Origin of the sequence: Halobacillus sp. KGW1 (assembly GCF_001592845.1) — a bacterium.
In the GTDB taxonomy this organism is placed as follows: domain Bacteria; phylum Bacillota; class Bacilli; order Bacillales; family Halobacillaceae; genus Halobacillus.
Genome location: NZ_LSOC01000002.1, coordinates 1,092,050 through 1,149,720 on the forward strand (window position 1 = coordinate 1,092,050; position 57,671 = coordinate 1,149,720).

Consider the following 57,671-nt stretch of genomic DNA (forward strand, 5'->3'; position numbering starts at 1 on the left):
TACAGGCACCATACGTTCCCGTTCGCCGCCATGCGCCTGAACGGCCGGCATCTTCTCTTTCTCCTCTTCGGTGAGACCATCAGCAATCGGCTCGGACCCTTCTGCTGGTTCCAATGCCTTGTAAGGAGTTTCAGGTTCTTCCTCTTCCGGCTCCGCTTCTTTCTTTTCAACTTTCTGGTCCGTTTCCTCATCGGCCGTCTTTTCGTTATTCGTTGATGCCGTATCTTCCGAGCACGCAGCAAGGAAAAATGCAACGACAGCCAACAACAAAAGCATACTGAATTTCTTCACTATTTGTCACTTCCTTATGTAATTTGTTCCAAAAACTTTCTACATTTTAACACAGGATGAATTATTTTGTGGCTGGTATTTGAAATTGAACAGAAAGTCTCATCTATATTCCCCCTTCCTAATTCAACCAACTCTACCCTTCACAACAGTGCACAAAACAAAAAGAAGACGTGTCACGCCTTCTTTTCCGAATAAATGTGCTGGTCTTCACAGAGGATACAGGATTCAAACCAGCTGCCGCTTATAAATTTCTTCCTTAGTACGAAGATCGACTGCGTCAACAACCATTTCCAAAACAGCATCATCTTTCATTGATTTCTGCCCCCACAACCTTATGTAAAAGTCTGAACGATGATCGTGGAAAGCAACCTCTACATTTCGAATGCCTTCCTCTTCCTTTATTATACACTCCTTAAATTCCATAACCTCCCGGGGCTGACTTAATAAATATTGGCGCAATACCGCTTCTAACTCTGGAAAAACGAGTACTCCTTCCACCAACACTTTTTGCTCGAAATCATCCCATTGATTAAAATGGTGAACAGTGATTTGATCCATAAAACTGACCTCTCCTTTCTGCTGTGGAAAACTGATTCCCTTAACGGACGATAGGCAAACCTATCCCTATATAGCTCCATACCTAGTTATATCTAACCTCTATAATGATCAGATAATTAAGAAAATTCGTTCTGGACTGCATTACACCAGCAGAAATGGCATGTGTTTTATGGATGACCACATCGTATCATACAGGAAACTTTAATTTGGACAAAGATTTATTGTAAGATTTCCTCACAAAAATATAGCACATTTTGTAAATAACTGTTGTAATAATAGCATAGCTAACGACAGGATCTTCTCCTTTTAGTTTAGACATTTATCCTATCAGACGTGAGCTAACACCTATCCGTACTTGGATGAGTCTATTACACTCACAGGTTCATCGGGTGACTGCGGATAAGGTATCCTCCTTTTACCCTCGATAGGCAGCCCTCCAACCGAATCGATGCGAACGTATCGAAAAAAAGCAAAGACACAGCTTCACCCCTGCGTCTTTGCTAACTCTTTAACTATTTACTTCTCTTCTATTCTTCCCGGAGTAGAACCAACCGCCTATTGCCACCCCTAATAGAACCGTCCAAAAAGTGATGGTCCAGGCCGCTCCATGTGCAAAATGCTCGTCGAGAACACCAACGTTTTCATGAGAAAGTGTAATAACAGCAAGTTTCACACCAACCCATGCGACAATAAGGTAGGCTGTAGTTTCCAGAGACGGCCGCTTATCCAGCAGTTTAACAAACCAGGTAGCAGCAAATTTGATTAAGATCAATCCTGCAACACCGGCGGCAAGTACAACCAAAAATTGACCGCCGTCCATTCCTCCGATTTCCGGTAGGGGGGTATTAGGCAATGCTAATGCGAGAGCCACAGCAGCAAGAATAGAATCAATAGCAAACACTAAATCCGCTGCACCAATTTTTAAAACCGTCGGCCAGAACCCTTGTCCGGAAGACAACTCTTCCTCTTGGTCTTCTTCTTTTTTACCAATAATATTTTTCAGACCTAAGTAGATGAGGTACACAGCACCGACAGCCTGAACCTGCCAAACGTTTGCAATAAATGAAATAACAAAAAGTGCGATAAACCGGAAGATAAAGGCACCAATAATTCCATAGTTAATGGCCCGCTTTTTCTGATCATCCGGCAAGTGTTTGGCGATAACGGCAAGCACAAGGGCATTATCCGCAGACAACAAACCCTCTAAACCAATGAGGATAACCAGGGTCCAAGCATATTCTATCCATAATGAGTCCATTTTTCCCCTTCTTTCCTTATGCCCCACATAAAAAACCCTTGCATCGTTTGCAAAGGTTCAGCTTTCTGCACGTATCCGCATTCTGCATATGTCTTATGAAAATGGCAGGACTCTGTGGGAGCATGCTCCTTTGATGAATATAAGAACTATATCAACAAAGACCTGGATGGTCAATTCGAATCTTCACCATTACCCACGAGCATTATGGAGAAAATGTTATTGTCAACCGTAAATTCAAGGATGACAGCCGGGCACAAGAGATAGGACTTATCGAATGGACCTGGATGCTGGCCGCTCCCGTAATCGTATGTCGCTTGACAAAGGCGGTATCCTAACCAGGGATATAAGTCTCCTGCTCGTGATATTAAATTCTTTCACTTTTTGATCACCTCTTCTCTTTAACCATATGGTCCGTCCATTCAAATGGTTGAGCTTTTAAAAAAACCGTTTCCCGAGGTCAGGAAACGGTTTTCCTCTATTGAATCTGGAGGGTCACATCATCTATATGAATGTGATGTACTTCCGCAACGTCCCCCATCAAAAGCTTAAGGGAAGTCGTTTTCTTTTAAGACGAAATCGATTTCGTAACGGAAAAAATTTTACCGGTTAAACGAATTATTCTTAATGGTTTCTTTATACCAGTAAAAGCTGTCTTTCTTCGTTCTTTTGAATGTTTCAAAGTCTACGTGAATGATCCCGAACCGCTTATCATATCCTTCCGCCCATTCAAAATTATCCAGGAGCGACCATACAATATAACCGGCGATCGGAACTCCGGATTGAATGGAACGATCCAGTGCGGTCAAATGCTGCTTTAAGTAATCAATCCGCTCCTGATCATGAACCCTTCCATCCTTGACACCGTCATTGTAGCATGCGCCATTTTCCGTAATGTAGATAGGAACATTCCCGTAAGTTTGATGAATATCCGTCAATGCTTTATGAAAACCTTCTGCATAGATCGGCCACCCTATATCCGTTCTTCTTTCATCAAGAGGAACCTCCTCTACTTGGAACATCCCGCCATCTTCATGGTAACGACCGAGACTCCCTGTGTAAAAATTGATTCCCATAAGATCGATAGGCTGGGCAATGGTATCCATATCCCCTTCCATCAACCGGAGCTGTGCCCCGTGTCCAGCGAAAAGTTGGACTAACTCTTCTGGATATGATCCTTTGAATACAGGATCCATGAACCATTCCTTCTGCCACATCATCCCGAGCTTACAGGCATGAACATCCTCCTGTTTCCTAGTATATGGTTCAAGCCAGCCGATATTGGGAGCGTAGCCGATTTCCCCGTCCGGAACCTCTTCCCGGAATGATTTTACCGCTTTCCCATGTGCAAGAAGCAAATGGTGAGAGACATCCACCGCCGCCTGCAGATCTTTTTTCCCGGGGGCATGCACACCCAAGAAGTTAGAAAGAAAGGATGCACACCAAGGTTCGTTGATTGTTAACCACTTCTTCACGCGGTTTCCGAATAATTGGAACATGCATGTCGCATATGTATCGAACGCATCAACGGTAGATCTGCTTTCCCATCCGCCGTTTTCCTGAAGATATTGAGGAAGATCCCAGTGATATAGGGTGACCATCGGCTCTATACCTTCTGCAATAAGTGCGTCAACAAGGGAAGCGTAATAGTCGACCCCTTCTTTATTTGGGATTCCTGTTCGGTCTGGAAATATCCGCGACCATGAAATGGAGAAACGGTAAAGATCGACGCCTAGTTCTTTTAAATGTCGGACATCCTCCCTGTATAAATGGTAGCTGTTACATGCACGGTCACCGGTGTCCCCGTTTTTTACGTTGCCTGGCGTATGGGAAAACACATCCCATATAGAAGGGGTACGGCCTCCTTCTTCCACCGCACCCTCGATTTGATAAGATGCCGTGGCGGCACCCCATTTTAAGCTTTCAGGAAACTTTATAGTTGTCATGCTATCCCCTCCATAAATAATGACTCAACGTTCGATTGTCGTTGCCCGCGGTACCAGTTCAGGGTCTACTTTTACTGCCTGAATGGCATGATCTGATTTCATTAAATCTTCCAGCATATATGCAGAAAGTTTTCCAAGTTTCTGTTTATCCTGCTTTACAGTGGTAAGCGGCGGATCACTATACCGGCAAGCCTCGATATCATCGCAGCCGACCAGCTGTATATCATGAGGTACGGAGAGTCCGTGTTCTTTTATGGCTTTTAAAGCACCAAGAGCCATCATATCAGAAGCGGCGAATACGGCTTCCGGAAGCCTTCCTCCATTCAGAATCTTCTTCATCGCGTCATACCCGCTGTCTTCAAAGAAGTCCCCATAATGGATCCAGTCCTTCTCTACGTTCAGACCAAATTGGTTCATAGCGTCCACGAATCCGATATTACGGATACTGGATACTAAAGAGTCTTGTTTCCCTCCGATGTAAGCAATATTCCGAACCTGATTTAAATACAGATATTCGACTACATTAAAGCCGATTTTTGCATTATCTGTCATGATGTAACTGGAACGGGGGCCTTCCAATTTTAAATCGATTCCGATACAGGGGATGTCGCTTGCTGCGATCTCGTGGACCGCATCTTCAATCTCATCTCCAGCAATAATCAAACAACCATCGACATGGAAGTGTTTGCATCTTTCCAAATACTTGCTCTCCCCTTCATAAATCTTTTCATTTGAGAAGAGCAGTAAATCATACCCAAGGGCGCCTACCGTTTTCTTAAAAGAGTTGACGACCTCGTTAAAGAAAGGGTGCTTGAAATCTACGTTGATTTTCCCCGCATAGATCAGACCGATCAAGTTGGATTTCTTTGTAGCCAGTGATTTGGCTGAAAAAGTGGGCTGATATTTCGTATCTTCGATGATTTTAAAGACTTTCTGCCTTGTTGAATCACTGATGCCACCGTAATTATTAATAATTTTTGATACAGTAGCCGGTGATACACCGGCCATCTTCGCGATATCCCTGATCGTTAAATCCATGGTTTTGTATTCTCTCCTTAGACACTTTCCTGTAAAAACTATGTTTCTATTGTATCAACAATTGGAATATTTAACATAATGGATCGATTACTTTACCGATCCTTCCGTGATACTGGATATAAACCATTTATTAAAGATAAGGAAGATGATGATCAACGGAACGGTCGCCCAGAATACGCCTGACAATAACATACCGAAATCCACCCGGAATGCATTGTTCAAGGATGCCAGAGCGACTTGCAGCGTGTAAGAAGACGGGTCTCTTAAGACGGTGAACTGCCACAAAAACTCTCCCCACACAAGAGTGAATACGATTATTCCAAGTGTAGCAAACGCCGGTTTAATAATCGGAAGGACGATACTTCGATAAATACGGAAGTTTGAGCAGCCGTCCAGTTTCGCAGCCTCCATAATTTCATCCGGAACCGATTCACTGATATATTGGCGCATAAGGAAAATGCCAAGCGGATTTAACAGAAACAATACACCTGCACCGAACAATGTATCTAACCACCCAAGCTGCGACACAAGGTAATATTGAGGGATCAATCCCAGTTGGGGAGGGATGACCATCGTCAGCAGGATACAGATAAAGAAAAAGTTCTTGCCCGGGAAGTTGAATTTAGCAAACGCGAAGCCTGCTAAAGAACTGATTATCAAGACAGCAAGCGTAACAGTCGTACATAAAAGGATCGTATTCCACATCGCTTGAAAGAATGGAATGGTATCCAACACTTTGGTAAAGTTTTCGACCAGTTGATCCCCTGGTAACAGTGTCGGAGGGATCGAGTTATAGGCAGCACTCGGTCTCGTTGCCATAACAAACATCCAATAGAATGGAAAGAGAGACAGCAAGGATGCCAAGCTCAGTAATATATATATCGGGACTCTTCCGCCTTTCCCTTCTGCCGGTTTTCTCATTTAAGACACCTTCCTTTTCTTCTCACGATTGAATCCTGAGGTTAACCACGTATTGATGGCTGCTGCTGCAATGATGATGATCAGTAAAAGGACAGCCGTAGCCGATGCTGTACCGAAAGAACCCAGATTAAAAGCATCCCTGTATAAGTACATGACCACTGTCATCGCTTCATCACGACTAAAGGCAGAAGATCCGAGGAATACTGTCGGTTCTGCAAAAAGCTGCAGGGCACCAACCGTAGACATAAAGACGGTTAACAGAATGAACGGTTTCAGCAATGGAATCGTAATATGGAAGAATTGCTGCACCTTCCCTGCACCATCAATGGTGGCAGCCTCATACAGATCCTTTGGAATACTTTGTAGACCTGCCAGGTAAATAATGGTGTTATATCCTACCCATCGCCAGAAAACCATCAGAGCGATTGCGATCTTCGCCCCCCATTCCGATGTTTTCCAACTTACAGGATCGATACCGAAAAGACCGATAAAGTAATTGGCAAGAGCTGTTTCGCTGCTGCTGAAAAACACACCGAATACGAGCGCAACCGCAACCATAGAAGTGATATACGGCATAAAGATCGTCACCCGGAAGAAGTTAGTGAACCGGATGACGGCAAGGTTCAGGAAGTAAGCTAGAATGATACCGACAATCAGCTGTGGCGCAGTGCCCATCAATCCAATAATTACTGTATTATAGAGTGACTTCCAAAACAGCGGATCCTGTAGAACAATTATAAAATTGCTCATTCCTACAAACTCCATTTCACCCAGACCATTCCACTTTTGAAAAGCAAGAACGATGCTGAAACCTGCAGGATACAAACCTATAATGCCAAATATGATAAAAAAGGGAGCGATATAGAGATACCCGGAAAGCATATCTTTCTTCTTCTCGGACATGTGACTCGTCTTCGCTCGGGAGACTCTCTGTTGCTTCTCCACACTCTCCATCCAATTTCCTCCTTCGTTATGTAAGGCAGGCTGAACAAGTGCTGTCCAGCCCGGCCTCCTTCATCGTTTCAAAAGATCATTAATCCGTTTCACGGCTGCATCCCATTCTTTCTCCGGATCAGCACCTTCCTGGACATTCTTCAGGGCTGTAAGCACTTCGTTGTTTACGGTCACATATTTAGGGCCTTTGTAAACTTCTGGAATTTCCTGTGCTGCTTCAGCGAAGTAAGCGGCTGTATTTTGCCCTCCAAAATATTCGTCCTCATTATTGGTGAACGCTTCCATTTCATACGTATCCGGTGTGGATGGGAATAAACCGCTCTCCGTAAAGGATTTCATTTGATTTTCTGGTGATAACAACCATTGAGCGAAGTCGTAAGCTTCCTCCTTATAATCTGTTTCAGCCGGCATCGCTACGTAGGATCCGCCCCAGTTACCTGCAAACTGTGTAGGCATAGTCGTCACGCGCCAATCCCCTTCCGCATCGGGTGCATTTTCTGTCATGTATCCTTTCAACCATGCAGGAGCCAATTCTGCTGCAAAACTCCCCTCATTTAAGGCGTTCGCCCACTCAGGTGTCCACATATCAAAATTAGAGACAACCCCCATATCATTTAACTCCACTGCATAATCATAAGCCGCTTTGACACCGTTATCGGATTCTTCAATAAGAAGTTCGCCATCCCTGTTGAAGTAGCTGACCTCGAGAGCGTCCATGTTGGCACGGAATGCCATTTCCATACTATCGACCATCGGTTTATTGGTCTCTTTCCATACGGTCTCTGCTGCTTCTTTGAATTTTTCGGGAGAATCGATCATGGCAGTCACTTCATCCGGATCCGTAGGCAGACCTGCTTCTTCAAAAATCCCGGTATGATAATACATGGCTTTCGGGCCGATATCCGTAGGCAGTCCAAACAAAAAATCTCCGTCGCCGTTCTCTGCCATCTTCCATTTCCAATCTAAGTATTTGCCTTTCAGATCTTCTGCGCCTAAATCATAAAAATTGACGAATCGATCCTGCGCTTCCCTATAACGGTCCAGCTGATCGATTTCAATCATTGTCAGATCCGGTGCGCCGGTTCCAGCGGATATAGCTGTAAATAAGCTATTATGATGGTCTTCTAACTCAGAGTTTTTTATGTTGATTTTCACGTCAGGGTTCTCTTTTTCATATTCTTTTGCAAGATCTTCATAATTGGTTGCACCAAAAACCCAGAAATCAAGGGTTACTTTACCTTCTCCCGAAGCAGAATCATCTCCTCCACTGCACGCATAAAGAAAAGTAGTCAACAATAATAACATTGCAATCATCCAACTCTTTTTCAACTTCATTCCTCCTCTGAAATGCCATTAACGAAACCGGTTTCGTTAATGGCCAAAAAAAATCGATTGATCACTCGTGATATTTTGATTATATCTAGTAATGTATCCGTTTTCAATATAAATTTCAGAATTTTACTTATATTTTATTAACATATAAGGAAATCGGTTTCCTAAACAATGTTTAACCTTCTCCTTGTCTGCATACAAGACAAGATGATCCTTCCTTTTCCTTGCCGGCATCTTTTTTGCAGAAGAAAAAATGTATCACTATTAATGTTTTCGTTTAACCCCCCATTTACTACCATGACAAGACTGATAGTACTAAAGAATGAATTTAATATACAAAGAAGTAATTTCCTTTAACTTAGGGAATAGAATAAGTGAAACCTAAATCAATCAAGGGAGGAATCGCCACATGATATGGATGCTTTTGCTGATTCCGTTGGTATGCCTGATTGGAATTGCTTTATATTTTGATAAATCAAAGAAGAACAAAACAGGTGTGGATAACGAAAAGACGTATGAGGAAATCTATGAAAATAAAGGTGCCGCTACTAAGTCCGCAGATCCAAAATATACAAAGAACTTCTAAATTGATATAGGAAAGCCTTTCAGAATTTAGATTCCCACTTAAAAATGGTGTGAATTCTATAAGGGTTTAAATGGCTTCACCATTTACAGTACACTGCAGGGATGGTCCCGAGGACCTCCCCTTTTTTTTGTGAAAAACCGCACCATACCTCCCCGCCTATGTTTGTAAAGTACAACTATTTACTTTATGATGGAAATCTGATAGATTTGATTATTATTGTTAAACACCATTACCAGGAGGTTCATGATTTACATGAAAACTACCAATCCATTAAACAAAGGCTGGGTTTTCTTCTGGACCGCAGTAATATTACTGTGGGCAAAAACCTATTACGCCCTACAAACAGCATTTACGTTAGATATTGAAAACGGCGCACAACAATTCATTCTGATCCTTACACCAATCAGTTCTATCTTATTCTTTTTCAGTTTTGCATTCTTCTTCTCACCAAAGAGAAGAAATAAAGCATTTATGACCATTTACTTCTTAATGTCATTCATTCTTTATGCAAACGTCGTGTATTATCGTTTCTTTAACGATTACATCACCCTTCCTGTGTTGATGCAGTACAAGAACTTCGGGGATCTAGGAGGCAGTGCTCAATCATTGATGCACGTTTCTGATGTACTGTACTGGGTTGATTTCGTTCTTCTAATCGCATGGTTGGTAGCGAAAAAGACTAATCCTACGATGCACTTTAAGAAAAGAACCGTCGCTATGCTTTTTGCTTCATCCATAGGCTTTGCGGCAGTAAACCTGTCTATGGCTGAGGTTCAAAGGCCAGAACTGCTCGTACGTACGTTTGATCGCGCCAAACTCGTCAAACTGCTAGGAATCTACAATTATCACATCTATGATTCTGTGATGACAGCTAAAACATCGTCCCACCGAGTTCTTGCAGACAGCAATGAACTTGTTGACGTCTTGAACTACGTCAATTCCCAGCAAGGGAAAATGGGAGCGCACGGAGAGTTCTTCGGAAAAGCGGAAGGAAAGAACATTGTACTCGTTTCGCTTGAGTCCACGCAGAACTTTGTTATCGACAGAGAATTAAATGGACAGGAAATTACTCCTTTCCTTAATGATCTCAAAGATGACAGCTTCTATTTCAGCAATTTTTATCACAATACCGGACAAGGGAAAACCTCAGATGCAGAATTCATCATTGATAATTCCCTGTATGGACTGCCGCGAGGCGCTGTCTATACAACGAATGCAAACAACGAATACAATGCTACTCCGGAAATTGTAAAAGAGCACGGGTATACACCTGTGAGTTTCCACGGAAACCACGCAAGTTTCTGGAACCGTGATGTCATGTATCAAAACCTCGGATACGACGAATTCTACTCGAAGAAATATTATGATGTAACAGATGAGAACTCCGTCAACTATGGTTTGAAGGATATTCCATTCTTTGAACAATCCATGCCTTTACTCAAAGAGCTGGATAAACCGTATTACGCAAAATTCATAACGATGACGAACCACTATCCATACATTATGAACAGCGAAGACATGAAGATGATTGATCCGGCCGATACCGGAGACGGTTCTGTTGACCGCTACTTCCAAACGGTTCGATACGAAGACGAATCTATCAAACGGTTCTTCGAATTGATGAAGGAGCAGGGAGAATACGAAGACAGTATCTTTATCCTTTACGGCGACCACTACGGAATATCCGAAAACCATAACCGTGCTATGAGTGAAATCCTTGATAAGGAAATTACTCCGTTTGAACATACACAGCTTCAGAAAGTTCCTTTGATCATCCATATTCCTGGAATGGAAGGAAAAGAAATGGATACGGTTGGAGGAGAAATCGATTTAAAACCTACGATTCTCAGCCTTCTCGGCATAGAGGAAGAAAATGATGTTCAATTCGGTACCGATTTGTTCAAAGAAGATCGGGAAAGTAAGACAATCTTCCGTGATGGAAGTGTCGTTACAGACGACTATGTCTATGCTGCCGAAGGAGACCACTGTTACGACAAATCGACAGGGGAAGAAATCGACGGGGAAGCATGTACACCGTTGAAAAAAGACGCTCAAACGGAGTTGAATTACTCTGATAAAGTTGTTTATGGAGACTTGCTGCGTTTCTTAGATGAAAAACAAAATCAGAATACAGAGAAATAACCAAAAAAACTCGGCTGCGATGCAGCCGAGTTTTTTAATTACCCCAATTGTGAGTGCCTTCTCGCTTTTTGCAGTAAATCATAATCATTCCATGGCGGACTTGATAACCTCAGCAGCAGAACGATTATCACTTAATCGAGGGCTTTGTCCGGACCACAAAGACATGTACCTCGTATCCCCATTTTGAGCGGCTGCCGATCGAATCGGTTTCGTCAGGGAGTTCTGAAGCGGATACGGGAGGTGTGGCTTCCCTTCCATACGGCGTATAAACGCGTTCTCTATCCCCCTTGCCGGCTTTCCACTGAAACTTGCCGTAACTGCCGTTTCCGTCTCTCTTGCTCCCAAAATGGCTTCCTTGTGGCGTGGATGTGCTCCACTCTCTTTGCACGTTACAAAAGCAGTCCCCATTTGTACTCCAGATGCTCCCAGGGCCATTGCAGCACGGACTCCCCTACTGTCCATAATTCCTCCTGCAGCAATGACAGGGATTGTTACTTGATCGAAGATTTGCGGTACGAGAGAAATCGTACCGATCATGCCTCCTCTTTCTGATCCAAGAAAGGTTCCTCTATGGCCTCCTGCTTCACTCCCTTGAGCAACGACCATATCCATTCCGCTTCTCTCATTCAAGACTGCTTCCTCCACATTCGTGGCAGTTCCAATTAATTGAATTCCCTCCTGTTTCAGTCTTTCCATTGTTTTACGATGAGGGATACCGAACGTGAAACTTACAATTGGTACGTTTTCTTCGATTAGGATACATACCTGCCTGTCGAAATGGTCCATGTCTGCTTCTGGAATCGGACTCACCTCCACCCCCAGTTCACGTCGATATGGTTCCAGCCATCGTTCTGCCTCCTCCATCTCCGCCTTGCTGTATGTTGGGTATTCCGGCACAAACAGGTTTACGGCAAAGGGACGATTTGTCAGCTGTTTAATCCGCTGAACAGATGTTTTCAAAGCGTCCCCGGTCATATAACCTGCCCCCAGACTTCCAAGCGCTCCGGTGTTGGAAACTGCAGCGACCAGCTCCGGTGTTGTCACCCCTCCGGCCATTCCTGCTTGTATAATCGGGTAGGTCAAACCTAATATCTCCTTCATATAATAACTCCTCTCTATGATTTAACATTGACATATCATCAGCATATTACCGTCCGGATCCTGAAAACTAAAGTAATGGCCATGTTCAATGGAACCGACCCATCCTGCTTCCATTTCCTGTACTTGAAGGTAAGCCTCATGGATGTCATTTGTATTCAAATGAAAGACCGGATTTATATATATCGATTCCTGATTGTATCGTTTGCTGTCCAATACAATATTTACACCTGATAAAGGTAAGATATACAAATGGTTGTGAGGAAATTCTTCTTTATACGGAACAGCCAACAGCCTGGAATACCACATGGCTCCCTGTCTGATATCCTGCACGGGAATGAAGACCGTTCCGATTTCCGGAAGAATCGCACCGTCTTTTTTTATATCTGTAGTACTTTTCTTGTCCCCTTTGGATAGCTCTTCTGATGCATGACCTGCCATTCAAACCACTCCATTCCTATGTAATGAGGTGCTTTTCGAAACTTCAAGCATATCTTCCTGTTGAAATGAATTGATTCCAAAGCTCGACACCCCTATAATTAGGAAAAGAAAGGATTGTGAGGAATCAACATGCTTTACATACGAAACATCGAAACAATCATTGAGGAAATCTATCAAGAAAACCAGTTGGATTTACAATACGAAGTCAACAGCACCCTGCCATCACCGATGAGCTTCAATGTATCCACCAATACGCTTGCTTTCAATTACCTTCAAGTCAATGGATACATGAGCAAAGTAAAAATTCAGGAGTCAGAGGAAGACTTCGTCCGAATCATGATTTACCGTGAACTTGGCTATTATATTACGTTTAAAAAGCATCGGCCGGATATGCGCACCCTTCTATACGGCGGGGACGCGGAAGTCGCGGAGCTTAAAGCAGAAATAGAAACGAATGCATGGGATTACGGACGTGAACTCGTTCCTGACCGTCTGAAACAATCGTATGATATCGTACGAGAAAGGGACGGCATGCTGCTAAATGGCCGTTTATAATCGAGAAATTACCCCTTGACTGTTTTTTCTTTTCCCCTTCCTTACATTCGTGTTCGTTAAGGAAAAACCTCCATGTCTGGACCAAAATTTCCTATAAATAAAGAAAGGATCACCGCCGAGGGGTGATCCTTTCTTTATTTTACTGGAATCCAGATTTCTGAGTAATACGAGTCACTGGAAGGATCTCCGTCCGGATAGACTTCCATTTCCGGTCCATTTCCTTGTGTAAATCCGCTGGAAGGAAACCATTCCGAGTAAATTTGTTTCCAAACCTTCTGTATGGCACCCGGCATGGAGCCATGCACTTCAAAAACCGCCCATTTCGATGCCGGTATTTCCAACATATCATACGATCCATCAGGTTGTTTCCCTTGATAGGAAGCCCCGATCCAATAGTCGATGGATTCGCCATTCCCAATGGTACAACAAACCCCGATAAGCCCTTCCATTACTCCATCATTCCAATCATCCAGATCATCTAATACACCATCCTCATTAAACTGCCGCCACATCTGTGGAATTATTTTCAAGTTCTCTCCTTCTTTGCAGGAGATCCGTTCTTTCCTTCCCATGATTCTGATTGCTTCTTTTTCCATGATTTGATACTTCATCGGCTCTACTCCTTTCAAGGAAACTTGAATAACCAGGCGGTTATAGAATACTAAGGATCCATTATAGTTTCGCGCATCCCGTGGTGACATGCCATGCTGTTTACGAAAAGCTTTCGAGAAAGATTCCGGAGAGTCATATCCGTACTTATAGGCGAGATCAAGGACTTTCCTTCTGCCTGCCATCAGCTCTCCCGCAGCAAGCGTCATTCTTCTCCTTCTGCAGTAGTCCATGACAGACGTATCTGTCAAGATCCGGAATAGGTGCTGGAAATGATAAACAGACATGTGGGCTTCTTTCGCAATATCCTCTATACGCAGTCCTTCCAATAGATGTTTCTCCATATAATCAACAGCACGCTGCATGGAATCGATCCACATCCGAACTTCCTCCTCTCTTAAAAAAATCATATCAGTTATTCCTTCGCCCTTCCTGTCTGTTTGTGCTTTTTCAGGACAGATAAGACGTTTACACTCCCAAAAAAATCCATAATGGATAAATGTCAAAAACTTGTCGTTTCTTATGGTTGCTTGTCAGGAATGCTTTCCGTAAAATAGTTGAGTGGGAGACCATTACCGAATGTATGTATCATACAAGCACAGGCAAGGCTGGTAGAAGACCCTTTGTCAGCCGCAATACCTGTTTTAAACTTTACCAGCATGCGACGTGGTCCGCCTGTACGTAACCTTGACATTAATTAAAACTGGATTTAACATACCGTAGAGTGTCATTTATTATCAAGGTCGGATCGATAATCTAGTAACAGGAAAGAGGAGAATCATGGAAAGGGAAGATATTCGGACAACAGAGAAACAGCCTCTTACAGACATTTTAGCGAAGACTGTAAAAACAGGCATTATCAAGTCTAACCTTGTCCCGATGTTCGCCGGGCTTACATTAGCATTATACACGTATGAATACGGATTGTTGGAAAAGCTGCCGGAGATAATTTTTGCCTTGATCGGATCGATCATGGTGATGGGTGCTGCCGGAGCGTTCAACAACTGGTATGACCGGGACATTGATGCCATTATGGAAAGAACGAAGACAAGGCCGACTGTAACCGGACAAATTAAACCGCGCCAGGTGCTCTGGCTTGCCAGTCTGATGGCCGTTTTAGGAGTCATCATTTTATCGCTTGCTACTCCGCTCGCAGGATTTCTCGGTTTCCTCGGGTTGTTTTTTTATGTCGTGCCATACACTATGTGGACGAAGCGAAGAACCATTTACAATACGGAAGTTGGAAGTTTGTCAGGAGCAACACCGCCTTTAATTGGTTGGGCGGCCATTTATCCGGACATTACACACCCGGCAATTTTAGGACTTTTCGTCATCGCACTTATTTGGCAGATGCCGCACTTTTACTCTATAGCCATTAGAAAACAGGAAGAATACACGGCTGCCAAGATACCCATGCTGCCAGTGGTGAAAGGTGCACGCCGTACTTATATTCAGACGAATATCTATTTAGTTATACTGATCGGCACAAGCTTTCTTTTAGGAACGCTCAGCCTCGGCCTTCTCCTCGTGTCTCTGCTGCTTGGTATAGGCTGGTTGGTGCTCAGCCTATACGGATACAGGAAGATGGATTCGGAGAAATGGGCAAAATATATGTTCATCTATTCCCTCATCCACATGACTGTATTGTTCACTACCGTCATCATCTACTCCCTTATGGGTGTGTTGTTCGGCTTATAATGTCAAAAGCAGTATAAAACACCGCCTTAACGGCGGTGTTTTTATTTATCACTTTTCCCAACGGGCAGATGATTGATGCCGGCCGTGTGCTCCACATCCATGACAAAGGCTATCCCCCGCCCCGGCTGATTCAGTTTAGCTCCCAATTCGATTGATTTCAGAACGGCATCTGTTTTTTCTTTTTCAATCAATGTCAATATGACTTCCTTTTCCGGCTCAATCAACATATTAAACAATCGTGCCTTTTCATGAATGCCTGTTCCACGTCCGGAAAGGATCGTTCCTCCTTCGGCACCTGCCTCCTTTGAAGCTTCCACCACTTTTTCTGCATCTCCCTTGTTCACTATTGTTACGATAAGATCGTAAGCAAGCGTCTTTTTCACCATTGGCTGAGCCACTTCCTTCCCTCCATCTTCCTCCTCAAGGCCTAGACCGACCATATGATTGATTCCGCTTATTCTCTTCGCATCAATAACCATCCCTATTCCGCTTCTCGGTTTTTGTAATTGGGCCGTTCTCTCAATGGCGTTCATGACCTTCGGGTAAATGGAATCGGATACGAGTGTCAATATAATCTCCCGTTCTCTTTCTACAGGAATACCAAGGAAGCGTTTTTTCTCGTCCGTCCGAAATCCCTTGCCAAAGAAAGTTGTACCGCCCTGCGCCCCCGCGAGAGTAGATGCATGAACAACTTTTTTCGCCTTTTCCTTTTTAACTATCGTAATAATGAGCTTCTGACCGTCCTTCATCATCCTGATGCTGCTCCTTCCGTTTGTAAATCATCCCTAACACCAAGACAGACAGGATGGGTGCCAGAGCGACGAGAGCAACCATTCCGAATCCATCAACTAAGGGGTCTCTTCCTTCCATCACGGTAGCAATACCAACAAATAAAGCAAGGACAAATGTCGCCGTCATAGGTCCTGTGGCTACACCCCCGGAGTCAAAGGCGATGGATGTAAACGTTTTCGAAGAATATTTTACTATAATCAGCGCTAAAATATAGCCCGGCACAACAAAAATCCAGATGGGTATGCCGAGAATGATCCGGATCATGGAAAGCGCAATGGAAATACCCACCCCGAACGACAAGGTGTATAAGAGAATTTTTTGTGGTATGTATCCGCCCGACGCCTTTTCTACTTGATGGGTCAGGACGCTTACCGCCGGCTCTGCATAAATCGCTACGAAGCCGATAACGAAGCCGATCGGGATAAGCATCCAACGATGGTGGATCGTGGCAAGCTTTTCTCCCATCATCGTACCTGCAGGCATAAACCCAATGTGGACCCCTTGCAGAAAGAAGGAAAGCCCAAGGAAGGTGAGAAGAAATCCGACAGCGATGTCTTTCATTTTGCTCCAGGATAGCTTGAGGAGAAAGAGTTGAAATAAAACGAAAAGGACTAATAACGGAATTAGAGCCACGGCCACGTCCACTAATACGGTTCCGAATCCGTGAAAAACGTCGGCAATCATCATCCATAAATCACCCCAAGCAGCAACACAGAAAGAATCGGCCCTATGGAGGCAAGGGCAACCAGTCCGAAACCGTCCGTTGCCGAGGTGCGTCCTCTCATGACCGTAGCAACCCCCACTCCAAGAGAAAGAATAAACGGTACAGTCAGTGGTCCCGTCGTCACCCCTCCGGAATCAAACGAAATCGGAATGAAAGAAGGAGGAGTGAATAATGCCAGCAGAAACACAAGCCCGTACCCCGGGGCTAACAGGTATGTAATTGGTACATGGAAAATGATGCGAAGCATAGAGAGGCCAACAAACAGGGCCACACCAAGAGCTACGGCTACTATGAGGATATTCCTCGGAATGTCACCTCCGGATACTTGATCGACCTGTGTAGCGAGAACGCGGACATCCGGCTCCGCCACGGTCACAACTAAACCGAGGATGAAGCCAAAGCCTACGATTACCCCTACCTTCTTTGTTTTCGACAAAGCAGAACCGATCCACTCACCAACAGGCAACAGTCCGATCTGCACACCAAGCAGAAAAAGGATAAGACCAATGCCTACAAAGACGACACCAGCGAGGAATTGAAAGAAAACTTCCATAGGAAGCCAGATGAGGGAAAACTGGAGAATGGTTACAACCAAGGTTATGGGAAGAATCGACAGAGTCACTTCCATCACGGTCTCTTTAATATTGTCCATCGCAAACCTCCTTAATTCCGAATATTCAGTAAATTAACGGCGTACGTTTGATAAGAATTTATCTTATTATATCATGAAAAGAATGGAAACATGACCGGATATACTAAATACCTGCCTATCGATGGATAGGCAGGCGATTTTTAAATGCAGTAATCATAGGGATGAAGAGGCGGTTCTGCCGGATACAGCCATGGAGAGTGATAAGCAGGGTCGATCCAATGCCATGCTCCGAGCGCTGCTGCACATGCATCCACCGTGTGGGATTCTTGAGCAAAGCTTTCGGGAATACCGATTAACTGCTGGCTTTGGAACCAGCGGAGAAGCTTACTGCGAATCTGCAAATCCTTTTTATATTCCAGTACTTCGGAAAGACTGGTTCCCATTCTCGATCCAATGACCGCACCGGGGTGAACTTCTACCAGGTGGACAGGGTATGCTGTCTCTGCTGTGGTTATTTCTCGGGACAATCGAATGCCCCTTAATGTAAGGTAGACCATTTTGGTCATGGTAGGAGCCATAATGGATCCCGGTTTCATCCCTAAACTTATTATGAAACGTTTCAATTCTTTGTCCTGCTTCCTCTCTCCTCCACCGTCTTCGTACGAGAGCGGTGCGTCCATCCCAATCACTACTTCCGCATGTTCCGATTTTTCTTCAATAAAAGCAAGGATTTCTTCATCTCCTGCCGGCTGTATATGTGTGTGATAACCCAATGCCTCTCCTTTCCTCTCAAAACAAACCAATACCGTATCCTTTGTATTGCTCGGGCCGGATAAATCGATTCCTATATAGTACAAGATCCTTCCTCCTCTTTAATCTCTTCATTCAACAGATCGCTCCCTGCGCCGCGAATACATATTCTTCGAAGCACGACAGCTCCGCTGAACATAATGATCGTCCCCGTCAGTACGGCCAAGCGTACAGATCCCCACTCCGCAGCAATAGATATAAAAACGGTCATCATTATGATGAGGACAGCTTCCATCATGCTGTACACACTGGCAATACGTCCCATCATTCTAACAGGAACATGGTTTTGATAAAACGTGTAAAACCCTGTGTTCGCAAAAGCTAAGGAAAAGGATAGAATAAAGAAACCGGAAGCTGCACCTACAACAGTCGTAGAACATGCATAAAGCAGGTACCCGGCCGACACGAAGAGAGGGCCCGTGCTTAACAAAGAAGACGCCTTCCATTTATGCGTATATCCGGCGTTACACAGAGATCCAACAGCTATGCCCACTCCTGCAACACTTACAAGCATCCCGTAAGCAGCATCGGATATATGCAGAACATCTTTCGCAAATACCGCTTCCAGCGAATCGACGGCTGCCGCCATCACCATCATGAATTGAAACCAACCATAGATGAAAAAGACCCCCGGAACATGACGGCTGAAGCGGATAACCTCTCTCCAGTCCTCATGGAACATCCGAAATGTAAGACGATGCTCTGCAGAATCATTTTCTTTTACAGAGACATCAGGGAGCAGTAACATCAATAAACCAGAGAGAAGAAAGGTACCTGCGTTCACATAAAAAGCCGCCTCAGGTGGCCAAAAAAGTAAGATCAAACCGGCAGCTCCCGGACCGATAAGAAAACCGCCGGACATGACGAAACTTTTCCAAGCTTGAAATTTCTGCCTGTCGTCCTTTGGTATAAGCAGTGTTGCATAAGTAAGCGAGCTTGGTTCAAAGACAGCGCTTGCCATGTTAACGAAGAAGACAATCACATATATGGCAGGAAGCTCTGTCAGAAACGCCAGAATCAGTATAGATGCTCCTCTTATAAGATCGAGGAAGATAATCATGTATTTGTGGTTCCATCGATCAATCAAAGTACCTGCCCAAAAGTTGGTCGATAAGCTGGCCAGTGGTTTCAGAAGATACAGGGCTGCTACAGCCATCGCCGATTCGGTTTTTTCGAAGACAATCAAGTTTAAAGCGATCAGGTAAATCCAATCACCGAGGTTGGAAAGTCCAATCGTTGTCAGATACAGCTTATGGTACCTTCTTGTAAAGGGAACGCGGCCGCTCTCCATAGAATTTCCTCCTTGTCTATGGTTTTTTAGAGAATAAAAAAAGAACCTCCTCTCCAAGACATTTGTCTTGGGGACGAGATCCTTATCCTCGCGGTGCCACCCCAGTTTACCGATACGTCACCATACCGATCTTTTCAAGTACGACAAACTCTGCGTTTGCTTATACCCCTGCTCTGTAACGGGAGCTCCCGTCTTATCATCCCCTGTATGGTTCCGATAAGAGGCTCGGAGATTTGGTTCAGAAGATATCCGCCTACCCCATTTCCAGCTGCAGGGGTTCTCTGTGAAGCATCAGCTCTTCCTACTCTTCTCTTCATCGCCTTTACTATTTCTAATATTATCCACATAAACATAGTTTTTGTAAAGTCCACCTATTTTATCAATTCGTCACGAGCCGTACCCGGTTTCCAGAAGGGTCCAAAAACATGGGGGTATCCTTGCCTGTAGAACGGTATCCGAGCGCATGGAGACGTTCTGTCGTTTCATCTACCGCGCTGCGTCCGGGGAGCACAAGATCGAAATAATGGAGACCCGTTGAAGTGGAAGACGGTGCCGGCGCTCCTTCTCCTTTCCATGTATTAAGGCCGATATGATGGTGATATCCACAATCGGAGAGAAATAAAGCCTGTGGAATGGAATCTGCAACGACTTGAAATCCTAACCCTTCTACATAAAAAGTCCGAGCGTCGTCTAAATTCGATACATGGAGATGAATATGCCCGATCCGTGCTTTCTCAGGCATCCCACTCCAGTGTCCATGCCGTTCACTCAATAAGCTTCCGGCATCCAATGGTTCCGTCGTCATACCGACTCTGCCATCCTTCCAACTCCATTTCGCGGATGGACGATCATGATAGACTTCGATACCGTTACCGTCCGGATCTTCGAAGTAGAGGGCTTCACTTACCAGGTGATCGGCACCGCCTGGTTGGATACCTTCCTTCATCAAATGGGCGAGCAATCGCCCAAGATCGCTTCTCTCCGGAAGCAGAATGGCAAAATGGTAGAGACCCGCTGCATGTTCATCTTTAGAAACAATTTCGTTATTGGTACGGATGCTCAGAATACTGTGTACGCCATCTGCTGAGAGTTCCACGGCCTCCGGATTTTCCTCCTGCACTTTCAAGCCAAGCACAGCTGTATAAAATTCGAGAGATCGGGTTATGTCTTTTACCTGAAGTACGACTTTATCTATATGAACGGCCGGGTTACTAAAGAAATGATGTTCCAATCCTCTGCCTCCTTTTTCCTACCAGTTTACACGATAACCATTGCCTGACAAGAAGGCACTTTCAAGTAACTTCGTATCCTTCGAGATACTATGCCGCAGGCACCTCTTTATCTAATCCCTTATTTTGAGAGCATAAAGACAAACCGTTTTATTATTTACGACGACCTCCTTTTCATATACCATGCCTATCTTTTCTGCTACGGATATGGATGGTAGATTTTCATGATGAATGAGAGCTATCAAGCGACTTATCCTTCGTTCCCTCCCCCGTCGAACGAGGCTTTCGGCAATTTCCGTCGCATATCCCTTCCTCCAATACTCTTTCCAAATCCAGTAACCAACTTCCATCTCCTGTTGTCCTTCGACGATCTGTGGAACCAAACCGGCGTGACCTATTCGTTGTCCTGAATCTTTATGAAGTATAATCATCAGTCCATTACGCTCATCCTCAGCATACGCCCGCATTATCCATTGGAGAAACCTGCGGGTACCATCTCGATCTTTCGTTTTCCCGTCTCCTATGTAACGCATCATTTCCGGTGCTTTTAACATATGGAATAAAAAATCTTCATCCTCCTGAGTATACGGCCTGAGAATTGTACGAGTAGTTTCCATGGCTTCTCCTCCTTTTCGGTTAAAAAAAGAGACACCTCCAGTGCCTCTTTTCATGTTTCAATATATTTATGATAAAGCAATTGTGCCTTCTCTGCATCTTTCACCCCGTGAATAAGGGCTCTCCCATCCTTGAACAGGACAAACCGGTAAGTATCGACGGAAAAAGATATCAGATGGCTGTTTGCTTTCCAATCGGAAACGCGGGTGGACAACCTTCTGCGCAGGTTTTCAAACATACCGTCTTGGGGCTGGATCGGTCGGACTTGAACCGTATCCCGCCCACAGAGAACGGCTGTTTTCATCTTTTTGCGATGGATCAGGTAAGGGTAGGAGGCTGACTCCGAACAGGATGGACATTCCTCATCGGACAGACCATCCAGAGAAATCGATGCGTGCTCCCCTTCCCACACATTAAAATAAATCCATTCTCTATTCGGTATTTTACCGGTCAGATATTGTAGAGCCAACACCGTTTGATAAGAGGCGGTCATTTGTACCGCGGGACCGATGATGCCCAGTAAGTCACACGATCCTCCATCTGTGTCGATATAGTCTTTCAAACATTGGAGACAGGGAGGTTCCTCAGGATCGATAAAGGCTGCTCCTCCGCTTGCTTCCACGCACCCTCCATAAATCCACGGGATGCTGTGTTTGGCAGAGACATCATTAATAAGAAAACGGGTATGGAAATTGTCGGTAGCATCCATCACCAGGTCGACACCTTCCATAAGTTTCTCTGCGTTTCCACTATGAAACTCCTGGACAATTCCTTCCACGGTAATACAAGAATTGACTTTGGCCAACCGCTGTTCTGCTGCTTTGGCCTTGGCGTGTAACGCCCGGACGTCATCCTCTGTATAAAGATGCTGCCTTGTAAGGTTGCTCCACTCTACATAATCACGATCAACTATCGTCAATTTTCCAACCCCTGCCCTTGCAAGCATGTCCGCAGCCGCGCAGCCCAGCGCCCCGGCTCCAATGATCAGCACATGTTTATTCGCCAGGGAATGCTGACCATTCTCACCGATTCCTTTAAAACGCATCTGCCTTGAATAACGATCATTTATCACTGGATCATCCCTGCTTCCGGGCTGCTTGCCGTACCATACTGCCGTTCCTCCGCACGGCCTGCTTCATACCCAAACCGACCCCCTTCTACGGCAAGCTTCATTGCTGCTGCCATCTTTACTGGATCGCATGCTCCTGCTACAGCCGTGTTAAGAAGTACACCATCCGCACCGAGTTCCATCGCCCAGGCTGCATCTTTCGGACTTCCGATTCCCGCATCAACAATGACAGGAATGTCCGACTGTTCTATGATAAAACGCAGATTCAATGGATTTACAATACCCTTCCCCGATCCGATAGGGGAAGCACCCGGCATAATGGCATGCACCCCGGCCTCCTCCAGCCGTTTCGCAAGGACGACATCATCAGAAGTATAAACAAGCACAGTGAAACCCTCCTCCAGCAATTGAACCGACGCTTTCATCGTTTCAAAGGGATCCGGCAGCAGCGTTTCATCACAGCCGATTATCTCGACCTTGATCATATCGCATAATCCGGATGCTTTCGCTAGTCTGGCAATTCGAACCGCTTCCTCTGCAGTCTTCGCTCCGGCCGTATTTGGTAGCAGGGAATACTTCTCTAAATCGATGGACTCAAGGAGGTCCGGTTCCTCTTCATTAAAGATGTTCATTCTCCGCACAGCGAAAGTAAGTATTTCCGTTCCAGAAGCCTCTACCGCTTCTTTTTGCACATCAAATGACGGATATTTTCCTGTTCCTAGCATCAATCTCGATGTAAATGTCTCGTTATTAATCTTCATTTTTCCTTCATCCTCCTCCTACGAAATGAACGATCTCCACGCTGTCCCCACTTTGAAGATGCTCTTTATCGTATTCTTCTTTATTTAGTATTTTCCGGTTAAGTTCCACAACAGAAAATCGTGTCCGAATATCTAATTGTTCCAGGAGATCAGCTACGGTGCTGTCTTCTCCTCTACATTCCACCACTTTCCCGTTAACGTGTATGTTCATAGACTCCTCCAATCTGAAATCTTGCCGGTGAAAACAAACCCTCATACTTCTTTGCAAACGTGCCTTTCTCAAACAAGCTCTGAATCAGTTTTCCTGTTGCAGGAGCAAGAAGGATGCCGTTCCGGTAGTGACCCGTTGCAAAGAAGATGCCTTTCTCTTGTGGATGCTCTCCGATGACCGGGCGCCCGTCCGACGTACCAGGCCTTACTCCGGACCACCACTTCTCAAGCGGCTCCTCTCTAAGCGCCGGGAAAACGCGAAACACCTGATCCATCAAGTCGGCAATTCCGCCGGCAGAAGTCGATTCGCTGCCATCCCCTTCTCTGGAGGTGGCTCCAATAACGATGCTTCCGTCCCTCTTCGGTACGACATAAAAAGAAGGAGAGAAGTAAGTTTCCTGAAACAACAGGTTCCTCGGTTTAATAGAGAAGCATTCCCCTTTCACTGGAACCATCGGGTTTGGTAGGCCTGTTTCCCTGAACCATGGTCCACTGTCTGCCCCGGCAGCGACGACGATACGCTCTGCGAAGATCTCTCCTTCATTCGTCGTCACCTCATATCCTTGTCCGCTCTTCCTTATGCGGATGACGAAGCACCCATCCTTAACGGTGCTTCCGAATGACCGTGCGCCTCGCTTAAACGCTTCAGCCACTTTTTCCGGTTTTACGTTGCCGTCCTCCCGCATCCATAAAGCCCCGGAGGACTTAACCCACGGATGACGGATTTTCATCTCTCGATCGTCCAGCCAGGAGAGAGAGGGAAAAGATTGCTGCTTCTCCTGCAGTTCTTTCGCCTCCCTCTCATCCAAAGCGATTTGGAGCATACCGTTTGTAGTCAGCTGAATGTCGATTCCGGAACACTGGTACAATTCTGTTTGCAATTCGTTATACATATCTCTGCTCTTGACACAAAATTCATGGTACAGTCCCGGCGTCCGGTTTTCCGTGTGGACCCCCAGCATCCCTGCAGCAGCCCCTGTCGCTCGTCTGCCACCTGTACCTTTATCCAGCACACACACATCGGCCCCTGCCTTACTAAGGTGATAAGAAATAGAATGACCGATGATGCCCCCACCAACGATTACCGTATCCCATTGGTTCTTCATGAAAGAATCGCCTCCCGATAATTTTCTGCTGCCGAAATTGGATCCTCCGCGTCGAAAATACCCGACTGCACAGCCACGCCTGCTGCTCCTGCCTTCCGCAACAGAGATATATGCTGTGGCTGAATCCCTCCGATAGCGAAAACAGGAATAGCCAACCCTCCGGTAAGCTCCATCAACGAGCTTATCCCCCTGGGTGGCGCGTTCCGCTTACTGTCCGACTGAAATATATGACCGAAGAGAACATAGTCCGCGCCTGCCCTTTGTGCTGTTCTGCCTGATTCCAAACTGTGAACGGAAACCCCTCTAACATTCCCTGTTCCTACCTTAAGATCATCCATACACCTCTCTGGATAATGGACGCTTCGATCCGTACGATCTGCAATTCCACTATGCTTGTGAACCGTCCACTTATCAGAGACATCCATCAAGTCTCTAAATGCAGCTTCATAATCCACCAGAGACTTTGAGTTATCTCGGTAAATGACAGTGTCGACATACGGATCAATGGCTGGAATTATACTCTTCAAGGTGACGGTATCCATTTCGTCTTTTGTAACGGCAAAAAGCTTCATTGCTTTGTTCCCCCTAATAAAAAATGCCACTTTCCAGAAGGAAAGTGGCATACTTGAACATACGTACACGTGAGTGCAGCGTGATTGTTTAGATATAACCGCCACTTTCCTCCGCTGGTTTGAGCCAGTTCAGGTTCAAAGAGTCCCGAAGTATCACTTCGATCTCAGCCTTTTCTTAAAGGCACCCCTAGTGCATGTGCTTATTGATTTTGTAATGCATGTGTTCATCCTACAATACATTGAAAATTTCGTCTACCATATTTTTGCAAGGTACTCCGTCATCTTTTCCTGAATGCTCTCCGTTCTGCATAGGTAACGCACGTCCGGCAAACGACGACAGCCCTGCCTTCATCATTGTAATACCGCGATGGATCTACTGGTTTACGTCCACATATCACACAACGTTTCCTGCCAAGCCACCGGTTCAAAAAATTTTTCATTATGCTTCGTCCCCCTTATCTTCTCTGTCTTAAAAAACACCCATATCTAGTTATAATATACCAGTATTTTAGTCCCGTAAATAATAGAGAAACAAAACATTTTGAAACACGAAATAATCTTGTTAAGATATGCTATAGGATTTTCCTAAAGAAAGAAGGTAAACGATATGACGAATACATCTTTTTCCGATACAAAAATATCCGTTCTTGACCTTGTCAGTGTAAAAGAAGGCAGGTCTACGAAACAGGCTTTTGAAGATACGATAAGCTTAGCCCAACACGCAGAAAAGCTCGGTTACAACCGATACTGGATGGCAGAACATCATAACATGCCCGCCATCGCAAGTTCTGCTACGGCTCTCGCTGTCAGTCACGTCCTTCACCATACGTCTGAGATCCGCGTTGGTTCCGGGGGTGTGATGCTTCCAAACCATGCACCACTGATTATAGCCGAGCAGTTCGGAACGCTGGAAACACTATTTCCGGGACGAGTCGACCTTGGACTTGGCCGTGCTCCGGGTACGGATCAAATGACGGCAAGAGCGATGCGCAGGCATTTGGAGAGTGATCCAAATGAATTTCCACAGCAGGTAGACGAACTTAGGGGATACTTCCGCGGGGATAACCCGGTCCATGCCTACCCAGGAGAAGGAACAGACGTGCCGATCTGGCTGCTCGGGTCAAGCGGGTTCAGCGCACAGCTTGCAGGACAGCTCGGGCTGCCGTTCTCGTTTGCAAGTCACTTCTCTCCGAACAATACACACGGAGCACTGAATCTTTATCGTGGAAGCTTCAAGCCATCTGGTGAGCTGGAACAACCTTATGCCATGCTCGGCGTCCACTTGATTGCAGCGGATACCGATGAAGAAGCGACAAGGCTTGCGACTTCACTGCAGCAACAGTTCTTGAATCTCGTGCGCGGCACGACAAAACTGCTGCAGCCGCCTGTAGATGATATAGAACAAGTTTGGACGTCTCAAGAGAAAATGGCCCTTCATCAACAGCTTGGTGCTTCAATTATCGGGAGCAAAGAAACCGTTAAACGGAAGCTGGAAAAATTCCAATCCGAAACACAAGCGGACGAAATTATGATCACCTCTCCGATCTATGACCATGAAGCACGTCTTCGTTCCTATGAAATCGTCTCAGAGATCATGAAAGAAACCAATAATCATTGATGTATAGAAAAAAGCCACGATTATTATATAATCGTGGCTTCTTTCTATACCTTCCAAAGCTTCTCTATAATTTCCTCCTGCACCCTTCTATGGCGTTCACCTGTCAAAAGACTTACCAGGACATAGATGACAAGTGCCGTAAGAACAGGCAGAATGACGGTATGCATCCCAAAAGGGTTATCCCAAAAACTGTAGATAATGATATAGCTGCCAACGCCGGTCAACATAGAAGCAAGTGCGCCGCTTGCGTTTCCTTTTTTCCAATACAAACCGAGCACGACCGGCCAGATGAACGCGGCTTCAAGCCCGCCGAAAGCGAATAAGTTGAGCCATATTAATAATTCCGGCGGCTGTATGGCCATAGCAAACACGAGTATTCCGATCATGGCAGTTACTCCGAAACTTATACGCTTTACTGTAGAATCGGAAGCATCCGGCTTTATATAGTTGATATAGACGTCTTTAACGACCGCAGAACTAACCAACAGCAACAGCGAATCAACGGTGGACATGATCGCGGCCATTGGAGCGGCAAGCACAATTCCTGCAAGCCACGGCGGCAATACTTCCATTGCTATTCTCGGCATAACGGTATCTCCTATTTCTATACCAGGCAAAACGGCGCGGGCAAAGACTCCTGTTAAGTGCATGCCAAGCATAATGACTCCGACAACGATGGTGCCGATGATCAACGCCCGGTGCATCCCTTTTGAGCTCTTATAGCTCATTGCTCGGACAGCAACCTGCGGAAGACCGATGACCCCTATCCCGACAAGTACCCAAAAAGAAGATACATACGCCGGTGTCAGGGATCCATCGGCTCCATAAGGTGATATCAAGTTAGGATTTTCCTGAGCCAGATCGTTGATGATCGCTTCCACGCCGCCTCCTGCGACGATCGTACCGATTAAAATGATGACGGTACCGACGAACATGACAATTCCTTGAACCGTATCGGTAATCGCGACCGCACGAAACCCTCCGATAATGACATAGATGAGCACCGATACGGCGAACAGCGCCAGTGCCGTTGTGTACGAAAGGCCGGTCATCGTTTCAATAAGACGCGCTCCCCCAACCCATTGGGCAGCCATTGCCGAAAATAGGAAAACGATAATACTGAATGCGGCAATCAGCACGACCCATTTGCTGCGATACCTTTCCTTAAGAAAATCAATCAGGGTAACAGCCCGGATTTTACGAGCCATGATGGCAAATTTCTTACCTAAAACGCTCAGCACGAAATATCCGGTGGCTAGTTGGGACATCGATAGCAGCACCCAGCCCAGCCCCATAGTATAGGCAACACCGGGGCCCCCTACAAAACTAGATGCACTCCCATAAGTTGCTGTCATCGTCATGGCGAGGATAAAACCGCCCAGTTCTCTACTGCCAAGAAAGTATTCTTGAAGGAAGTCAGATGCGGTCTTCATTCGTGCCGATGCATAAAAGCCGATAAAGAATATGACGGCGAGAAAAACGAGGAGAGGTAGTACGACTTCCCAATTCATTCGTCTCCCTCCTCATCCAGCGGCACCTCTGTAAAGAAGCAGCGCACAGCAAAGATCACGACAACGAATATAAATCCTGTTACAGCAATACAGCTGTAGAAGAACCACGCCGGCAGCCCCCATATATATTGATAATCTTCGACCGGTTCCGCCCCCAGCCCGTAAGCGAAGCCGAACCACAGGAGGAAGTTTACAACTACGATGCCGATACCAATCCATGCTTCACGGTTGGCAATACGGTACCGCGGATCATCTTGTTTGTTTCGATTTTGTTCCACTTTCCCTTACCCCTTTCTGACCATAAAGACGGCCAGCCTTGTTATGTATCGTATGGACAAACCCTTTTATAGCTTATTTTATATAAACGATTATGTCCATCCATCTACTTATCATTTCCTCCTATTACCAAGCTGGAGATGAACGTGGTAAGAATACGACGGGACACCCGACGAAGCTTACCACCGTTCCTCCTTCCTTAGAGTGATTTTATCCGGTTCAATCTCTATCCGCAATGAGAATCGAACGGCCTTTTTCGGGGACAGTCGCTACGATCCCCCCTTATAGAAACATACCCGCTATGCTTGCTGATAGAAAGTTAGCTAGAGTCGCCGCCACGACAGCCCGGAGACCCAGCCTCGCAACATCTTTGCGTCTGTCCGGAGCGAGACCGCCCAAGGCCCCTATCTGTACCCCGATTCCGGAAAGGCTGCCAAACCCTGTCAACGCAAACGTCGTTACAATCTCTGCTTTCTCACTCAACTGTTCCTTGACTTCCCCGAGACTGGTGAATGCGACAAATTCATTGGCGACTAGTTTCTGCCCGATGAAGCTTGCAGAACGGACCGCCTCCTCCCAAGGCACCCCAATTACGAATGCCATCGGTGCAAAAAGATAGCCAAGAAGCTTCTCAATCGTAATGGAAATACCGAAAAAGCCGCCGACATATCCGATGATCCCGTTCATCAGCGCAAGGATAGCAATAAAGGAAAGTAAGATAGCCCCTATATTCAAGACAAGCTTTAAACCTGCTGTTGCACCGTTCGCAATCGCATCAAAAACGTTCGCTGAATCATCATCCTCCGGCTCCACTATTTCTGCTGTTTCTACTCTGTCCTCCGTCTCGGGGACGATGATTTTGGCGAGAACCAATGCAGCTGGTGCTGCCATGAAAGAGGCTGCCAAAAGATAATCAGCACGAATTCCGAGCAGCGTATATCCAACAAGCGTAGAGCCTGCGATGGAGGTGAACCCGCCGGTCATGACTGCAAAAAGCTCTGACTTCGACATAAAAGAGATGAACGGACGGATTAGCAAAGGTGCTTCCGTCTGTCCGACAAAGATATTTCCTGCTGCATTGATGCTTTCGACTTTCGTTGTCCCAAGCAGCTTCGAGAGCATGCCGCCGATCCATTTAATGACAACTTGCATGACCCCCAGGTGGTAAAGAACAGCAATCAAAGAACTGAAGAAAATGACGGTCGGAAGGACTTGGAAAGCAAACATTGTTCCCATGCCCTCATGATCGATAAGCGGGCCGTAAAGGAAGGAAATCCCTTCTGTTGTATAATCGATCAACGTGCTTATACCAGTGGACATGGCGTCAAGGACCACACGGCCCCCACTGGTCTGAAAGACAAGAAATGCGAAGAATAGCTGCAGGGAGATGCCGACACCGACGGTTCTCCAATTAATGAGGCGTCTGTTTGTAGACAGAAGCACCGCTAATGCTACTACCGTCAGCATGCCCCCGATTCCCCATAAGATTTGATTCATGATGTTTCCCACTCCTTCTATGGTGTGTACGTGCCTTTTGCAAAAATACCATCATATCATTAGAAGAAGTAGTTTTCCAAGAGGGGAATGAAAAAAGCATGCTCCAATAGGAACATGCCTTTGTTTATCCTTGCCGGGCAAGGTCTGTTATGTAATGGAAGAATTGATCACGATCCACTTCATAAACGAGAGAGACGTCTCTTCCATCCTCCGCAATCTCTGTTTTCCCCTGACTGGCTCCGGACTCTATGACAATGCTTTTCACAACCTTCTTCTTGACTAAATCAGGCTTTCCAACGGTCGCTGTCGTCAGTACGTCCCAAAGGAAATACGTTGAATTCGTCTGGAAGTGGACAAGCGGGGGAACCATCGCATAGCATTGACCCAGAAAGTCGATACCGATATCCTCCCGTTTGGAAGCCCAATCCTGTCGAACTTCCGGCGTCAGAGGAACCATATTTGTACTTTCAAGCGCAACTAAATCAATGGGAATGGAACTTTCCCAAACGCGGGCGGCCGCCTCTGGATCCCAGTAAGCATTCCATTCCGCCGTTCCATCATGTTCCGGTTCTTCCACATTACCTTCCTCTAGAAACGTCCCGCCCATCCAGACTAACCTTTCTATATTGGATTCGATTTCAGGAGACAACTGTAAGGCTCTTGCAAGATCCGTCAACGGTCCAATGAATACGAGCGTCACCGGCTCTTTGCTCTCTGTCACCTTGTCGACCAAATGCTCATGAGCAGGGACACCCACAGGCTCCGACTGCCTATCCGGATACTCGTTTAATAACGGTAGGGCATCTACGTAAAAAGCGTGCATCCGCCAATCCTTCGGAAAAGGATTTTTCCCGCGTGAATTGGAAGCAGCAACCTCGACCTCTTTCCCTTTTCCAAATCGGCCGATGATTTTTCTGCTTGCATAAACGGCTGGTTCCAGGTAACAATCTGCCGGAATGACTCCGACTCCAAGAAGATCCACTTCTTCCATCTGTAAAAGTAAAAACAACGACACCAAATCATCCACGCCGCCGTCATGATTCAAATAGACAGGCTTTCCCATTGACTCTCTCCCCTTCTTCTACAACAAATTTGCATCCTACCTGCTTATTCTATCAAAGGTCAGAAGGGAAAGCGAACCATTGTCAAACGACTCGGAATTCTCTGTTTAAGTGGAAAAAAGTTCGCCTTCCAACGCTTGTATGTAGCGATCAGCGGACCGTTGTACGACTGCATCCGCGTCTTTCCTTACGGTCTTATGAAAAGCGTTATATAGACGAGTGAACCTCTTTCCTTCGATTCTATCCACCATATGTCTCACTTTCTCTGCAGGCAGAGGAATCAAATTAGGATAACTGTACATGAAGCTGACCCAGTTTGTATCTTGGACGACTTGAATGATGTCGCCGGAAAGAAGGACCCCGTCCCCTTCCAATCCGTGCTCCCAGTGCAGAACGGCTCCTCCTTTGAAATGACCGCCCAGCCGGTGAAGCGTAACTCCCGGCTGTAAAGAGTACACTTCGCCCTCCCATAATTGAATGGCATCACCAGGTTCCATCACCCAGTCAGCATCATCGGCATGAATGTAAATCGGAGCCTTGAACGCTTCTGCCCAGTCTAATTGGCGGGAATAATAGTGAGGGTGAGATAAAGCGATCGCACCCACCCCGCCAAGCGCGTCTATCTGCTCGATCGTCGCTTCATCCAAGTAGGTGATACAATCCCACAAGACATTATACTCTTTACCCAAGACGAGGTAAGCCGTCTGTCCAATACCGAATGACGGAGCCGTCGTAATGCTGTAAAGTCCTTTTTCCACCTGCTTTATCTCATTACGGAAGACTCCGCCGCCCACCATGTCTTTATGCGTCGTCCATTGCTGTCCATCCGGATGGACATACTGCCTCTCCTCCAAACAAATCGGACAATATTCGGGCTCTTCTTTCTGTTCCGGATACTGAACCCCGCAAGTAATACAAACAAATTTACTCATGCTCCCCCTCCTGTTCAACCATATTTCACCTTTATTAAACAGAAGTGTCTATTCAACTTTCTATGAAGAAAAAAAAAGAACCGGCCGCTTTCCTCACGACTGGTTCTTTGCAGCTTTATTCCGCTGTCTTTTGTTTGTATATACGGATGACTTCCTGAGCAACGGCATGGTCTTCCTCTAAGCCGCTCACTTCTTCTAAAACAGCCGCTACCCCTTTGTCACGAATCATATTCTGCATTTCCACCGCTTCTGCATCCTCGGGATAGTCAAACTGGAGCGCTGCTGCAATGGCTTCTGCAAGCATGGTATAGGACAACCCAGCTTCCTCCGCACGGACAGCGGGCCGGATCAATCGGTCAGCCGGTCCTAATTTTCGAATAGGTGCTCTTCCTACACGGGTTACCTGATCATTCAAATAAGAATTTTGGAAACGTTCAATATTCTTTTCTATATAGGCTTCATGTGCCTGTGCTTCCAACCCGTATCGATGTATGAGATAGGCTCCCGTTTCTTTCAACGTAGCATGGACCTGTTGTTTGATAGCCTCGTCAAGGAGAGTTTCATGAATCGTTGCTTTATCCGAGAGATAACCGAGATAGGCGATAACCGCATGTCCGGTATTCACAGTGAAAAGCTTCCGCTCAATGAAAGGATCGAGTTCGTCGACGATGGTCATTCCTTCCACAGAAGGAATGGATGCTGGAGCTTCTACCACCCACTCATAATAAGGTTCAACTAGGACATCAAGAGAGCTTTGGTCCTGAATCGGTACAATCCGATCCACGGCGGAATTGAAGAAGTACACCTGTCCTTTAAGACTTGCCTTCTCCTCCTCGTCCAGCTGTTCTAGAATGTGGCGTTTCAAGATATCCGTCGCACCGATCTGGTTCTCACACGCAATGATATACAGCTTCTCATCCGACTCCTTCGTCCGCTCGACAATTCCTTTGGCAATGAGAGGGGCAATTCTTGGTAGAATGTTCGGACCGATGGCCGTTGTTACAAAGGCAGCTTCCGTAATTGCGGCTACCACCTCATTCTCCTGGGTTCTGTTATTAAGGCCGGATACGTTATTGATCCGCTCCGACTCCCCACTCTCCGAGGCCATTTTCACGTCATAACCCTTTTCCTCGTTCAATCGATCTATTACTGTATCTGCAATATCAACGAATGTGACATGGTACCCGGATTTAGCAAATAGAGCTCCGATGAATCCACGTCCTATGTTTCCTGCTCCAAAATGGACCGTTTTACTCAATGTTATCATTCCTTTATTAGTTTAGTTTGAAGATAGTCTAAGAACAACTCCTCCAATTTTTCCATTATCAACGCATGATTAGATGAGGAAAAAATCATCATTGATGTCTGATCCTCAATAAGCCCGGTGCTGATCATGCTCAATATCTCCTGCTCCCTATTGCTCAAATCTTCCGGTGCAAGCATGAGTAGTAAACTCTTCATTGCAACCCGACCGCCGTCCATCCCTTTGACGACCGCCGGCTTATCCATATGCGCCACCTGAAACGTCAGCTCTTTGACATTAGCATCACGGCAGTGGAACAGCCCCATACTCGTAGCGGGAATACCGAGTCCACCCATTTGTTCCCGTTCCCTCAACCGATTTATGACTCTATCGGGATAGTCCAGAATTCCGTCCCTGTCTGCTTGTATCACCATTTCTCGCAAAACGTCCCAGTGGCTTTCCGCTTCTTTTTTCCTGAAAACACGGAAATGGTGAAGAATGGAATCCATACTCCGGTGAACATCACGAATTTCTTGAAGAAGTGACTTTACTTTGGTCTTCACAGGCGGCGACGGCTGTTCTTCCTTAGCAGCCGTGCTCCACTCTGCCTTCGTCGTCAATTTATCCACATTATTTTGAAGATACGCTTGAATCACATCAATATCCTCTTCCTTCAGCAATGGATTTGTCAATATATACTCCACTCCTGAAAACGGAAGTCTGACCGTCGAGATGACAATATCATATCGGTTTAGATCTGCATTTTGAAAATCATGAATGGATAAAATATCCACGTCCTGAATCATCGGAAGTTCTTTTTGGATTCTGCTGGCAAGCATTTTGGAAGCCCCGATTCCCGTCGGGCAGACAACTACCGCTTTAATTCTTACCCGCTCCTCTTTCATGACGAGGGCGGAACCGAAATGGAGAACGATAAAGGCAACCTCATCATCTGGGAATTCCATGTCTTCAAATACCGTTTCCAGGCTTCGTTTGACCGCCATGAACAAGACAGGGTACTTTGCTTTTATTTCTTCTTTCAATGGATTATATAAATCCATTTGCTGCTGCAGCCGGAAGATTGAAGGTCCCATATGAGCAACAAGCCCTTGGAAAAGAGAAAAATCATCAGTCATATCTTCATGGAGATTTAATGAAACCTCCCGGATCACTTTCCTGATCATATGGCTGAGGAGAATTTTATCATCATAGATTTTCTGATCGCTCTGAACCTTAGAACCCTTAAGTACAATCGTTAAATACTGGATATCTTCTTCGGTCATCGTTATGTCTTTCTCGAACAACCTGCTTTTTATCCTCTTCACTACCCGGTGTTCCGCCATGGCCTCTTCATCCATGTCTATCGGTTCCAGAAGGTGACCTTCCTGGGTTCTTTGAATGGAAAGACATAAATGGATAAGGAAGCCGAGGTAATCCACATCCACAAGTTTCCACTGTTCTTCTTCAAACGGAACACTTACCGCTTCATCCGCAAGCAGCAGGTATCCGGCATGCAAATAGCCGAGCACATCCTCTCCTCCGTGCTTTTCTTCTTTCAAAAGATAAAACTGCTCCATGATCTCTTCATAGAAATAGGCGAGAATAAAACTTGCAAGAGCCTGACGCATGCTTGTTTCTGATGCCGAAAGCTCCAAGCCGACTCCCCTTTTTTTGGAGATGGCAATCGTGAATTTCTTCAACCAGCTCTCCAAGTCCTCCAAGTGGGCATCCAGAGTTGCAATACTCACCCCAAGTTGGTTGGAGAGGACTTGTTTCTTGAAAGAAGGCCCTTCCCGGAACAGTATGAGAAGAAGTTTCAGCTTTTTTTCTTCCGGGGTTTCATCGGTCGTATGGACGGCGGCGAGGTCCTGAATGAGCTTATAAATGTGTTCATTCCTACCATCAATAAATAAACCTTCTTCTTTTGTCCGCTTCAATGTCAAATGGTACGTTTGAAGAAGCTTTTCAATAGATTTCAAATTTCGTTGAATTGTCCTTCCGCTTACCTCAAGCGCTGCGGAAAGAGAATAGACAGTATGCTTTCCTGATGTTCTTACAATTAAATCGATGATTGCTTTTTCCTTGGATGTAATAAACATGCGATCCTCTCATTTCTTTAAAGGTGCCGGTTAATCTTGTCCATCCATGCAAAGAGAAAGGCGGAAATTCCGCCTTTCTCAAATGTCCATCAATTGCTGCTGATAATATCCTTCAACTCTTTAGCGGTTTTAGCCTGAACCATGCGGTCAACATTGTCCTGTTCCGAACAAATAACAGCAATGCCTGACAAAATTTCCAAATGCGTTCCGTCTTTTCCGGCAATACCGAAGATCAGCTTCGCCGGTTCTCCGTTAAAGTCAACCCCATCCGGGACTTGAATAACGGTAAACCCTGATTTAATGACAGCTTTCTTCGCATTTTCCGTACCATGAGGAATAGCTACATTGTTACCCATATAAGTAGAAGTAATGGTTTCCCGCTCCAGCATAGCTTCTACATAATCGTCTTCCACACAACCGGCCTTAACGAGTGCTTCTCCAGCAAAACGAATGGCCTCCTCTTTTGTGGAAAAGTGCTGGTTTATAAAGATGTTCTCCTCTTTCAAGAGCTCCTCCTCTTGACCGGAAGTCTGTTCTGTCTTTCCATCATTTCCAGCAGCCGGCTCTTTGTTGTCTACCTTGTCGCTGGTGTCTTTCTTCAAGCTCGTAATCAGTTTCTCATATTCCGGGCTTGATAAAAAGTTATCTACGGAAATATGATGAGCGGATGGAAGCTTGCTTTTGGCACGTGGTGTCAATTCTTCCTGTGTAATTACGATTTCCGCATCCGAAGGAAGATTGCTTATTGATGTGTTCGTTACTTTGATATCAAGATCGGCTTCTTTCATCTTTTTACGTAAAAGAGAGGCTCCCATTGCACTTGATCCCATACCTGCATCACAGGCGAAAACAACCTTGCTGACCTCTTGAGGAAGGGTACCCTGATTCAATTGTCCGGAAACAGAGCTCTTTTTCCCTTTCATTTCTTCCATCTTCTTTGTAGCTTGATCGATATCCTCTTCTGCAGCCTTACTTGATTTCAATATGACGGCCGAGACGAGGAAAGAGACGGTTGTCGCTACCAGGATAGCGGCAATGTTTGCCACGTACGACACGCCCTGCGGAGGTGTGACGGCAAGAATAGCGAAAATACTACCAGGGGAAGCTGGTGACACCAAGCCTCCGTTTAAGAGGACCAGCGTAAAGATTCCGCTCATGCCTCCCAGAATTACAGATACAAAGAGCAGCGGCTTCATCAGCACATACGGGAAGTAGATTTCATGAATACCGCCAAAGAAATGGATGATACCTGCTCCAGGTGCCGACCTCTTTGCTGTACCTTTTCCAAAAATCATGAAAGCGAGTAAAACACCAAGACCCGGCCCCGGGTTTGCTTCCAATAAGAACAGGATGGATTTTCCGCCTTGTTGAACCTGTTCCAGCCCGATCGGAGAAAGAACGCCGTGATTGATGGCGTTATTTAAGAACAATATTTTTGCAGGTTCTATGAGAAGACTTGTCAAAGGAAGCAATCCTGCTCCAACCAGCCAGTCCACTCCTGCTACCAGGACTTCTGTAAAGGCGTCAACGGCCGGACCAATACCGAGATAAGCAAGGATGGCCAGCAGGCCACCGAGTATCCCTGCGGAAAAGTTGTTGATGAGCATTTCAAATCCTGCCCGAATTTTACCTTCGATCATCTGGTCGAACTTCTTAATCACCCATGCTCCGAGCGGCCCCATGATCATAGCACCCAGGAACATCGGTGTTTCCGGTGCCCCGACGATCACTCCCATCGTTGCAATGGCACCTACCACTCCTCCACGTTGATCATGGACAAGCTTACCGCCTGTATAACCAATCAATAGAGGCAGCAGATAATAAACCATAGGATCCACCAGATTGGCAAGGCTTTCATTTGGGATAATACCAGTAGGAATAAATAAAGCCGTAATTAATCCCCAAGCAATAAAAGCGCCGATATTAGGCAATACCATTGAACTGAGGAAGTTACCAAACTTCTGAACTTTTACTTTAATGTTTGATTCTGCCACATTCCTCTTCCTTTCATAAATCGTTTATCGTTACATGTTTTATGATAGGATAGCGCTTGCATATTCACAAGAAAGAGGAAAACCAACTTTGTCACCCGGCGGGTGACAAAATTGGTTTTCCTCATATACTTCTTTTCCACTTATATAATCATTCGTCTTCGCTCAGCCTTTTGAGGGTGTGGTCTACCTATAAAAAGGAAGACCGCTCTGCCTATTCACAAAGCGGTCTTTATCTTATATAAACAAGGGAACAAGCAGACCGGCAAGAAGCAGAATCAGCGCTCCTCCAAGACGGGAAGAAATCTGCGCAAAAGGCATAAGCTCCATACGCTTCGAGGCAGAAAGAACAGCCACATCTCCCGTACCACCCATATTCGCCATACACAGACCAGCTGTAATGGCGGATTCTATTGGATAGAACCCGACCAGCTTTCCAAGCAGACCGGCGCCGATGATCGCACCGAAGACTACCCCGAAGACAGTTAGAATGTAAGGAAGTGTCAACGCTTCGATGACAGTATTTAAATCCGTATAAGCGATACCGATTCCAAATAACAGGGCAAGCGTCCAATTGGATGCAACAAATTTATACCACTGACTGGCACCGTCCAGGACCGTTTGCGGAATGACATCCGCTATTTTCGCTACAGCTACCAGGATAATCATTAACGCATATGGATGAAGAGGAATGAAATCGCCAAGAAGCCCCCCCAGAGAGAAGAATGCTATGGCAGCAAGCATTCCGACACCCATTTTCTTAATGTCGTACGTATGCTTTTCTTCCTTTATTTTGAAACCACTCATCAACTGTCCGTTACCGCTTAAGGAAGGAACCTTTCGACCGAGCATATCCAGCATACTGGCAAGGACGATAGCAAAAACATTGCCCAGAGCGAGTGCGGGAACAAGCATGGAAATATAGTATCCCGGGTCATTTCCCATCAACTCCGAATAAACCTGACTCATTGGCACAGCACCTGCTCCCATACCCCCGCCCATGATCGGCATCGTAATGACTAGTACCGCATCTCGAATGGAAAAACCGGCGATCGCACCAAGCAGGCCGGCAAATAATGCTGCACCAATCAAAGAACCGAAGATCGGAACGAAATAACGCAGCCCGACTTTAACAAGTACCTGCTTATCCATACCGAGAATACTTCCTGTAATGAGTGCGGCGATGTAGAAATTAAGAAAACCGCCATCCGTCATGAACGTGGTCATGCTGTCGACCGAAGCCGCCGGGAGCCAGTTCATATAGACCATAAATGCTGCTCCGAAAATGGCTACGATCGCTCCCCCGCCAAGGAACGTTTTAACGATCGGTGTATGGTCGCCGATCCAACCAAGCAGTTCTCCGAGAACGATCATGAGGAGAAGACTGCCGATCATACCACCGGGAAGATTACCAGTATATAAACTAACCAACGTGATTACAGCAAAAATTCCGAACCATACTACCGGTAACCCGAAGATTTTCGGCGTTCTTTTCTCCTGCTTTAATTCCGTGACATTTCCTGTCTGCTTTTGCTCATACATATTACCTGCTGTTTGCGCCATTTCACCACTCCCTTTATAGTAAGCGTTTTCAATTGTTGAACCTATCATAAGAAATTCTGTTATTTATGAACATATTGTGAAATTAATTTATTTATTGAAACTAAAAAAAGCAGCTGCGGAAGCTGCTTTCATAAGTATGGATGGAGGACATGATCCTGCCCTTCTTTCGTCTGATAGAGATATATCGGACGCCCTACACCGTAACTGAGCGTCTCCTCCAGGTATTGTATTCGACTCAAAAATTTCAAATACTTACGGATCGACACCCTTGAAATGGCGGTTGCATCCGAGAGATCTTCCGTCGAGAAGGTTTCCCCCTTTCTAGCCTGAATTGCTTTATGAACGCGGTGAAGCGTGTTCTTCGTCAACCCTTTCGGGAGTTCTGCCGGAAGAGGAGACGCTTCCGACGAAGGCCGCAGCCATGAATCCAGATCTCTTTGACTCATATGGTCTTTCTGAATCCATTTACTCCGCCGCCCTTTATATCGCAATACGGCCTCTTCAAACCTTTCAAATTCAAACGGCTTGATCAAATAATCAATGGCACCATAACGCATCGCTTTTTGTATATGTTCCCTGTCGGACGCTGCCGTTATCAGGATGACATCGACATTCGCATTACGGTTGCGAATTTCTTTCAACAGTTCCAAACCGTTCATTTTGGGCATGTATATATCCAGAAGTACCAGATCAACCGCTGCATCTTCCAAATATGGAAGAACGTTCTCACTTTCTTTGATGACTTTTACCGTCGTAAAACCTTCCATTTGGTGGATATACTGCTTATTCAATTCTCCCACCATGGGATCGTCTTCCACGATCAGAACTTTAATCATGATATTTCCCTCCTGGTTCATATGGCAGAAGCACCGTAAAGGTCATGCCGCCCGAATCGTTCCTCTCCATTTCCAGCGTACCACCTTCTTCTTCGACCGTTTTATTAACCAAGAACAGGCCGAAGCCTCTGTGGAATCCTTCCTTGGTTGAAAAACCCTTCTCCAGAATTTTATTTTCAGCTCCCCTTGGGATCCCTGTTCCTTGATCTTCTACAGCAGCCTCCAGCAGGCCGTCGATATAAGAAAGGAAGACGCGGATCCGTTTACGACCGCTGTTTTCGGAACTTTCGATTGCGTTATCGATTAAATTACCTAGAATGGTAATTAATTTGTGTGAAAAAGCCGGATTTTTAGATGGCGGGATCTCCGTCTCGCACTCGATGGTCATTCCAACCTGCGCTTCCCTCGCATAACTGATCTTGCCGATAAGAAAACCTGCCAAGGCGGAATCTTTAATATACTTCGTCACATGACCGACCTCATGCGCCTGATGCTCCACAAGGGTTCCGATGAACTCCTTCAACCGTTCATATTCTCTCATTTCGATTAATCCAAGCAGGACGTGCAGTTGATTCATGAACTCGTGGGACTGGGCTCTCAGCGTGTCTGCATAGAGCTTAACGCCGGTCAGTTCCTCTGCCAGCCTGTTCACTTCCGTCTTGTCTCTGAACGTCGCAATGGCACCGATCACTTCCTCTTGAACGATTAACGGGACCCTGTTTGTAATAATGGCCACCCCGTTGATTACCTGCTCTTCATCCAATTCGCCCTCTTTCGTACTTAAAACCCGCTCCAAAGAAGTTCCCGGCAGAAAATCATGGATGACCATCCCAATCGGTTCTTTGGCTCCCAGACCCGCTTTTCGAAAGATTCGCCGCGCCGACTCATTGACGATAACAATTACTCCATCACGGTCAATTGCAATAATACCTTCTCTCACCGAGTGAAGCATTTGGTTACGCTCTTCATGAATTCTTGCAATGGCATAGGGCTCCAGTCCGAATAAACTCCGTTTAATATACCAAGCCAGCAGAAAAGCACCAGCGATACCGATCAGCACACCGATGATCGATCCAATAAGAATCTGCCTCTGGTTTTGATGAATCGATTCTTCCACCGCCTCAAGAGAAATACCGACGGACACCGCTCCGATTTGTTCGCCCTTTCTGTTTATTACTGGAGCAAAAGCGCGCAGCGACTGCCCGAGTGTACCTTCCGACTTCGATACGTAAGTCTTCCCTTCGAGCACCCTTTGCTCATCTCCTCCTTGAAACGGCTTTCCAATCAAGGATTGGTTTGGATGAGAAAGGCGAATCCCGTTCATATCCATGACAACAATAAATAACACATCAGAAGCTTCCTGTACCGACATGGTATATTCCTGTATATCCATGTCCGCTTCCCCATTCTCCAGTTCCTGCTGAACCAGTCTCGACTGGGCCACTGTCTTGGAAACGATCCCGGCCTTTTCTTCCAGCTGGTTCTCTATGTCACTGCCGGTCGACCGGGTAATTAAGAGATCTGTAATCAACAAAGATAAGAGCACGACCAGGCAGACGAATATCATAATAATCGTGCTGAGTTTCATGCGTGGTTTTGACATAGAACCCCCTCATTTCCGACCTAAGTTTAATCGACTTTCTATATCATACCAAAAGAATACTGCGATGAAACCAGGAGGACCGTCAAAAAAACACCGGTTCCTGTTTTCGGAACCGGTGTACGATCTAATTTATATGCTTTGTTTCAAGCCTGTCCATTTTTCCTTCCACCGCTCCTCCTCCAAATAAGCGGGCAGCATTGGAATGAAATATCGTAGTTATCTGTTCTGATGAAAGGATCCCCTTCTCAAGGAGCTCCGGGAGGATATTTTTAAAAAGATGATCAGGATGCCAATTGGCAAGCAGGGATTGTAAAGTTTCCGGAAGAACAGGCTCCCTTCCCCACCATGTGTTTACCGTATCGTGAGCAAGAAACAACTGATCTTCATAGCCCATGCCTACAAGGGCCGTTAATACAGCAAGCCTCTCTTCATCTTCCGGTGCGCCAACAATGCCTTGAAGCCCAAAACGGTCGAGTGCCACATACGCTCCCTTTTTCAATACTTGTAAATGCTGATTTAAGTCACTTGTGCCACACATATGACCAATGACGACCTTCTCCGGAATCGCGCCCTCGTCCGTCAGGAAGTTTATCTGCTCCGGTCCCATCGTTCCCTCCTGGGTATGTGTCAAAAGGACAATCCCCGTCTCTTTTTGAACCCGCACCGCTGCCCGGAAAAACATCTGCTCATACTCCGTGATCCGGCCCTTGCTTGATGCCAATTTAATGATCCCGGGTTTAATTCCCGTGCCTTCGATCCCTTCCGTAATCTCTGTCATGAACATACTATAGATATCTTCTTCCGCTGTACCGAGCTGTTGTCGAAACTGGAAGTAAGGCGTTGCTCCTTCTCCTTCATAATAAAACCCCGTCGCGCAGATGATATGAAGGCCTGTAGCTTCAGACACCGCTCTCAACAACTTCACATCTCTCCCGCACTCATTAGGCGTGGGATCGACAACCGTTTGGACGCCGTGTTCCATCATCAAAGCCGCCGTTTTTATGCCCTGTGCTTTCTTCTCGTCAAAATCGAAGCCGCCAAGTGTCAAGTCCCCGTGAAATCCAGGATATCCGAAAAAAAAGTGCTCGTGAATCAACGTTTTACCCAATTGATCCACATGTACAAGTCCTCGTACCGTCTCCACCTTACTCACTTTTGCTCATCCCCTTTACATACTAACTGGTTGGTATGTTCGTGGTAGTATGCATTAAATATAGTATAAGTAAAGAAAGGAAACAACGTTTATTTGAATAACCGAACAGCACAAAAAGGTTTTTGTGCTGTCAATCTTCCATATTGGCAAGTCTTTCGTAGACATCGTTCAAGTTGGAATATCCCTGCCCTTGAACGAGCCGCGCGCTTTCCACCCAAATTTCCGCTGCTGCTACCGCATCGTGCAGGGCATGGTGCCTCTGTTCATTCGTTATACCATAAACGTCACAACAGGCATCCAAACTAAGTTGGTGTTCCTCACTAAGGGTGAGTCTCGTCAGAAAAGAAGTATCGACGAGTCGATGCTGAAACTTCTTCTTTAAAGCAAGCCACGTGGCATGCTGCATGAACTGTTTCTCATGGGATGCATGATGTGCTACGAGTACATCATCCTTAATATACGTATAAAACTCTCGAAGTACCTCTTGGAGAGACGGGGCGCCATGGATCATTTCTTCCGTAATTCCCGTAAGCTGCGTGATTTCATCCGATGGCGGAACCTCTGAGGAGACGAGGGAATAGAAGGTATCCTCCTTCACTACCTCTCCTCTTTTGACCTTTACGGCGCCGATGGACAGGATGCGGTCCCCGTTATATGGATGAAATCCGGTTGTTTCTAAGTCAAAAACTGTAATCGGAAGGTCATTAAACGGAAGAGAGAGCACATCCTTCTCTTTCATTTGACGCTCCAGACTTCTCATATAGGCCACGCTCGTCGGATCCTTCTCATTCAAGGAAGAGAAACCGCTCCCCAATCTCCCGGAAAGATCCTTTACGAATTGAAAGAAGGGGTTCATACTTATCCTCCTCCCCTTATGTGGTGCCGCGTTTCTGACACCAACTGCTTCCCATGCTTCATCCATCGCTTTAACAACCGTTTCTCTTCCTTATCCAAAATAGAAGGAGAAATCAGATGTACGTTTTCATAATGATCCGCATCCCGACCCCATTGAATTCGGTATTCCAACAACTTCCGAAAGTCATCTTCATACTCGGAGAGGCTTGGATAATACGATAACAGCGCACGGAATCTCTCCAGGGTGGAAGGTGGATAGATGCCTTCACATAGTGCCAGAATTCTCAAGGCGTTCACATAAGGAAAATAAACGGTTTCTTTCACGTTTATTTTCCCTTTGCCCTCCCCTGTCTGTTCCGTCAAAAGCTGACCAAATACTCCTGTCCCTTTTTTCATGAATTCCATATTTTCATACAAGCGTTTATAAAGGTGAGGGGCCTTGTGCAATTGTGAGAACGCATGGGCTTTTACCTCTTCCAAAAGAACAGGATCCCCATGCAGCACCCTCGAATCAAAAAATATTGTAAAATGGCGCAGCGTTTGCCAATCTTCCGCTTCGAGCCAACTGCGAATTTGTTCCTTGAACCTAACTGTACTTTGACACCATAGCGGATTGGAAGCCATGACTTCTCCTTCACACCGATCATAACCAACAACTTCCAACCCACGGCTCACTTCTTCTCCAAGACGCAGGAAGTATCCCTGTAGATGGTCCTCTCCTGAAAAAAGAATGCCGTGATCCTGATCGCTCCAAACCGACTGCTCACCTCTGCCGGCACTACCCATTAAATAGAAAGCAAAAGGAGCAGGGGGATCACCCTGCTCTTTCGCTACCTGCCGCCTGGCCAGACGAAACGTCCTTGTAATCAAACGATCATGAAGTGCGTGCAGTTCCTTATGGCCATAAAGAGCAGACTGCAATCTCATATCCCGATACTCTCTTAAAGCTTCATAAGTATCCAACATCGTATCCCTTCCCGATTCTTATTTAAGCACCCGTTTTCGGAGGTGTCAGGTTCTCTGGATATCCATATCCTCCATGCTCACTCAAGTCAAGACCCATAATTTCTTCCTCTTCCGTTACGCGCAAGCCTCCCATCGATTTATCCATGACCTTCAGGATAATATAGGAAACGATGAATGCATAAAGTCCACAGCTTACGACACCTAAAAGCTGGACTCCAAGTTGTTCAAACCCGCCGCCGTAAAACAACCCGGGGCGCCCGACGGTCGCCAATTCCGGAGTAGCGAAAAGACCGTTGGACAACGTCCCCCATACTCCGACCGTTCCGTGAACAGAAAGAGCAAAGATAGGATCGTCAATTCTACGTTTGTCAAAGAAACGCATACTGAAGAATACAAACGCACCGCCAATCAAACCGATAACGACAGCCGCCCATGGCTCAACAAAGGCACAGGAAGCCGTAATGGCGACCAACCCTGCCAATGCGCCGTTCAGCGTTGTCGGCACATCTGCTTTACCCGTGATCACCCACACCATCAGCATGGCTCCAACCGCACCTGCCCCAGCTGCAAGCTGCGTGTTCAAAGCAACATATCCGAAGAAAGCATCTGCCACCCCGAAGGTACTTCCCGCATTAAATCCGAACCATCCCACCCAAAGAAGCAGTACCCCAAGCGCCGTGAATACTTGGTTATGTCCCGCAATTTCATTGGATGATCCGTCCTTATTGTATTTGCCGATCCTCGGCTTAAGGATCATCGTAGCCGCAAGCGCGGCCATGGCACCTGTCAAATGGACGACTGTCGATCCTGCGAAATCCTGCTTTCCATGCTCGGCTAGCCATCCGCCGCCCCAGATCCAGTGAGCAATGACAGGATAGATGATAACGGAAAACAAAACAGCGAATATGACATAAGCGATCAACTTGGCACGCTCAGCGAACCCCCCAAAGGCAATAGTCATAGCAATGGCCGCAAAGGCGAGTTGGAACATGAAATCAACCGAACCGGCAAGCCCCTCGCCCATCGTTGTGGCATCACCGAAAAAGAAATCAGAAAATCCAATGATGGCATTGCCCTCACCGTAGATAAGACCGTAACCGACAGCCCAGAAAACTAAAGAAACAATCCCTACAGTGAAAACTGTTTTGCCCGCAATGTGTCCCGCGTTCTTCATTCTCGTTGAGCCTGCTTCCAGTAAAATGAATCCTCCCTGCATCAGTAATACGAGGATTGTACAAACGATGATCCATAAATTATTCATAAGAAACGTTGAATCCATCAGCCCATCTCCTAATGTTAGATTTTATTACATTGTATGTTAGTTAAGAGTTTAGCAAATACTGAAAATTTTCACAATACCTATGTTAACTTTTTTTACATGACCTTAAAAAAGAGACAATTTCTTTTTATTCTTAAAGAAAACGGACGATTACAGCACGATTTAGAGGATACGAGAAATAGGTCGTCGAGGTGCATAACCATCTCCTGTAAAGCTTCCCTACGTGATTTTGCCGTTTTCTAATCTTATGTTATGCTCTTAAATGTCGCTCAAATTTACGAAAAAATAAGTATGTCAGGCATCATGAATAGACACTGGTTTTCTTTATACCTAAACAGGGTATGAGGAAGTTTGAAGCGTCTGCTTACATACACGTATGAGGTGAAAGAAGTTTGAAAAATGTATCTAGTGTATTTTGGTATGGCATCGCCATCTGTGCGCTTGTCATCATTTGGGGGGCTGTCGGCCCTGAACATTTACAACATGTAACAGAATCAATAACTGCGTTTGTTTCCGATCGTTTCGGCTGGTATTATCTACTTCTCGTCGTTTTGATTTTAATTTTTTGTGTGTACCTTATTTTCTCGAGGTTCAATACGATTAAATTAGGAAAGGAATCAGACGAACCCGATTTCAATCTTCCGACATGGTTTGCTATGTTATTTAGCGCAGGGTTGGGAATGGGACTTGTGTTCTGGACGACCGCCGAACCCATTTCCCACGCATTCATCAACAGCCCGATTGCTAAAGAAGGAAGTGACGAAGCGATTAAGCAATCGCTTCAGTTTTCATTTTTCCATTGGGGCATCCACGCCTGGGCGATTTACGCCTTGACTGCCCTCGTCCTTGCCTACTTCCGTTTTTACAAAGGTTACTCCGGCCTGATCAGCCCGACGCTCATTCCTCTCTTCGGTGAAGAACGAATGAACGGACCGCTCGGGAAGGCCGTGGATACGATGGCTGTTGTAGCTACTGTCGTAGGGGTCGCAGCCATACTAGGTTTCGGTTCTGCTCAAATCAACGAGGGACTCGCCTTTCTGTTCAACGTTCCGACCAACTTCACGGTACAGCTGATTATCCTTACTGTATCAACAGTCCTGTTCCTTGCGTCAGCATGGTCCGGTGTAAGTAAAGGAATCAAATATTTGAGTAATGCCAATATGGGACTCGGTTTCCTACTTATGATCATGCTGTTCATCGTTGGTCCGACCCTGTACATCCTGAATATGTTTACTTCTTCTATCGGGAGTTATATCGCAAATTTCGTAGATATGAGCTTCCGGATCGCTCCCCTTGATGAAGACGGCCGAAGCTGGATTAATGACTGGACTCTCTTCTATTGGGCATGGTGGATCTCCTGGGCACCATTCGTCGGTATATTCATTGCCCGTATATCTAAAGGAAGAACCGTTAAAGAATTCATGCTCGGGGTTCTACTCGTCCCATCATTGATCTGCTTCATTTTCTTCACCGTGTTCGGTGTTTCTGCATTGAACCTGGAGCAGTTGGGCATAGAGAAAATCTCACAATTCCCAGTTGAAACGGCGACGTTTGCAACGTTACAGCATTATCCCCTCGGTACAGTTATGTCATTCCTTACACTGTTTGTCATAGCAATATTCTTCATTACATCCGCCGATTCAGCGACATTTGTCCTGGGAATGCTTTCTACAGGGGGATCCATGAACCCTCCGGGATTCGTCAAAATCCTTTGGGGCGTTTCGCTGTCAGCGATGGCAGCCATCATCGTGTATTTTGGCGGAACACAGGGGCTGCAAAACGTCCTGATCGTCGCTGCTTTTCCATTCTCCATTATTCTTATGTTAATGGGCGTATCTTTCTATAAAGCAATAAACGCTGAAGTAAAAAGAAAGAAACGAAAGAGAAAACGCACCCATAAAAAAGAGCTGTCCTAATAAGGACAGCTCCTTTTTTTCAGTATTCTACTCTCCTAAACAAGGCTTGGAGAGGCGGTTTGTTTCCTGCGGTACATAGAACCCTTCTACTTTAAACCCTTTCCGTTCCAGGAAACGCACGGCCAGGTTCCTCTCCACCTTATCCGCGCAGATCAACACAACGCGGGTCGACGAAATATTCGGGTAATACCTTCGCAGATACGCAAGCGGGAGAAGCAGCGTGCCGTCGCACGCCTCCTTGGAGGACACTTGGTAATCCCTCGTATCCACGACGATGACTCCCTTTTCAAGTGAGGAAGAGGGGTGCCTGTTGAAATCCTTCAAGCCAAACACAGGTAAATAGCGCTTGGAAAACAGGATTAGGATCAATAATGGAATAATGACAGCTAATATCATACAATCACGCCTTTCCATCCACACACTATATACCCAACAGGGTAATGAAGTCAAAGAATAGACACTCCCATGATCCATCTATTCAAATGAAGTCTGCAAAAGACGAAAAGAGTACCAGCTTTATGCTGGTACTCTTCTTCCATTCATCTGTTCCCGTCTTCGAATTTTTCTTTATAAGCTGCGAGCGCTTGTGATATCGTCTCTACAATAGACGTATCATTATGAAATGCCAGACGTCTGTACTCTTGAAAATCTTCCGGATAAATACGGACAGATTTATATTGCTGCTTTTTCTTCCCCATCGCCTGACTCATTTCATCAGTGGACTTTTCTTCCTTATCCGGCATTTCCTATCCCCATCCTTTGTTACGTATCCCCTGTATCTATCTCTCCCTGAACATTATACATTATTTGTAATAAATGTTAAGTAAATATGGATGAAGGGTTACTTATTGTCTTTCGTTTTATTCTCAAAATCAAATTTTATCTTGTTCTTTTCATCCAGAAGCAGCGCTGCATTGAATTTTTTCTTCCCTTTAAAACCCTTCAGAACTCTCGTCTTCCGTTTCTCGCAGAGCGTTTTAATCATATGCTTTGTAAGCGTCTTTCCGGCGATCCGCTTTGGAAAAGAAAGCTTACATCCCTCTTTGTAGGCGGAGCATCCGTAGAACCGTCCTCGATCCATCACGCCTCCCTGCTTACAGGCTGGACATTGCGCGATGGCTTCCCCCGTTCTTGTTTGAGCAGCTGCGCGTACTTTCACTTTTTCTACTTGACCCGGCGTTTCTTCTATAAGCTTATGAATGAATTGTCCCGTCTGCTTAAGAAATGAGTCACTGGAACCTTGTCCGTTCCCGATTTTCTTCAAATACGTCTCCCACTTCGCCGTCATGGCCGGACTCGACAATAATGTACCGTCGATCGCTTCGCAGAGCATACGGCCTTTCTCTGTAATGCTGACGATGTTCTTCTTCACTTCGATGTACTTCTGTACTTTAATTGTCTCGATGATCCCTGAACGGGTGGCCTCTGTTCCTAGCCCTTCCACCTCTTTCAAAATCTCATGATCCGCTTCATCCTCGATATACTTTCCGCACGTCTTCATCATGTTGATCAGCTGCCCCTCGGTGTACGGCTTCGGCGGCTTCGTCATTCCTTCTTTAATATGTACAACAGCTTCCACGCCTTCATCCGGCTTTACAGGCGGGAGGATGTCCTCGTCGTTTGTTTTCTTCCCAGTCGGAAACAATTCCTTCCAGCCCTTCTGTACTTCTACTCTCCCAACGGAGGTGAACAGCAGTTCCTGAACTTCCGTCTTAATCGTTGTCTCTTCATAAATATAATCCTCATGAAACATGGCGAGTGTCGTCAGGACTACTTCTTTGTATAAATTTGTCTCATCGCGTGTGAGGCGTTCTATAGCAGACGCAGTCGGCACCTTCTTCGTGGGGACGATAGCATAGTGCTCCTGTACTTTTCCATCATCGACGTACCGCTTCTTTGGATAGGTAGAGGACGGTTGGAACGTCACTCCCATCGACTGCTGATACTCTTCCAGATTATTGCGCAGGTAACTGAACTCACTTTTTGTTATGTGCTGGCTGTCGGTTCTCGGGTAGGAGACCAGCTTCTTCTCATACAGCTTCTGCACGGTCTTCAACACATGGGAAGGGCTGTACTTCCATTTTCGGTTCGCCGTACTCTGCAGGGTCGATAAGGAATGAAGCTTCGGAGATTTAATATGTTTTCGTTTTTTCTCCACCGTCTGCACGCTTCCTGCTGCCCGGGCACCTTCCTCGATGTTATGTTTTATTAACAGCTCCTCCACGACATCTTTCTTATCTACTTTAACCTCAGCCATCCCTTTATAAGTCCCCTGCCGGGATGTAAAGGTCCCTTCGAGCTGATAAAAGGGGGTAGAAACGAATTGCTCTATCTCCATCTGCCTTTGGTAGATCATATAAACGGTCGGGGACTGCACCCTTCCGATCGAGAGACTTCCGGCAAAACCTTTTTGCTGCATTAAAAGAGAAAACAACCGGCTCGCATTAATGCCGACGATCCAGTCGCTGATCTGCCTTGCCTTGGCTTCCTGGAACATTAACAGATCCCGTTCGTTCGACTGGAGGTTTTGGAATCCTTTCCTGACTTCATCCTTCTCCAGGGAATTGATCCACAAACGCTTAATTGGTTTATGACGTACCCCTGTGAGACGGAGTATACTATAAAAAATATTCGATCCTTCCCGATCGACGTCCGCAGCATTAATAATCATGTCCGCCGCCTGGAACCAGCTCTTCACCGCCCGGAATTGAGCGCTTTTTCCTGCCTGTACCTTTTCACGGAAATTATCAGGAATGATCGGCAGTTCGTCCAATTTCCACGTTTTCCATTCTTTCTTATAATCGTGGGGTTCCTTTAATTCTGCAAGATGACCAATCCCCCAAGTGATAACAGCCCCTTCCGGAAAAATGGGGTCCGGTTTTATGACAATATGGGTTTTCGTTTTTTCTTTCACTTGAAAGGCGTCTGCATATGCCTTCGCCTGGGAAGGCTTTTCCGCCAATATAACTACCGTGTTCATGAATGTTGTTTCCTCTCCTCTTAGCTGATTGGTCCACTCTACTTTAAGTATAAAACTTCTTCCTGTATAAAACAAAAACCCCGCGGAACGGGGTAGGGAAAGCACCAGTTAATAAAACGCGTGGAAGGCCATGGTTTCATTTGTGGAAGGAGGCTTCTCCCCGCTCTCTTCCGACTGTGCAGAAGCAGCCAAGGTAAACACCCTTGGATATTCCATGACTACTCCACTTTCATCGACAAAAATCTTTGTTTCATATTCTCTGCATTTATACTGGAAAACCCGTTCTCCGCCGTCAACGCCTAAATACGTGTAGGTCTGGAGTACAGGCGCAGCCTCTTCTTTCCACACGTCGATATATACCATCTTAAACGTCCGCTTCTGCCCGATCTCCCACGACACCCGGTTGATCGGAAACATGTTGGATAAAGGGGTGATGGACAGATCCACATTCGTAGCTCCATCCATATTCTCGTCATAGCACCCATTCACATACCATTTATCTTCCTTCTCCGTCTGGACGACAAACGGCTCCTCCCTGTCCTCCTTATATATTTTCACCTTCTTCGTCTTCCAGTCGGATCCGAGCTTGATCGAATATCTGATTCGTACAGGACGCTCTTCACGGACCAGCAGGACCGTCCCTTCCGCCTGCATGTAATCTTTCTGATGCTTGATCGTCACAAATTCTGCTCCCTGGTCTTCAAAATTAGTCCACAACAGCTTTTGTTCCATCCTATCCCTCCTTCGATTTTTCAGCTTTCATCCAACGCTTCACTTATTCCTTCCCCTGCGAAGAAAACAAAGGAATAAATGGGACATAACCTCCTCTGCCCTTTTCATATCCTTGGATAAACGGATAAGAAAACGCCTGTTCCTTATTCTTTGACATTCGTCATCGAGTGCAAAATAACCTTCCTTTTTTTACATGAAAAGGAAGGTTTCGCGGATACTATGTAGTATAAAAAAACGGCAAGGTGAGAGAGGAGACGACAGGCATGCTGGACGGCGGTCGCTGGTTGAAGAAACAATTGAAACAAACGCTGAAAGCGAAGGGCGTCAGTCACCCCTTATCGATGAAGGATAAAGAGATCATCGAAGCCATCCGGAAAGAGACGGTAACGGCGAACCGGAACAACTGCACCAGAACTGCAGCATATTTCCAGTATTATCGAAACAACCCGGAAATGCACTGGTCCCTGCTCGCTCACCTTGTTTCCAGAAATGCAGGGTGGAACATGACGGACCTTAAGGGGGAATATCTCCCTGTATTATTATCAGGAAAAGAACAAGTCGATTTCTTCGTGTTTTTGGAGCGGGGAAACTGGCTTATTTTTCAGGATGCTTATCCGCAATTGCTGTTGTATCAACACAGCAGGCAGATCGGCAGACCTCTCTTCCACCTGCTCGCTCCCCTCGGAATTTCTGCGTTCATGCTTCCTTTTTGGGAGAAGTTCTGGGACGATGGGAACAGTGAAAGAATCACCAAAGCCCTGATCGTTAACGAGCAGATGTATATTGAGGAACGTGTCGTCCAGAATCATCAATATATGCAGACCGTGACGGACAAAGTCATGTTTAAGCTGCAGGACATTCTTGACTTTAATCACATCCTATTCCCTTACGAGACTCCGAACCAGAAGAAAACAAAGCTGATTGGAGGAACGGTTCATCACTTCTCTGCCGTCGATGCGCGTGTCTTCTTCGGCAAGTCTTTATACCATACTCTTTTCTCTGTAAAGTCACGATTGGAGCAGATTACAGCGTGGTCAGAAGCACATGTGCATTCCGGATCAAGAAGCGATTACTGGCCGGACTTGTTCAGCCTTGTAAAGGAAACACCACCAGGGAAGGTTCATGAGCTGTTAGAAAGTCCATGCAGAAGAAAGCATAAGGGTCCTAAAATATACAGCCCTCCACTTGAGCAGGCATGGGAAGACTGGACACATCAGAAAGCAGAGCCTGGAGACTGGTTCCGAAATTTAACTACCCTTCGATGGATGAAAGCGAAAACAAAAGAGTTGGACGAGGACATCGAGTCCAGCTATTGTCGAACGATTGAAGAGGTGGAGATGGCTGTCACTGCCAAACACACCTTTAAGAGGGGGGAAGAAGCCTGATTTGCTTCCCGCCCCCTCCCTCACTTATACTCTCCACTCCCACTCCATACATCAATCCTGTTACCGTCCAAATCGAAGAAGATAAAATTTCTGCCCGGGTGCCCCCTGTCTTCCAACTCCCCAACCGAAACGCCCGCGGCGATTAAACGGGTTCGAAATTCCTCCAACTCTGTGATCCCATCCACTTCCAGCGTAAGAGACGGACGCACAACTCCTTCCGCGTCAATAAAATCAGACGTCTGCCCCGATGGAGAACGTACAAGAAAGAAGCTCAAATTGGCAAAGTCGAAGATCGCTTTATCTCTATCCACAAAATGACTGCGGATGCCCACCTTCTCTTCATACCACTCCTTCGCTCTCTTCACATCACAAACTGGTAAATAAATGGTTCCCACCCGCATCCTGCCCTTCAAAAAATCACCCTCCTCTTCTATACAACCTTAACGAAGCGCTCGGCACCTAAAGCCTAACATTCACTGCCCTTGTCGCCATCATCGTCTTGATGTAAGAATCGACCAGCCTCCCGTCCCCGAAGTTGTCTTCATACATATCCGTGATTACGAAGCCGGCATCCATCTGTCCCTGGAGCTGGTCCTCCAGCGTATGGCCGAATTCGAGCGCTTCGCCTTCTCGTACTTCTTCCTCCAGCGGAGAATATGGAATCTTATGTACCACTTCCAACTTGCCTGCCGCTTCTTTTTCCTCATCGAACAGATATAGCACTGGATTCATAAACCCGGAGATAAGCACCCCTTTTTCTTTCAGTACGCGGGAGGCTTCCCCCCAAACGGGACGAATGTCAGGAATAAATACATTAGACACGGGATGGATGATCAAATCGAACGTTTCATCACGGAAACAGGACAGATTTGTCATATCCCCTTTCACTGTTTGCAAAGAGAGCGATTCGGCTTTTGCAACTTTACGATCCTGCTCCAGCTGCTTCTCCGACAGATCGAAAACCGTGACGTCTGCTCCTGCGGCTGCAAGTACCGGGCCCTGCTGCCCTCCCCCTGAAGCTAAACAAAGAACCTTCCGCCCCTCCATGGAAGGTGGGAACCAGTTTCTCGGTATTTGCTTATCTGCCGTTACCCCGATCGACCAGACGCCTGCCTTCGCTTCTTCCACAGTAAGAGAGGAAACCGATGCTGTGTAGCGGACTCCTTCCTCAACCTTCTTGTCCCATGCTTTGCTGTTATGTTCTGTTACATGCTCCACGTTCTTCCCCCTCTTCCTCATTTGTATGTAAGAATGACATCGATACACGCTTTCCAGACAATCCGTCAAGCTCTCTAAGCAGCGTTTCCCTATCCTCTTTTTTCATATTCTCTAAATATATTTCTTCTTCTTCTCTGTCTTTTCCTGTTTGTAGCACGAGAATTTCTCCGTCAACCAGCTGCATCCTTGTAATCTCTTCAAAGGGAACAGAGATATTCCTGTCGATCCAATTAGCCCGGATCTTCAAGTGGTCTTTACCAAGGGAGACATATACCCGTTCCGGCATCTTTCTGTAGTAAATGAATTTAGCGATTCCCAGCACAAAAAGAAATCCACTCGCAAGCATATAGAATGGTTCCACCCTGTCGTGTACGTATAATGAAAAAACTACGGTCAGCATGACGCCACCGATTTCCAAAAAAGACTGGTTCGATTTCTTGATCCAGGTTTCTCTGTTACTGTAAAGAAAACGCATCGCACGCATCCCCCTTTTCTTTTCTATACGGGTGACGGCTGATCATCGTTTCAATTATCCGAATTGTCTCCTAATTTAAATCAAAAAAACCCCCGGAGTTCTACTCCGAGGGCTGTCCCTATTATAAAAATATAAAATAAAGCAGAAACAGAAAAGCGAGAACGTACATAATCGGATGGACTTGTCTCCAATTTCTGTTCGCAATCATAGCAAACGGGTAAAGAATAAACCCGAGCGCAATCCCTGTCGCCACACTGGACGTGAGCGGCATCATAATGATCGTCACGAAGGCAGGGACAAAGATTTCAAATCGATCCCAGTTGATTTCCTTCACTTCTGTCGCCATCAATGCCCCGACAATGATGAGAGCCGGAGCTGTGACTTCCGGCGTGATGACGCCGAGAAGCGGGGAAAAGAATAAAGCAATGAAGAAACAGACGGATATGACGACACTGGTGAAACCGGTCCGTCCACCGACTGCAACGCCTGCTGATGACTCGACGAAGGACGCCGTCGTGGAAGTACCGAAGACCGCTCCCGCAACACCAGAAGTGGAGTCGGCGAGAAGCGCACGACCGGCATTGGGAATTTGGTTATCCTTCATAATTCCCGCCTGGCTCGCCACGGCAATAAGGGCACCAGCGGTATCAAAGAACGCCACGAACAGGAACGTGAAGATGACAGCCAGAATTTCAGGCGTCCAAATATTCCCGAGGTTTTCAAACGCGACACCGAACGTAGGCTCAAGACTGGGCACCTGTCCGACAATTGAATCCGGAACAGCAACCAGTCCCGCAAGCATCCCGACGATACTCGTGATGACGATCCCGTAGAAGATGCCTCCACGCACACCACGGACCATCAGCATTAGCGTAATGATGAACCCGAAGGCAGCAAGGGCTGTTGTAGGTGTTGTGAACTGACCGATCGAAACAATCGTCGATTCCGCCCCGACGATGATGCCGGCGTTCTTCAAACCTATAAATGCGATGAAGAAGCCGATTCCTCCGGCAATAGCATGCTTTAAATCCTTGGGAATAACGTTTATAATTTTCTCACGGATCTTAAAAAGACTCAAAATAACGAAAATGACACTGGCTACGAATACCCCTGTCAATGCGATTTCCCAGTCAATCCCCATTCCGATAACAACAGAAAAAGTAAAGAAAGAGTTCAACCCCATACTCGGAGCGATTCCTACCGGGAAATTCGCCAGCAGTCCGATCAACAGTGAACCTACGATGGCTGACAGGGCAGTCGCCGTAAACAGCGCCCCTTTATCCATACCTGCCTGGCTCAATATGGTCGGATTAACGACCAGAATATAAGCCATGGACAGAAACGTTGTAATTCCAGCCATGGTTTCTTTGCGGTAGTTCGTACCACGGTCCTGGAACTGAAAGAAGTTTCTCATGATGTACCCTCCTATAATGCAACAAAAAAAGCACCGGTCCCAGCACCAGTGCTCATCCATAGGAAAAAGGAATCAACATTCACTCTTCCCTGTAGACAAGCTATTTCCGGTAGCTGGTAGAAACGCTCAGGCCATATTCCTGAACTTATACAAGGTACTTCATGTATCAATTTATAACGAGAATCATAACAACGAAGGGGCTGTGGGTCAATCGTTTCCGTCGAAGTCCGGGAATTCCCGCTTTTCTGACTACGGTTCATCGATCTCCTTCCAATGAAAAAAGCCCCCGGGATGGGGACTCATTTTTTAAATTTCTTCCAATCCATGTCACTCTCGTTGAGCAGCTCTTCAAAGCTTTTGTTCGCTTCTCTTTGTTTCCGTTCAGCGATCCGGCGTTCCTTCTCTTTCGCTTCACGGATCTCCTCCTGCTTTTTCAGCTCGGCCTTTTTAGACTCCAGCTTCGTCCAAACATCGGCACCAAGCTGATCCGCAAGTGTTCCACTCGTTTGTTTCTTCTTGCTCATACCGCAGCTCCTTTGACCGTTTTAATCGGGATGATCGGATTTAGGATACCGTCCGGGCTGGACAGGCGGAACGTTCCCTTGGCAAAATCCAGCTTCATTTCCTGCTTGAAAAAGACAGACTGCTGGTCGTCGATGACGACAGGATACGCTTCATTTTCCACTTCTTTATCCGTATCGTACCGTTTATCATCAAAGCGGATCATAGGAAGCCCGTTCACACCGCAGCCGCAGCCTTCGGTATCATAAAACAGCCGAATAATCGGACGCTCCGTTTCTTCCATCCGCTTCAGTTGTTCCATTGCTTCGTCTGTTATCCTTAATTTCATCTTTCATCCCTCCTGTTCCTCTATTTTAAAAAATCCGGGACGTTCGTGCAATCGTTCTGTTTCTCTATTCTGCATAGTGACCTCCGACAAGCCGGCTCCGATGGCGGGCCGTGCCCGCATCGGTCCATGACACGGCCCGCAGCAGCATATCCTGACCGTACCGCTCCCTTATTTCATCCATTACATACCCAAGATCCCTTTTCCTGTCCCGGGCGTGCTGAAACAAATCAAGCTGGATGTCCGAGTCTTCCGTTATATTCCCAAGAGAAATGGAAATCTTACGTACGACCCCGCCGTTATAATAGCGGCTGAACAAGACGAGACATGCCCGGTAAAGGTCCATCGTAATACTCGTCGGATGCTCGACGGAAACCGACCGGTGGAAACCGGACCCGCCTTCCGTTTTGCTGTAGCCGATACCGAGGGAAATCGTTCGTCCCGCATGCCCTTTCCGCCGGGCGCGACGGGCGACTTCCTCGCACATCTCCAAGATGACGTACTTAACATCCTCGGGCTTATGATAATCCCTCAAGAGAATCTGACTCTTCCCGTAGCTGACCTGCCCCTGGATGATCGGTGCCCCGGGATCGGACAGATCGACACCGTTTGCATGGTAAAAAAATTGATTGCCCATGACCCCGAACGCTTTCTCCAGCTGTTCCAACGGAAACTTCGCCAGCTGGCCGACAGACCAGATCCCCATCCGGTTGAGCCGCCGTTCCAGACGAGGACCGATCCCCCACATCTCGGACAATGGTGCCACCGGCCACAGCTTCTCTCTGAAGTTGTCATACGTCCAACGGGCAACACCCTTTTTCTTCGCTTCCAGATCCAGGCACAGCTTCGCAAGCAGCATGTTCGGACCGATGCCGATCGCTGCATCCAGATGGAACGTTTCCTTCAGCTCATCTATAATCATTTGGGCAGTTTCTTCCGGATTGCTGAATCTCCCTTCTCCGTTCCCCACTTCAAGAAAGCTTTCATCGACGCTGTAGGTGTGGATCTTCTCTTTCGGCACGAATT

The 57,671-nt window shown here is 46.1% G+C and carries 56 protein-coding genes, 2 riboswitches and 1 other annotated feature (2 of these 59 running past the window's edge); of the genes, 7 read left to right on the forward strand and 49 right to left on the reverse strand.

The window, feature by feature from the left end:
* The 8 genes from AXG56_RS06315 to AXG56_RS06350 all read right to left on the reverse strand — a co-directional run.
* On the reverse strand, window positions 1-291 hold the 5' end (the start) of the coding sequence (locus AXG56_RS06315; protein WP_062513633.1) for a hypothetical protein. The gene continues 807 nt to the left of window position 1, outside the view; the window shows 291 of its 1,098 coding nt (coding positions 1-291); the start codon lies at window positions 289-291; its stop codon lies beyond the left edge, outside the window.
* A 225-nt stretch (window positions 292-516) separates the two neighbouring features.
* A complete protein-coding gene (locus tag AXG56_RS06320) occupies window positions 517-849 on the reverse strand; it encodes a hypothetical protein (protein WP_008639852.1) in 333 nt (110 codons plus the stop codon).
* A 508-nt stretch (window positions 850-1,357) separates the two neighbouring features.
* The gene (locus AXG56_RS06325) at window positions 1,358-2,107 is read right to left on the reverse strand and encodes a TerC family protein (RefSeq protein ID WP_062513635.1); all 750 of its coding nucleotides are present in this window, start codon (window positions 2,105-2,107) and stop codon (window positions 1,358-1,360) included.
* Between the two features lie 599 nt (window positions 2,108-2,706).
* Window positions 2,707-4,050: a GH1 family beta-glucosidase gene (locus tag AXG56_RS06330; RefSeq protein ID WP_062513637.1), complete on the reverse strand. Its 1,344-nt coding sequence runs from the start codon at window positions 4,048-4,050 to the stop codon at window positions 2,707-2,709.
* Window positions 4,051-4,074: 24 nt separating this feature from the next.
* Window positions 4,075-5,130: a LacI family DNA-binding transcriptional regulator gene (locus tag AXG56_RS06335; RefSeq protein ID WP_255358519.1), complete on the reverse strand. Its 1,056-nt coding sequence runs from the start codon at window positions 5,128-5,130 to the stop codon at window positions 4,075-4,077.
* A 45-nt stretch (window positions 5,131-5,175) separates the two neighbouring features.
* A complete protein-coding gene (locus tag AXG56_RS06340; protein ID WP_008639859.1) occupies window positions 5,176-6,009 on the reverse strand; it encodes a carbohydrate ABC transporter permease in 834 nt (277 codons plus the stop codon).
* Window positions 6,010-6,963 carry a carbohydrate ABC transporter permease gene (locus tag AXG56_RS06345; RefSeq protein ID WP_062513640.1) on the reverse strand — a complete coding sequence of 318 codons (954 nt, stop codon included), beginning with the start codon at window positions 6,961-6,963 and terminating at the stop codon, window positions 6,010-6,012.
* 60 nt (window positions 6,964-7,023) lie between these two features.
* A complete protein-coding gene (locus AXG56_RS06350) occupies window positions 7,024-8,298 on the reverse strand; it encodes an ABC transporter substrate-binding protein (protein WP_062513643.1) in 1,275 nt (424 codons plus the stop codon).
* A gap of 406 nt (window positions 8,299-8,704) precedes the next feature.
* On the opposite strand from AXG56_RS06350, the gene AXG56_RS19405 reads away from it, so the two are divergent.
* A complete protein-coding gene (locus AXG56_RS19405) occupies window positions 8,705-8,881 on the forward strand; it encodes a hypothetical protein (RefSeq protein WP_008639380.1) in 177 nt (58 codons plus the stop codon).
* 243 nt (window positions 8,882-9,124) lie between these two features.
* Complete coding sequence (locus tag AXG56_RS06355) at window positions 9,125-11,023, forward strand: LTA synthase family protein (RefSeq protein ID WP_062513645.1); 1,899 nt, start codon at window positions 9,125-9,127, stop codon at window positions 11,021-11,023.
* A gap of 84 nt (window positions 11,024-11,107) precedes the next feature.
* Here AXG56_RS06355 and AXG56_RS06360 read toward each other — a convergent pair whose 3' ends face one another.
* Together AXG56_RS06360 and AXG56_RS06365 are read right to left on the reverse strand one after the other, a co-directional pair.
* Window positions 11,108-12,124: a nitronate monooxygenase family protein gene (locus tag AXG56_RS06360; protein WP_062513648.1), complete on the reverse strand. Its 1,017-nt coding sequence runs from the start codon at window positions 12,122-12,124 to the stop codon at window positions 11,108-11,110.
* 21 nt (window positions 12,125-12,145) lie between these two features.
* The gene (locus AXG56_RS06365) at window positions 12,146-12,562 is read right to left on the reverse strand and encodes a VOC family protein (RefSeq protein WP_062513651.1); all 417 of its coding nucleotides are present in this window, start codon (window positions 12,560-12,562) and stop codon (window positions 12,146-12,148) included.
* A 129-nt stretch (window positions 12,563-12,691) separates the two neighbouring features.
* Here AXG56_RS06365 and AXG56_RS06370 point away from each other — a divergent pair, with 129 nt between their 5' ends.
* On the forward strand, window positions 12,692-13,117 hold the full coding sequence (locus tag AXG56_RS06370) for a hypothetical protein (protein ID WP_026577265.1): 426 nt from the start codon (window positions 12,692-12,694) through the stop codon (window positions 13,115-13,117).
* A 134-nt stretch (window positions 13,118-13,251) separates the two neighbouring features.
* On the opposite strand, the gene AXG56_RS06375 is transcribed toward AXG56_RS06370, so the two are convergent.
* Window positions 13,252-14,106, reverse strand: coding sequence for an AraC family transcriptional regulator (locus AXG56_RS06375; RefSeq protein WP_062513654.1), 855 nt, complete (start codon window positions 14,104-14,106; stop codon window positions 13,252-13,254).
* A 400-nt stretch (window positions 14,107-14,506) separates the two neighbouring features.
* Here AXG56_RS06375 and cyoE point away from each other — a divergent pair, with 400 nt between their 5' ends.
* Window positions 14,507-15,424, forward strand: a complete 918-nt coding sequence (gene cyoE, locus AXG56_RS06380) for a heme o synthase (protein ID WP_008639369.1) — start codon at window positions 14,507-14,509, stop codon at window positions 15,422-15,424.
* A gap of 41 nt (window positions 15,425-15,465) precedes the next feature.
* Here the strand turns inward: cyoE and AXG56_RS06385 are convergent, their stop codons facing one another.
* The 12 genes from AXG56_RS06385 to AXG56_RS06445 all read right to left on the reverse strand — a co-directional run bounded on the left by AXG56_RS06385 (window position 15,466) and on the right by AXG56_RS06445 (window position 25,195).
* Complete coding sequence (locus tag AXG56_RS06385) at window positions 15,466-16,176, reverse strand: P-II family nitrogen regulator (RefSeq protein WP_035387983.1); 711 nt, start codon at window positions 16,174-16,176, stop codon at window positions 15,466-15,468.
* On the reverse strand, window positions 16,136-16,903 hold the full coding sequence (locus AXG56_RS06390; protein ID WP_008639362.1) for a DUF1538 domain-containing protein: 768 nt from the start codon (window positions 16,901-16,903) through the stop codon (window positions 16,136-16,138). Before AXG56_RS06390 ends, AXG56_RS06385 begins: the two co-directional genes overlap by 41 nt.
* Complete coding sequence (locus AXG56_RS06395) at window positions 16,900-17,592, reverse strand: DUF1538 domain-containing protein (protein WP_008639360.1); 693 nt, start codon at window positions 17,590-17,592, stop codon at window positions 16,900-16,902. The genes AXG56_RS06390 and AXG56_RS06395 overlap by 4 nt, the downstream gene beginning before the upstream one ends.
* A gap of 140 nt (window positions 17,593-17,732) precedes the next feature.
* Window positions 17,733-18,389, reverse strand: coding sequence for a DUF429 domain-containing protein (locus AXG56_RS06400; RefSeq protein WP_008639358.1), 657 nt, complete (start codon window positions 18,387-18,389; stop codon window positions 17,733-17,735).
* Window positions 18,377-19,633 (reverse strand): MFS transporter, encoded by a 1,257-nt coding sequence (locus AXG56_RS06405; RefSeq protein WP_062513657.1) that lies wholly within the window; start codon window positions 19,631-19,633, stop codon window positions 18,377-18,379. Before AXG56_RS06405 ends, AXG56_RS06400 begins: the two co-directional genes overlap by 13 nt.
* 66 nt (window positions 19,634-19,699) lie before the next feature.
* Window positions 19,700-19,959, reverse strand: a binding site (T-box leader).
* A gap of 53 nt (window positions 19,960-20,012) precedes the next feature.
* Window positions 20,013-20,864: a VOC family protein gene (locus AXG56_RS06415; RefSeq protein WP_062513660.1), complete on the reverse strand. Its 852-nt coding sequence runs from the start codon at window positions 20,862-20,864 to the stop codon at window positions 20,013-20,015.
* Between the two features lie 111 nt (window positions 20,865-20,975).
* A complete protein-coding gene (locus tag AXG56_RS06420; RefSeq protein ID WP_062513663.1) occupies window positions 20,976-21,479 on the reverse strand; it encodes a GNAT family N-acetyltransferase in 504 nt (167 codons plus the stop codon).
* A gap of 50 nt (window positions 21,480-21,529) precedes the next feature.
* On the reverse strand, window positions 21,530-22,546 hold the full coding sequence (locus tag AXG56_RS06425) for a ThiF family adenylyltransferase (protein WP_062514124.1): 1,017 nt from the start codon (window positions 22,544-22,546) through the stop codon (window positions 21,530-21,532).
* Window positions 22,546-23,307, reverse strand: a complete 762-nt coding sequence (locus AXG56_RS06430; RefSeq protein WP_062513666.1) for a thiazole synthase — start codon at window positions 23,305-23,307, stop codon at window positions 22,546-22,548. Before AXG56_RS06430 ends, AXG56_RS06425 begins: the two co-directional genes overlap by 1 nt.
* Before the next feature lie 7 nt (window positions 23,308-23,314).
* Window positions 23,315-23,518, reverse strand: a complete 204-nt coding sequence (thiS, locus tag AXG56_RS06435) for a sulfur carrier protein ThiS (RefSeq protein ID WP_062513669.1) — start codon at window positions 23,516-23,518, stop codon at window positions 23,315-23,317.
* Complete coding sequence (gene thiO / locus AXG56_RS06440; protein ID WP_062513672.1) at window positions 23,502-24,623, reverse strand: glycine oxidase ThiO; 1,122 nt, start codon at window positions 24,621-24,623, stop codon at window positions 23,502-23,504. Before thiO ends, thiS begins: the two co-directional genes overlap by 17 nt.
* The gene (locus AXG56_RS06445) at window positions 24,620-25,195 is read right to left on the reverse strand and encodes a thiamine phosphate synthase (protein ID WP_062513675.1); all 576 of its coding nucleotides are present in this window, start codon (window positions 25,193-25,195) and stop codon (window positions 24,620-24,622) included. Before AXG56_RS06445 ends, thiO begins: the two co-directional genes overlap by 4 nt.
* A gap of 89 nt (window positions 25,196-25,284) precedes the next feature.
* Window positions 25,285-25,394, reverse strand: a riboswitch (TPP riboswitch).
* A gap of 408 nt (window positions 25,395-25,802) precedes the next feature.
* Between AXG56_RS06445 and AXG56_RS06450 the strand changes: the two genes are divergently transcribed.
* On the forward strand, window positions 25,803-26,813 hold the full coding sequence (locus AXG56_RS06450; RefSeq protein ID WP_008639330.1) for an LLM class flavin-dependent oxidoreductase: 1,011 nt from the start codon (window positions 25,803-25,805) through the stop codon (window positions 26,811-26,813).
* 44 nt (window positions 26,814-26,857) lie between these two features.
* Here AXG56_RS06450 and panF read toward each other — a convergent pair whose 3' ends face one another.
* The 15 genes from panF to AXG56_RS06525 form a co-directional block, all read right to left on the reverse strand.
* On the reverse strand, window positions 26,858-28,324 hold the full coding sequence (panF, locus tag AXG56_RS06455; protein ID WP_008639328.1) for a sodium/pantothenate symporter: 1,467 nt from the start codon (window positions 28,322-28,324) through the stop codon (window positions 26,858-26,860).
* Window positions 28,321-28,602 carry a YhdT family protein gene (locus AXG56_RS06460; protein ID WP_062513678.1) on the reverse strand — a complete coding sequence of 94 codons (282 nt, stop codon included), beginning with the start codon at window positions 28,600-28,602 and terminating at the stop codon, window positions 28,321-28,323. Before AXG56_RS06460 ends, panF begins: the two co-directional genes overlap by 4 nt.
* Window positions 28,603-28,882: 280 nt before the next feature.
* Complete coding sequence (locus tag AXG56_RS06465) at window positions 28,883-30,097, reverse strand: NupC/NupG family nucleoside CNT transporter (protein WP_062513681.1); 1,215 nt, start codon at window positions 30,095-30,097, stop codon at window positions 28,883-28,885.
* A 124-nt stretch (window positions 30,098-30,221) separates the two neighbouring features.
* Window positions 30,222-31,160 (reverse strand): nucleoside hydrolase, encoded by a 939-nt coding sequence (locus AXG56_RS06470; protein WP_008639322.1) that lies wholly within the window; start codon window positions 31,158-31,160, stop codon window positions 30,222-30,224.
* A 105-nt stretch (window positions 31,161-31,265) separates the two neighbouring features.
* Window positions 31,266-32,090 carry a hypothetical protein gene (locus AXG56_RS06475; RefSeq protein ID WP_062513684.1) on the reverse strand — a complete coding sequence of 275 codons (825 nt, stop codon included), beginning with the start codon at window positions 32,088-32,090 and terminating at the stop codon, window positions 31,266-31,268.
* Between the two features lie 115 nt (window positions 32,091-32,205).
* A complete protein-coding gene (locus tag AXG56_RS06480; protein WP_062513687.1) occupies window positions 32,206-33,348 on the reverse strand; it encodes a mannitol-1-phosphate 5-dehydrogenase in 1,143 nt (380 codons plus the stop codon).
* A 5-nt stretch (window positions 33,349-33,353) separates the two neighbouring features.
* Window positions 33,354-35,432: a BglG family transcription antiterminator gene (locus AXG56_RS06485; protein ID WP_008639316.1), complete on the reverse strand. Its 2,079-nt coding sequence runs from the start codon at window positions 35,430-35,432 to the stop codon at window positions 33,354-33,356.
* 89 nt (window positions 35,433-35,521) lie between these two features.
* A complete protein-coding gene (locus tag AXG56_RS06490; protein WP_026577249.1) occupies window positions 35,522-37,426 on the reverse strand; it encodes a PTS mannitol transporter subunit IICBA in 1,905 nt (634 codons plus the stop codon).
* A gap of 234 nt (window positions 37,427-37,660) precedes the next feature.
* Window positions 37,661-38,986: a 2-hydroxycarboxylate transporter family protein gene (locus AXG56_RS06495; RefSeq protein WP_026577248.1), complete on the reverse strand. Its 1,326-nt coding sequence runs from the start codon at window positions 38,984-38,986 to the stop codon at window positions 37,661-37,663.
* Window positions 38,987-39,114: 128 nt separating this feature from the next.
* Entirely contained in the window at window positions 39,115-39,822 is a 708-nt protein-coding gene (locus tag AXG56_RS06500) for a response regulator (RefSeq protein WP_008639312.1), read from the reverse strand.
* The gene (dcuS, locus tag AXG56_RS06505; RefSeq protein WP_062513690.1) at window positions 39,815-41,425 is read right to left on the reverse strand and encodes a DcuS/MalK family sensor histidine kinase; all 1,611 of its coding nucleotides are present in this window, start codon (window positions 41,423-41,425) and stop codon (window positions 39,815-39,817) included. The genes AXG56_RS06500 and dcuS overlap by 8 nt, the downstream gene beginning before the upstream one ends.
* A 124-nt stretch (window positions 41,426-41,549) precedes the next feature.
* Entirely contained in the window at window positions 41,550-42,578 is a 1,029-nt protein-coding gene (locus AXG56_RS06510) for a phosphotriesterase (RefSeq protein ID WP_062513693.1), read from the reverse strand.
* 130 nt (window positions 42,579-42,708) lie between these two features.
* The gene (locus AXG56_RS06515; RefSeq protein ID WP_008639309.1) at window positions 42,709-43,434 is read right to left on the reverse strand and encodes an exonuclease domain-containing protein; all 726 of its coding nucleotides are present in this window, start codon (window positions 43,432-43,434) and stop codon (window positions 42,709-42,711) included.
* Window positions 43,435-43,436: 2 nt separating this feature from the next.
* Window positions 43,437-44,399 carry a DUF294 nucleotidyltransferase-like domain-containing protein gene (locus tag AXG56_RS06520; RefSeq protein ID WP_062513696.1) on the reverse strand — a complete coding sequence of 321 codons (963 nt, stop codon included), beginning with the start codon at window positions 44,397-44,399 and terminating at the stop codon, window positions 43,437-43,439.
* 22 nt (window positions 44,400-44,421) lie between these two features.
* Window positions 44,422-45,678: an ammonium transporter gene (locus tag AXG56_RS06525; protein ID WP_008639306.1), complete on the reverse strand. Its 1,257-nt coding sequence runs from the start codon at window positions 45,676-45,678 to the stop codon at window positions 44,422-44,424.
* 392 nt (window positions 45,679-46,070) lie between these two features.
* Here AXG56_RS06525 and AXG56_RS06530 point away from each other — a divergent pair, with 392 nt between their 5' ends.
* On the forward strand, window positions 46,071-47,594 hold the full coding sequence (locus tag AXG56_RS06530; protein WP_008639305.1) for a BCCT family transporter: 1,524 nt from the start codon (window positions 46,071-46,073) through the stop codon (window positions 47,592-47,594).
* A 27-nt stretch (window positions 47,595-47,621) separates the two neighbouring features.
* Here AXG56_RS06530 and AXG56_RS06535 read toward each other — a convergent pair whose 3' ends face one another.
* The 4 genes from AXG56_RS06535 to AXG56_RS06550 all read right to left on the reverse strand — a co-directional run bounded on the left by AXG56_RS06535 (window position 47,622) and on the right by AXG56_RS06550 (window position 51,306).
* The gene (locus tag AXG56_RS06535) at window positions 47,622-47,990 is read right to left on the reverse strand and encodes a hypothetical protein (protein ID WP_008639304.1); all 369 of its coding nucleotides are present in this window, start codon (window positions 47,988-47,990) and stop codon (window positions 47,622-47,624) included.
* Between the two features lie 143 nt (window positions 47,991-48,133).
* Window positions 48,134-48,337: a hypothetical protein gene (locus AXG56_RS06540; RefSeq protein ID WP_008639303.1), complete on the reverse strand. Its 204-nt coding sequence runs from the start codon at window positions 48,335-48,337 to the stop codon at window positions 48,134-48,136.
* A 98-nt stretch (window positions 48,338-48,435) separates the two neighbouring features.
* On the reverse strand, window positions 48,436-50,574 hold the full coding sequence (locus AXG56_RS06545; protein ID WP_062513699.1) for a type IA DNA topoisomerase: 2,139 nt from the start codon (window positions 50,572-50,574) through the stop codon (window positions 48,436-48,438).
* A gap of 108 nt (window positions 50,575-50,682) precedes the next feature.
* Complete coding sequence (locus AXG56_RS06550) at window positions 50,683-51,306, reverse strand: putative glycolipid-binding domain-containing protein (protein WP_008639300.1); 624 nt, start codon at window positions 51,304-51,306, stop codon at window positions 50,683-50,685.
* Window positions 51,307-51,569: 263 nt separating this feature from the next.
* Here AXG56_RS06550 and AXG56_RS06555 point away from each other — a divergent pair, with 263 nt between their 5' ends.
* Window positions 51,570-52,691, forward strand: coding sequence for a DUF2515 family protein (locus tag AXG56_RS06555; RefSeq protein WP_062513702.1), 1,122 nt, complete (start codon window positions 51,570-51,572; stop codon window positions 52,689-52,691).
* 20 nt (window positions 52,692-52,711) lie between these two features.
* Here AXG56_RS06555 and AXG56_RS06560 read toward each other — a convergent pair whose 3' ends face one another.
* The 7 genes from AXG56_RS06560 to AXG56_RS06590 all read right to left on the reverse strand — a co-directional run.
* On the reverse strand, window positions 52,712-53,104 hold the full coding sequence (locus AXG56_RS06560; RefSeq protein WP_062513705.1) for a VOC family protein: 393 nt from the start codon (window positions 53,102-53,104) through the stop codon (window positions 52,712-52,714).
* A 46-nt stretch (window positions 53,105-53,150) separates the two neighbouring features.
* Window positions 53,151-53,930 (reverse strand): class I SAM-dependent methyltransferase, encoded by a 780-nt coding sequence (locus AXG56_RS06565; RefSeq protein ID WP_035387979.1) that lies wholly within the window; start codon window positions 53,928-53,930, stop codon window positions 53,151-53,153.
* Entirely contained in the window at window positions 53,887-54,384 is a 498-nt protein-coding gene (locus tag AXG56_RS06570; RefSeq protein ID WP_008639294.1) for a hypothetical protein, read from the reverse strand. Before AXG56_RS06570 ends, AXG56_RS06565 begins: the two co-directional genes overlap by 44 nt.
* Window positions 54,385-54,505: 121 nt before the next feature.
* Window positions 54,506-55,798 carry an NCS2 family permease gene (locus tag AXG56_RS06575; protein ID WP_026577243.1) on the reverse strand — a complete coding sequence of 431 codons (1,293 nt, stop codon included), beginning with the start codon at window positions 55,796-55,798 and terminating at the stop codon, window positions 54,506-54,508.
* A 72-nt stretch (window positions 55,799-55,870) separates the two neighbouring features.
* A riboswitch (purine riboswitch) is annotated at window positions 55,871-55,971 on the reverse strand.
* Window positions 55,972-56,097: 126 nt separating this feature from the next.
* Window positions 56,098-56,322 carry a YqkE family protein gene (locus AXG56_RS06580; protein WP_008639291.1) on the reverse strand — a complete coding sequence of 75 codons (225 nt, stop codon included), beginning with the start codon at window positions 56,320-56,322 and terminating at the stop codon, window positions 56,098-56,100.
* Entirely contained in the window at window positions 56,319-56,648 is a 330-nt protein-coding gene (locus tag AXG56_RS06585) for an iron-sulfur cluster biosynthesis family protein (protein WP_008639289.1), read from the reverse strand. Before AXG56_RS06585 ends, AXG56_RS06580 begins: the two co-directional genes overlap by 4 nt.
* Window positions 56,649-56,712: 64 nt before the next feature.
* Window positions 56,713-57,671 carry the 3' portion of a UV damage repair protein UvrX gene (locus AXG56_RS06590; protein WP_062513707.1) on the reverse strand. The gene runs 316 nt beyond the window's last position, so only the last 959 of its 1,275 coding nucleotides appear in the window; the start codon falls outside the window, past its right edge — the gene reads right to left on this strand; its stop codon occupies window positions 56,713-56,715.

Excerpts from the sequence above, each read along its gene's own strand:
- AXG56_RS06320 (WP_008639852.1), bottom strand. The coding sequence starts at position 849 with ATGGATCAAATCACTGTTCACCATTTTAATCAATGGGATGATTTCGAG.
- AXG56_RS06325 (WP_062513635.1), bottom strand. The coding sequence starts at position 2,107 with ATGGACTCATTATGGATAGAATATGCTTGGACCCTGGTTATCCTCATT.
- AXG56_RS06330 (WP_062513637.1), bottom strand. The coding sequence starts at position 4,050 with ATGACAACTATAAAGTTTCCTGAAAGCTTAAAATGGGGTGCCGCCACG.
- AXG56_RS06340 (WP_008639859.1), bottom strand. The coding sequence starts at position 6,009 with ATGAGAAAACCGGCAGAAGGGAAAGGCGGAAGAGTCCCGATATATATA.
- AXG56_RS06345 (WP_062513640.1), bottom strand. The coding sequence starts at position 6,963 with ATGGAGAGTGTGGAGAAGCAACAGAGAGTCTCCCGAGCGAAGACGAGT.
- AXG56_RS06350 (WP_062513643.1), bottom strand. The coding sequence starts at position 8,298 with ATGAAGTTGAAAAAGAGTTGGATGATTGCAATGTTATTATTGTTGACT.
- AXG56_RS19405 (WP_008639380.1), top strand. The coding sequence starts at position 8,705 with ATGATATGGATGCTTTTGCTGATTCCGTTGGTATGCCTGATTGGAATT.
- AXG56_RS06355 (WP_062513645.1), top strand. The coding sequence starts at position 9,125 with ATGATTTACATGAAAACTACCAATCCATTAAACAAAGGCTGGGTTTTC.
- AXG56_RS06360 (WP_062513648.1), bottom strand. The coding sequence starts at position 12,124 with ATGAAGGAGATATTAGGTTTGACCTACCCGATTATACAAGCAGGAATG.
- AXG56_RS06365 (WP_062513651.1), bottom strand. The coding sequence starts at position 12,562 with ATGGCAGGTCATGCATCAGAAGAGCTATCCAAAGGGGACAAGAAAAGT.
- AXG56_RS06370 (WP_026577265.1), top strand. The coding sequence starts at position 12,692 with ATGCTTTACATACGAAACATCGAAACAATCATTGAGGAAATCTATCAA.
- AXG56_RS06375 (WP_062513654.1), bottom strand. The coding sequence starts at position 14,106 with ATGTGGATCGATTCCATGCAGCGTGCTGTTGATTATATGGAGAAACAT.
- cyoE (WP_008639369.1), top strand. The coding sequence starts at position 14,507 with ATGGAAAGGGAAGATATTCGGACAACAGAGAAACAGCCTCTTACAGAC.
- AXG56_RS06385 (WP_035387983.1), bottom strand. The coding sequence starts at position 16,176 with ATGATGAAGGACGGTCAGAAGCTCATTATTACGATAGTTAAAAAGGAA.
- AXG56_RS06390 (WP_008639362.1), bottom strand. The coding sequence starts at position 16,903 with ATGATGATTGCCGACGTTTTTCACGGATTCGGAACCGTATTAGTGGAC.
- AXG56_RS06395 (WP_008639360.1), bottom strand. The coding sequence starts at position 17,592 with ATGGACAATATTAAAGAGACCGTGATGGAAGTGACTCTGTCGATTCTT.
- AXG56_RS06405 (WP_062513657.1), bottom strand. The coding sequence starts at position 19,633 with ATGGAGAGCGGCCGCGTTCCCTTTACAAGAAGGTACCATAAGCTGTAT.
- AXG56_RS06420 (WP_062513663.1), bottom strand. The coding sequence starts at position 21,479 with ATGGAAACTACTCGTACAATTCTCAGGCCGTATACTCAGGAGGATGAA.
- AXG56_RS06430 (WP_062513666.1), bottom strand. The coding sequence starts at position 23,307 with ATGAAGATTAATAACGAGACATTTACATCGAGATTGATGCTAGGAACA.
- thiS (WP_062513669.1), bottom strand. The coding sequence starts at position 23,518 with ATGAACATACACGTTAACGGGAAAGTGGTGGAATGTAGAGGAGAAGAC.
- thiO (WP_062513672.1), bottom strand. The coding sequence starts at position 24,623 with ATGAAGAACCAATGGGATACGGTAATCGTTGGTGGGGGCATCATCGGT.
- AXG56_RS06445 (WP_062513675.1), bottom strand. The coding sequence starts at position 25,195 with ATGAAGCTTTTTGCCGTTACAAAAGACGAAATGGATACCGTCACCTTG.
- AXG56_RS06450 (WP_008639330.1), top strand. The coding sequence starts at position 25,803 with ATGACGAATACATCTTTTTCCGATACAAAAATATCCGTTCTTGACCTT.
- panF (WP_008639328.1), bottom strand. The coding sequence starts at position 28,324 with ATGAATTGGGAAGTCGTACTACCTCTCCTCGTTTTTCTCGCCGTCATA.
- AXG56_RS06465 (WP_062513681.1), bottom strand. The coding sequence starts at position 30,097 with ATGAATCAAATCTTATGGGGAATCGGGGGCATGCTGACGGTAGTAGCA.
- AXG56_RS06470 (WP_008639322.1), bottom strand. The coding sequence starts at position 31,160 with ATGGGAAAGCCTGTCTATTTGAATCATGACGGCGGCGTGGATGATTTG.
- AXG56_RS06475 (WP_062513684.1), bottom strand. The coding sequence starts at position 32,090 with ATGAGTAAATTTGTTTGTATTACTTGCGGGGTTCAGTATCCGGAACAG.
- AXG56_RS06485 (WP_008639316.1), bottom strand. The coding sequence starts at position 35,432 with ATGTTTATTACATCCAAGGAAAAAGCAATCATCGATTTAATTGTAAGA.
- AXG56_RS06495 (WP_026577248.1), bottom strand. The coding sequence starts at position 38,986 with ATGGCGCAAACAGCAGGTAATATGTATGAGCAAAAGCAGACAGGAAAT.
- AXG56_RS06500 (WP_008639312.1), bottom strand. The coding sequence starts at position 39,822 with ATGATTAAAGTTCTGATCGTGGAAGACGATCCCATGGTGGGAGAATTG.
- dcuS (WP_062513690.1), bottom strand. The coding sequence starts at position 41,425 with ATGTCAAAACCACGCATGAAACTCAGCACGATTATTATGATATTCGTC.
- AXG56_RS06515 (WP_008639309.1), bottom strand. The coding sequence starts at position 43,434 with ATGAACCCCTTCTTTCAATTCGTAAAGGATCTTTCCGGGAGATTGGGG.
- AXG56_RS06520 (WP_062513696.1), bottom strand. The coding sequence starts at position 44,399 with ATGTTGGATACTTATGAAGCTTTAAGAGAGTATCGGGATATGAGATTG.
- AXG56_RS06525 (WP_008639306.1), bottom strand. The coding sequence starts at position 45,678 with ATGGATTCAACGTTTCTTATGAATAATTTATGGATCATCGTTTGTACA.
- AXG56_RS06535 (WP_008639304.1), bottom strand. The coding sequence starts at position 47,990 with ATGATATTAGCTGTCATTATTCCATTATTGATCCTAATCCTGTTTTCC.
- AXG56_RS06540 (WP_008639303.1), bottom strand. The coding sequence starts at position 48,337 with ATGCCGGATAAGGAAGAAAAGTCCACTGATGAAATGAGTCAGGCGATG.
- AXG56_RS06545 (WP_062513699.1), bottom strand. The coding sequence starts at position 50,574 with ATGAACACGGTAGTTATATTGGCGGAAAAGCCTTCCCAGGCGAAGGCA.
- AXG56_RS06550 (WP_008639300.1), bottom strand. The coding sequence starts at position 51,306 with ATGGAACAAAAGCTGTTGTGGACTAATTTTGAAGACCAGGGAGCAGAA.
- AXG56_RS06555 (WP_062513702.1), top strand. The coding sequence starts at position 51,570 with ATGCTGGACGGCGGTCGCTGGTTGAAGAAACAATTGAAACAAACGCTG.
- AXG56_RS06565 (WP_035387979.1), bottom strand. The coding sequence starts at position 53,930 with ATGAGGAAGAGGGGGAAGAACGTGGAGCATGTAACAGAACATAACAGC.
- AXG56_RS06570 (WP_008639294.1), bottom strand. The coding sequence starts at position 54,384 with ATGCGTTTTCTTTACAGTAACAGAGAAACCTGGATCAAGAAATCGAAC.
- AXG56_RS06575 (WP_026577243.1), bottom strand. The coding sequence starts at position 55,798 with ATGAGAAACTTCTTTCAGTTCCAGGACCGTGGTACGAACTACCGCAAA.
- AXG56_RS06580 (WP_008639291.1), bottom strand. The coding sequence starts at position 56,322 with ATGAGCAAGAAGAAACAAACGAGTGGAACACTTGCGGATCAGCTTGGT.
- AXG56_RS06585 (WP_008639289.1), bottom strand. The coding sequence starts at position 56,648 with ATGAAATTAAGGATAACAGACGAAGCAATGGAACAACTGAAGCGGATG.